Genomic DNA, 57,084 nt, shown 5'->3' with positions numbered 1-57,084 from the left:
GGGCTGACGCCTCAAAAATCAATTTCTCCGACTTCGTCAACATCCAGAAAAAATTACAAGCACTCAAAAAATCAGATAATCCTACACTAGCAGCAGCGTTTCATACCAGAAATTAGCCAAACTTGAGCGGCTGGACACTTGTCCAGCCGTTTTTTGAAATTTTATTAGTCTTAATTAATTGGAAATGTACTGCTCTGATCTATTGAATTGCAGGCATTAATTATCTCTCATTTCAGCTTGATAATCCAGTCCATCCAGATTTCTTTTCAGCTTGCCAAAGTGCTTTTTCAGATTACCTGACTCCCCGGTCTTTTTCAACTTTTCTTCCAAGATTTTGGTGATCTCTTTGGTACCGTTTTTTCCAACTGTGATGGTCATAGCAAATTGGTTAAGTAGGAGATAGACATTCAAGCGATTGATTTCTTGATTCTTTCGATTTAAATAAAAGCTGTGAATCAAAAAAAGGCCAAGTGAGTTCAAAGCTAATTTTTAGCACTTCCCTTTTCCACTTCAAAAAAGAACACTTCCGAATCCAACTCTCCCAAAATCCCTCTGGATCGCTCGGGGCGAGCATCCGTCAGAAAGATCTGCCCAAAAGTTCCTTTCGACACCAAGTCCATCAGCTTGGCGATCCGGTCATCGTCAAGCTTGTCAAAAATGTCATCCAAGAGAAGTAGTGGCTTTTCTCCTTTGGCTTGCTCAAAGATTTGAAACTGGGCCAGCTTCAAAGCGATGATAAAGGACTTCTGCTGTCCTTGACTTCCGATTTTGCGAAGCGGATGATCTCCAATGCGGAACTCAAAGTCGTCTTTGTGAATGCCGGCATTGCTGTTTTTGGTGGCCAGGTCCTTTTGCCGCAGGCTCAGAAAGTAAGCTTCAAAGTCCTCTCTCAAGGCTTCCGTTTCGTAGATCACTTCTACTTTTTCTCTGCCAAGCGAAATCTCCTCGTAATATTCCTGAAGTACCGGCCCCATTTCCTGCATCAAGTCTGCCCGTCGCTGGGCAAGTAGGATGCTGAGTCGGATGAGTTCCTGATCATAGCTTCCGAGCAGGGTCAGGTCCCGCCTGCCCGTCTCGGCAAACTGCTTGAGTAGGGCATTGCGCTGCTTGAGAAAGTGATGGTAGCGGATCAACTGATCGAGGTAGCTGCGATCGAGTTGGGAGATGAGTCCGTCGAAAAATTTTCGTCGGCCTTCACTGCCTCCTTTGATGAGTTCGGTATCGTCCGGCGCAATCAGGACGAGCGGGATGAGACCGACATGCTCGCTGGTTTTGTCAAGAGCCTTTCCGTTTTGGAAGATCTGCTTCTTTTTCCCTGCCTCAAAAGAGCAGCGAACTTCCAGAGGTTTTCCTTCGATTTGGAGCTTCCCTTTGATGGTGAAAAAATCCATCCCATGGGAAATATTCAGGCTATCACTGCTTTGCACCGCACTTTTGGTGAGGGACAGGTAGTGGATGCCATCCAGGATGTTGGTTTTGCCACTGCCATTCAGTCCCAAAAAGCAATTGATCTGAGGGCTGAAAATCAGGCTGGTTTTGAGGTGGTTTTTAAACTGGATGAGGTCGAGAGACTCCAGAATCATGAAGGCAGGGAATTATTTGGGTGGCATCCTGATTTTTAGGTCGGGATTACTATATTTGGGGCCTAAAATAGCATATTTTGATTAGTACGATATGGCAAAGAAAACTGCAGCGGCTAAGTCCAAAGTGAAATATTCCAAAGAAACCTATGCTTACTGGTATGAAAGCATGCTCTTGATGAGAAGGTTTGAGGAGAAAGCGGGTCAGCTTTATGGCCAGCAAAAAATCAGAGGTTTCTGTCACCTGTACATTGGACAAGAGGCTTGCGCTTCCGGCGCCATCACAGCCTTGACCAAGGATGACAAGTGGATTACCGCTTACCGTTGCCATGCCCAGCCACTGGGATTGGGAACCGATCCGGGAGCAGTAATGGCTGAATTGTACGGCAAGGCTACCGGTACCACCAAAGGTAAGGGAGGCTCCATGCACATTTTCGACAAAGAAAGAAACTTCATGGGTGGTCACGGAATCGTAGGTGCACAGGTACCTATGGGTCTTGGAATCGCCTTTGCTGAAAAATACGCCGGTACCAAGAATGTCTGTATCACCAAAATGGGTGACGGTGCAGTTCGTCAGGGTGCCGTGCACGAAGCATTTAACCTAGCGATGTTGTATAAGTCTCCGGTGATTTTTGTGATCGAAAACAATGGATACGCCATGGGTACTTCTGTAGCCCGTACGTCCAATGTGACGGAGCTATACAAAATTGGTGAAGCGTATGACATGCCTTCCTTCCCTGTGGATGGGATGGATGTGGAAGCAATCCATGAGGCGGTGTACGAAGCTGCAGAAAGAGCGAGAAGAGGTGATGGTCCGACCTTGTTGGAATTCAGAACCTACCGCTACAAAGGGCACTCCATGTCCGATCCTCAAAAGTACCGTACCAAAGAGGAAGTAGAGGAATACAAACAGCGCGACCCGATCGAGCAGGTACTTGGTACGATCCGAGAAAACAACATCATGACCGAAGAGGAAATTGAGGCTGTAGTAAAGAAAGTAAAAAAGCAGGTGGATGATGCGGTGAAATTTGCCGAAGAATCGCCTTGGCCTGATGGAATGGATGCCTTCAAGGACGTGTACGTTCAGGAAGACTATCCATTTGTGATGGAATAATTCCCCTATCTAAGTCACAGAAAGCCATGAAGTCTTTCGCACTTCGTGGCTTTTTTATTGGCACTTGTGAATTTGATAAAAACCGTATATTTGCGACCGAAATTTTGAGTAATATGGCAACCAAGCAATCTAAAAAAGCAGACCAAAACGAACTTCTCGAAAACCCAGAAGTGATCGCAGAGCGAATCGGTAAAGGCGAGGCTTTTTTGAAAGAGAATAGCAAAATATTGGCGGGCGTGATCGCCGCTGCAGTGATTTTGATCGGTGGAATTCTTTTCTTCCAGATCAACACTCAAAACCAAAATGAAAAAGCACAGGCTGAGATGTTTCAGGCGGTGTATTTCTTTGAGCAGGACAGTGTGGATTTTGCTCTTAATGGTGACGGAATCAACAAAGGTCTTATCTCTATTGTAGAGGACTATCCACGTACAGATGCAGCCAATCTTGCCAATTTCTACATTGGATCGATCTACCTTTCTCAAAAGAAATTCCAAGAAGCATTGACGCATTTGGAAGATTTCTCTTCTGATGACTATTTGGTACAGTCAAAAGCATATTCTTTGATCGGTGATGCCAACTTGGAATTGGGCAATATCGATGCCGCCATCTCGCAATACACTAAAGCTGCGCGTACCAATGAGAATAAATTCATGTCTCCAAAGTACTTGGCTAAGCTTGCTGTAGCCCAGGAAGAAGCAGGTAAGATTGAGGACGCGATTAAGACGTACACTGAGATCGAAGAGAAATATTATGAATCATTTGAGTACGCTGCTGCTCGAAAACATAAAGCTCGCTTAGAAGGCCTTGCCGCTAAGTAATGCTTCTTTTGTATGCATACTAGAAGAGTAAGGCCTTAGGGTCTTACTCTTTTTTGTTTTAATCCACTCCAAAATCAACTATTTATGGCCACCTCACTCAAAAGCCTAAGCGAGTACAGTTCAAAAAATATCCTGGACATCAGTGCAAAGAAGTTTGCCATCGTGGTGTCTGAATGGAACGAAGAAGTGACAGAAGCTCTTTACTCCGGGGCCTTTCAGACGCTGCTTCAGCATGGAGCGAAAAAAGAAAATATCATCCGAAAGAATGTTCCCGGCTCTTTTGAGCTTTCCCTTGCGGCACAATGGTGCGCACAGGATGAAGGCATCGATGCGGTGATTTGTTTGGGTTGTGTGATCCAGGGCGAAACCCGTCACTTTGACTTTATATGTGATGCAGTCGCACATGGGATTACCAATGTCAGCTTGAAATACAACAAGCCCGTGATTTTTGGTGTTTTGACCCCAAATACCCAACAGCAGGCTCTTGACCGTGCGGGAGGAAAGCATGGAAATAAAGGGGATGAAGCAGCCATCACGGCAATCAAAATGCTCGGATTTTAATTTCAAACCTATATAGACTCTAGTTATGAAAATCATGAAGTTTGGCGGTACCTCCGTGGGCCGTCCAGAGCGCATGCACCAGGTTAAAGACCTGATTACCCGTGGGGACGAACCTACCATCGTGGTACTTTCCGCACTGTCCGGCACTACCAATGCCTTGGTAGGTATCGGAGAAGCCTTGGCTGCAGGAGATAAATCCCTGGCAAAAGAGCGTATAGATACGCTGCATGCCCATTATTTGGCCTTTTACCCTGCTCTGGTACAGACTGCCGAGGCAAGAGCAAAGGCAGAAGAGATCATTAAGGAGCACTTTGAGTTTTTGAATATTCTGTTGAAAATCTCCTTTAATGAGGCGATCAACCGCGATATCCTAGCTCAGGGGGAATTGCTTTCCACCAAGCTGTTTTTCACGCTTTTGGGAGAGTTACAAATCCCTGCGGTGTTCCTTCCTGCCTTGGATTTCATGAGTATTGATGAGAATTCTGAACCAGAACTTCCAAAGATCTCTGAAAAGCTGAAGGCCATTTTGGCTCAGCATCCTAAGGAGAGACTGTTTATCACCCAAGGATATATCTGCAAAAATCACCGAAATGAAGTCGATAACCTCAAACGTGGAGGAAGTGACTACACAGCATCTTTGGTGGCGGCTGCCATCAATGCTTCGGTGTGCGAAATCTGGACCGACATTGACGGCATGCACAACAATGACCCGAGAGTCGTGGACCGTACCCGTCCGATTGCTGAAATGTCCTTCGACGAGGCAGCCGAGTTGGCCTACTTTGGAGCTAAAATCCTCCATCCCGCTTCCATCTGGCCTGCACAGTTGTATAACGTGCCCGTGAAATTGCTCAACACTATGGAGCCTACCGCTCACGGTACCTTGATCAAAGCTGAAGTAGAGACGACCGGAGTAAAAGCCATTGCGGCCAAGGACGGCATCACCGCCATCAAGATCAAATCAAGCCGTATGCTTTTGGCGTATGGGTTTTTGAGAAGGATTTTTGAAGTGTTTGAAAAATACAAGACACCGATTGATATGATCACCACCTCCGAAGTTGCGGTTTCCGTGACCATTGATGACCTGAGCCATTTAGAGCAGATTCAGGCGGAGTTGGAGAGCTTTGGCACGGTGGAGATCGACCGTAATCAGGCGATCATCTGCGTGGTAGGCAATAAAGTAGCCGAGACCAAAGGAGCGGTACAGTCCGTATTGGATTCATTGATTAATATTCCGGTACGTATGGTGTCTTTTGGAGGAAGTAAGCACAATGTGTCCATCCTCGTAGATGCGCAGTATAAAACTCAAGCATTAAAAAGTTTGAACGAAGGAGTTTTCACTTGGTAAAATATACAATGCCACAGATGCTCAGATTTTATCTGTGTTATCTGTGGCTAACCCTTTATTCCTAATTTCATCTCATGCAAAAAGAAAAGCCTGGATTTCTTCAGCGCCTCCAGACCAAATGGAAATTGGATAGTCTATTTCAGGTCGTGATGGTGTTGGTGGTATTTGCCTGCACTGGCTTTACCATTTTGTTTATCAAAAATCCGATTCTTGACTTTTTTGGGATCGAGCGGGGAGGAGGTCAGGGATTTGTCAATACGGTTTTGTACTTGCTTTTAGTATTGCCGCTCTATCAGATTATCCTACTGATCTATGGATTTATTTTCGGGCAGTTTAACTTCTTTTGGGAAAAGGAAAAGCAAATCTTTAGACGAATCGGAAAGCTTTTTGGTAAGAAAGGAAATTAACTGAATTACAATCTTTTAATTACGATTTCAGAATTACGATTTACGACATTCAAACGTACTTCAGAGATTATACCATGAATCTAATCTTCTGAAAATAGTAATTGGGGTTCTTCAAAATGTCGTAAATCAAAAATCGGAACTCGTAAATCACCCTGTCGTAATTCGGAAATCGTCCCTCAACTGATTCTACTCCAATTCACCGCTGTTTTTTTCTGTTGCTTCACCTGTCTCAAAATTGCTGCATTGTCCGGTTGCGCAAGTTCAGGATCATTGATGACAAGCTGCTGGGCTGCATCTCTTGCCAACGTCAATAAGGGTGCGTCTTTGCTCAAGTCAGCAATCAACAAATCCGTAATTCCGCTTTGCTGAGTCCCCATCAGGTCTCCAGGTCCTCTCAGCCTCAGGTCTACGTCTGCGATTTCAAATCCGTCGTTTGTCCGAACCATTGTTTCAAGTCGGATTCGGGAATCCTTGCTCAATTCATATTTGCTCATCAGCACACAATAGCTCTGCTCAGCGCCCCGCCCTACACGTCCGCGAAGCTGGTGAAGCTGTGAAAGTCCAAACCGCTCGGCATTCTCAATCACCATCACCGAAGCATTGGGTACATTGACTCCCACTTCGATCACGGTGGTGGCCACCATGATGTGGGTTTCACCCTTTACAAAACGCTGCATTTCGAAGTCTTTGTCTTCCGCCTTCATTCCTCCATGGACGATGCTGAGGTGGTATTGGGGAAAAGCACGGGCAATACTTTCATAGCCATCCATCAGATTTTTCAAGTCGAGTTTTTCTGACTCTTCAATCAGCGGATAGACAATGTAGACCTGTCGGCCTTTTTTGATCTCCTCGTTGATAAAGCCAAACACCTTGAGCCGATCTTTGTCATAGCGATGGACGGTTTGGATGGGCTTTCTTCCAGCCGGCATTTCATCTATCACAGACACATCCAAATCGCCATATAAGGTCATCGCCAGAGTCCTAGGAATAGGAGTGGCTGTCATGACGAGGACATGCGGTATAAATTCCTCATTTTTTGCCCACAGCTTAGCCCGCTGTGCCACTCCAAACCGATGCTGCTCATCCACAATTGCCAAGCCTAGGTTTTGAAATTGAACTACATCTTCAAGCAGGGCATGGGTTCCAATCAGAATTTTCAGCTCCCCGTTGAGCAATTCTTCATGGATGATTTTACGGGCAGATTTCTTCACCGAACCAGTCAACAGGGCAATTTTTAGTCCCATCATTTGGGCATAGCCTTTCAGCCCTTCGTAATGTTGATTAGCCAAAATCTCCGTCGGAGCCATCAAGCAAGCCTGTGCCCCCGAACTGATCGCAATGAGCATACTGATAAAGGCCACCATAGTCTTGCCGCTTCCTACATCGCCTTGCACCAGTCGATTCATCTGCCGGCTGGATTTCATATCTCCATAGATCTCCCGGATGACTCGCTTTTGCGCATTGGTAAGATCAAAGGGGATATGGTTTTTGTAGAAATCGGTGAGTAGGTCGGTATTGGAAAGGATTTGACCACGGGATTTTTCCGTGCGGGTCACTTTCATCATCAGCAGGCGGAGCTGCAGGTAGAAAAACTCCTCAAACTTCAACCGCTTTCGTGCCCGATGAAGCAGTTCCGGTGAAGTAGGAAAATGGATTTGCCGAATGGCTTCTTGTTTTCCAATCAATTGGTATTGATGAAGGATTTCGGGCGAAAGCGTTTCGGGAATTTGTGGAAAAACCAGTGGAACCAGAACTTCAAGGATCCTCGAAATGCCTTTGGAATCCAGAAATTTTGCTCGCAGCTTTTCTGTAGTAGAGTATACAGGCTGAAAGGTGTTTCGCTTCTCATTGGCTGCCGTGATCGGTTCCATCTCGGGATGCGCCATCGACCACTTGCGGCCATATTGGGCGGGTTTTCCAAAGAAAATAAATGCAGCGCCCACTGGAAGTTTTTTCACTACCCATTGGATTCCTTTAAACCAGGTCATCTCCATTTCTCCGGTCTCGTCAAAAACTTGGGCTACCAGTCGCTTTTTCCCACCTGTCCCAATCAGCTCCACAGTTTTGATCCGAGCCATGATCTGCACGTTTTCGAGTTCTTCGTTCAGGTCTCGGATTTTGAAAAACTTGGTGCGGTCTTCGTAGCGGAAGGGATAATGCTGAAGAATGTCTCCGTAGGTAAAAATATTCAGCTCCTTATTGAGGAGTTCGGCCTTTTGAGGGCCGACACCTTTGAGGTATTCGATGCGGGTATCAAATATTCCGGACAAGTGAGCTGAGGTTTGAAGAGAAACAAATTAAGCCTTCGCGCTTCCAATTGCCAAGGTTTGGAATGAATAATCCTTAGAGTAAATCCAACTCAGGTAGTTGAGGTGATGTTTGTCCACCTCATTTTTAGAAGTTCCCTTTGGCTTTGCTGGCTTTGGAGGAAAATCATCTGGTTTTTGGCGCGATGAAAATTTTGCTCGGGATAAGTCACCTTGTAATAGATATTTCCCTGAAGGTGGTCGGTGAAAAACCGAAGCCCCATGATCAGGGTCATGATTTCTCCTCCTAAAAGAAGAGATTCCGCTTCTTTTGAATTTGTAATACTTTGGACTCCCTGCCAATATCCTTTTAAAAGTTCTTCGAACAGATTCGCGTGAAGCCTGATATTTTCCCAATTGGTACTGGTTTCGGGCAGACTGCAGGCCACCGTGCGGACAAGATCTCCAAAATCATACATGAGATAGCCTCCCATCAAGGTATCCAGGTCGATAATGGCTTCCACTTTAGTCAAGTCTTCTGAAAAAATCAGGTTATTGATCTTGGTATCGTTGTGTGTCACTCGCAAGGGTAGATCATGAATCTGATCGAGGTACCAGTCTACCAAGGGCTTTTGGTTTAGGTAAAAGTCCAGAATTTCCCGTTCTTCCGATGTCAGCCCAGATTTCGTCTGTGCTACTTGGGCCAATTTTTCAAATCTGAGATCAAGCCGATGAAAGTTGGGGATCGTTTCTTGCATTTGCTTGGCATCTATATCCTTGGCCCAGTTGGCAAATTCACCATAAGCCATAGCAGCAAGATAAGCCTGTCTAGGATTTTCAATTTGCTGCAAGGTTTTTCCCTGTACAAAATCAAATAAACGATAATGGTGTCCATTGATTTCGCTTAGGCCACTACTCCACTTATTTTTAATAGGAAGCGGAAGCTGAAAGGGCAAGGAGTGGTTTTTGGCAAACTGGTACAGCATAGCCAAGTTATGATCTATCCGTTCAGGAAAGTTGAAAACGGATTGATTGAATCCCTGAAGAATCCATTTTTGCTTCCCTTGGGTGATTAAGTAGGTTTGGTGAATCAGACCTTCCCCAAACGGGGCGAATTCCAGAGTGGGATTTTGAGAAAATGGATAAGCATCACAAAGTGCTGATAGGAGGGTAGGGTTCATCTTGCGAAAATAGCCAAGAATTGAAATTTGGCAGAATTGATTTTTTATGCGTCCCGAGCGCTTCAAATTGGACAATTTTTTAGCTGGTTTCAAAAAAAAATTAAAAAAGACATGATTTATTAAAGAAAATATTTCTGTTAATTGGGTGCTAGTTTAATCCAGACCCTATGAATGTAACCGCTTTAGATTGGGGCATTATTGCAGCCTTCTTTATCATTTCCTTATTAATAGGCTTGTTTACCGCTAAGTCAGCTGGTAGCTCTGCCAAAGAGTTTTTCCTGTCCGGTAGAAATATGCCTTGGTGGCTCCTTGGGGTTTCCATGGTGGCAACTACCTTTTCGGCGGATACTCCTAACCTTGTCACTGATATAGTCAGAAAAAACGGTGTAGCAGGCAACTGGGCTTGGTGGGCGTTTTTGCTTACAGGTATGCTGACCGTATTTGTGTATGCCAAGCTGTGGAGAAGATCTGAAGTGACTACCGACCTTGAGTTTTATGAATTGAGGTATTCAGGCAAAGGTGCGGCCTTTTTGAGAGCGTTCCGGGCAATTTATTTGGGAGTCTTTTTCAACGTGGTCATCATGGCTACGGTATCCTTGGCTGCCATCAAAATCGGCGGGGTAATGCTTGGACTTTCTCCTGTCCAGACTCTCCTAATTGCTTCAATCGTGACTGTGGTCTATAGCTCACTGGGAGGTCTAAAAGGAGTCCTGTTGACAGACTTTTTCCAATTTTTCATTGCCATGGCTGGTTCCTTCGGAGCAGCGTATTATGTGCTTGATCTTCCGGAAATTGGCTCATTGAGCAATCTTTTGGCTCATGAAGTGGTCGCTTCCAAGTTGGATTTCATCCCGGATTTTACGGATCCCAATGTCTACATTCCCATTTTCATCCTTCCGATAGCCATCCAATGGTGGGCTACTTGGTATCCGGGAGCTGAGCCTGGTGGAGGTGGATACATCGCTCAGCGAATGCTATCAGCCAAGGATGAAAAAAATGCCATTGGCGCCACCTTGTTTTTCAACATTGCTCATTACGCCTTGAGACCTTGGCCTTGGATCATTGTGGCCTTGTCTTCTCTGGTAATTTTCCCAAATATCTCTGACCTGCAAGCCGCATTTCCAAATATTCCAGTGGATAAGTTGGGCGATGATTTGGCCTATCCTGCAATGCTTTCCTTCCTGCCAACTGGACTGGTAGGGATAGTTTTAGCCTCACTCATAGCCGCGGTGATGTCCACGCTTTCCACACACCTCAATTGGGGATCAAGCTATGTGGTCAATGATTTTTACCTGAGATTTATCAAGCCAGAGGCTTCTGACAAAGAACTGGTAGCTGTCGGTCGGATTTCAACCGTGCTTTTGATGGTACTTTCTGCTTTCTTGGCTTTGGCGATGTCTTCAGCCTTGGATGCCTTTCAGATTCTGCTTCAGATCGGGGCGGGTACAGGTTTGATCTTTATTCTACGCTGGTTTTGGTGGCGAATTAATGCCTATACTGAAATCTCTGCTATGGCGATTTCCTTTGTGGTGGCCATTTTCTTCGAAGTCATCAATCCTAAACTGGGGTTGATTGATATCCCCGTGGAGGAGTCCTATATGAAGTTGATTTATTCTGTGTCGATCACCACCATTGGCTGGCTAATCGTCACGTTTATGACTCAGCCGGAAAAGGACGAGGTATTGCTTTCATTTTATAGAAAGGTGACACCCGCATCTATGGGGTGGAAAAAACTATTGGATCGATATCCGGCCGAAAAAGAAGAAAAAGGTACCCTTGGAAAAGAAATTGGGCTGATGATCACCGGGACTTTTATGGTGTATGCTGCCTTATTTTCGACTGGATTCTTTATTTATGGAAAAACAATGGAAGGTCTAATCGCAGCTGTAATTGCGGTGTTAGGAGGATTAATAATTATCAAATCCTGGAAAAAGCTCCATTGATTTAGTTTGCACAAAGCTAAAAAGCCTGCTTGACGTGAATTCAAGCAGGCTTTTTTATGTGTTTTGGCTTCGGATCAATTCACAAATTTCAGCGTATTCATCAAGTGGGTCATGTCGATTTTCAAGTATTCAATGACAGGTGCCAACGAGTCATTTTTCATGGCAGTATTGAAATACACTGCACCTCTTAAAAAGTGAGTGGTCGAATCAGTGACGAAAAACTGAAACTGGGTTGGAACCTCTCCGCTCAATTCTGCCACCACCGCAGAGTATCCATTTGGCGTGACCAAAACTGCCTCCTCAATGCCGTAAGCCTTGATTTGGTGCTTGGCTGTAAGCTTGAATGCATCGCTGGAGAGTTTTTTGAAACTCGTCTTATCGTCAATCTTTTTATAGGTCAGGTGGACTTTGGCACCGAAATCCCGGTAATTCAGGTTGATCCAAGCTTCTTCTTGAAGATTGAATGAGTCTGCTTCTACTTTGCTATACTTGGAGAAATCCAGCTGATAAGGGTAGCCCGATTCCAATTTCTGATAGTCATGCTTGGGTAGGTCTATGCGGTTGTAGCCCGGAGGTTTGGGCAACCAAGTTTTATCACAGGAAAACAAACCAAGAGATAGCACTCCAAGTAATGCGAGTTTCTTCATGGTTTAAAATTAGGTGTTCTCTGTGGATTGATTTTAGAATGAAGAAACTTTAACCAAATCAATTGTATCGCCCTACTTCAAATCCCTTCATTTCCAAGGAAGTTTCCTTTTGCTGATGCAACTCGGTAAGAAGTCTGCCAGTAGCAGGCGCCATGGTCAGTCCAAGCATGGCATGACCTGCTCCTACCAGCACATTTTCATAGCCCGGAGCCATCCCAATGTAGGGCAAGCCGTCCGGGGAACAAGGCCTCAGCCCTTTCCAAATCTGCTCTTCTTCAGGGAATTTGGCTTGGAATGTTGGGTAATACTGATTAATGGATTCAAAAATTCCTTTTACTCGATTGATGTTCACCTTTTGATTGGTGCCTGCGATTTCCAATGTCCCCCCGAAACGGACAAAGTCTCCATAGGGGCTTACTGCTACTTTTCGCTCGGTCAGGATCGTAGGAATCTGTATCGATGGGGTATTGTTTTGGATGAAGGTGTAGCCTTTTCCTCCCATTAATGGAAGGGAGAAATTGAGCTTTTTCGCCAGTTCGGCTGTCCAAGCACCGCCACAAAGGACGATTTTACCCGCTTCGATTTTTCCTTTATCAGTCAAAACAGCTTGTACTTTATGCCCAGTATTCTCAAATCCCAGAACCTGAGTATTGGGATGAAATTTTACGCCTTTTGCAACCAAATATTTTTTCACATAGCTGTAAAGCACTCCCGGATCGAGGTGGGCATCACCAGGGAAATACACGGCCCCTCGTGCTTTCACTTCCAGATTGGGTTCGAGCTTTTGTACATCAGCAGCGTTGAGCACTTCAGCTTCCAACTTGTATTTTTTGGCCAAGTGGGCTAGTTCGATTTCTTCTTTTTCAACTGCTTCGGTTTGATAGACCATCATCAATCCCTTCTCGGAAAGGTGAACAGTCGACTCGGGGTGCTCCGCCTGAAACTCCTGGTACAAGGCCTTGCTAAACAGGGTCAGGTGATTGAGGTAGGGAATGCTTCGGTTTACTTGAGATTCTGATGTTGCTTTGAAGAAAAGCAAGCACCACTTCGCCAGCTTGTAATCCAAGCGAGGATGAATATAAAACGGGCTTTTAGAAGAAAACATCCAAGCAATGCCCTTGCTGATCATTCCCGGTGCGGCCAAGGGAATGATGTGGCTTGGTGTAATCATACCTGCGTTGCCGGTGGAGCAGTTGTCCTGCATGTCGGTCTGATCGATGACCTCGACTGCTATGCCTTCTTTAGTGAGAAAATAGGCGGTAAACAAACCGACGATTCCGCCGCCGATGATAAGGGTTGGTTTCATATTGTAAATCTCAAGGTCAATCAGGGATTGCTACGTATTCGTCTTGAATTTAGGAAAGAAAGCTGTTTTCGACGCGTCTGCTACAAGTCAATCTAAGACGAAGGTATAAGGGAAATCTCGCATTGTGTTGGCCTGAATTGACAAGAAATGATGTTGGATTGACTGAATTTTTTGATTTTATCATTCAAAGCGTCAATTTTCTATTAGCCCGTACTTTTGACAGGCGTTTGCAATCTGGGCTTGGAAGGAAGTTTCACTTTTGAGGATGGAGAAAAAATCCATCAGGTAGTTTCGTGACGATTCAAATTCGGCGCTTGGGAGCAAGGATATGTATTTTTCCAGTGTGGCTAGAATCTGTGACTCCCTTTGCAAAAAGTCAGATTTGACCAGTTGGGTAAGCGTTTCATTTCTGCAAATGCCTCGGTAAAAGCGTTCGGTTACTTTTTTGATAGGCAAATAGTCATATGGAATTGCGTAGGGTGCATTGACAAAGCCAGAATAGTCAAAATCGTACGCCACAGGGATATATTTCTCATCCTCTTTGATCAGCATTTTCACATTGTGCTGTGTCGTATTGGACCAGTCGGTATTTCCGATCATGAAGGCAAAAAAGTCCTGCTTCAGAGCCAGCGTGTCGTTGATAAGTTGGGGCAAAATCAAACCCGAATCTTTGGTTTTTGCTTCATGGTATCCAGCTACATTATCCACATCCTCCAGGACAAAGGCTGTTAAGGCATAGGTTTTTCCTTTTTTGTTTTGCCTGTCCGTCAGGGTCAAATTGATCAATCTGGTTTGAAAAAAGTAAGGACTTACCTGTTCATAGAGTTTGTAAGCCATGTACTCTTTGACAATAAGATGATTGAAGGATTCACCTTCCTGACAGGGGAGTACCAGTTTCAGACTTCTGTTTCCTTCGAAAGGAGTGTTTTTGGAGGCTCCTTTGGGAATTTTTAGCCAAAGTGGGGTGAAAAAGCATTGTGCTCTTCTGGAGTTTCCTCTTCCACGGAGATTGACAGGGACAGAGTCTTGCTTTCCTTCTTCGTTTTTGAATTTGATAAAGGTTGGAAAAAAGACCGTATCCGATTTTGATCCTTTGATCAGTTTGAAATTGGTCACAATCTCCAGATCTAAAGGTATCTCTGATGAAAAAAGGATGTCCTTCTGATAGGCGGATGTTCGGAAGGATAAACCAATTAGCAATGCAAAAGTCAGGGCTTTTGCGATAAAAGAGATTCGCAGCATAAAAGTCAGGGATAAGTACACCATTAAGTTAGGAATAATTCAACCTTCCCAACCAAAATTTTATCGAAGCCCTTGTAAACAAAAATGACTTCCTTTTTTGGGAAGTCATTTTCTATGTTCGTTTGGAATCACAGGGTTAAATCACCTGGAATCCATGGACATAAGGATCATCATCATCCAAAATAATGGTATTGTAGCCATAGACTTTGGCCCAGCCTTCGATGCTGGGTACAATCGCCGGCTGACCAGCAATCTCAGTGACTTCCTCGATTCGTCCTATGAATTTGGAACCAATGAAGCTTTCGTGTACAAATTCATCTCCAGGCTTTAACCAACCCTTGGCAAACCACTGTGCCATGCGGGCAGAGGTGCCTGTGCCGCAAGGTGAACGGTCGATGGCTTTGTCTCCGTAGAATACCGCATTGCGTGCGGTACTGCTTTCATCCAGAGTTTTACCCGTCCACATCACGTGAGAAAGTCCGCGGATTCTGTCGTGTTCCGGATGGACGAAGTCGTAGCGCTCGTTCATCTTTGAGCGGAGATTTCGTGCCATAGAGATCAATTGCTCCGCTTTGAAATCCTCCAAACCTGGGAAATTTTCTTGTGGATCTACGATGCAGTAGAAATTGCCACCATAGGCCACATCCACGGTCAGTTTGCCAAGTTCATCAATTTCGATTTCCAGGTTTTCTGCTGCCAGGTAGCTCTTGACATTAGTCAGCTTCACAGATTTCACCTTTTTTCCTTCTTGCTTGTATTCAACCAAAACCAATCCTGCAGGTGCTTCCATTCTCAGAAAACCCGGAGTCTTTGGATGAATCAATCCTTCCTCAATGGCAATGGTGATCGTCCCGATGGTGCCATGACCGCACATGGGCAGGCAGCCGGAAGTCTCAATGAAAAGGATGGAAAAGTCATTTTCCGGATCGTGCGGAGGAAACAGCATGGAGCCCGACATCATGTCGTGTCCTCGCGGCTCAAACATGAGCCCTGTACGGATCCAGTCAAGGTTTTCCATAAAGTATTGGCGCTTTTCCAGCATGGTATTTCCTTTCAGAAATGGGACACCACCTGAAACTACCCGAACGGGATTGCCACACGTGTGGGCATCAATACAGGAGAAAGTATGGCGAGAAGGCATTGAGATTTAAAATTCGAAGTTTGAAACTATAGTGAGAAATACTGTTGAAATACACCAGAAATAAGTCCCGCAAGCGGGACAAAATACTTTAGAAATACCAATCTGTGCAGAGAATATTTCACTGAGCGAAGCGAAGTGTATTTCTACAGTATTTCCATTTTATTTTGTGTAATCACCATTCACCAATCTCCAGATCCCGAGCAGATTGTCATCTCGCAAGGCATCAGGGAGCAGGTCTTGGGGCATGTCCTGGAAGGCAATCGGACGGGCAAAGCGCTTGATGGCATGAGCACCGACCGAAGTACTGTTGGGTGCGGTGGTCGAAGGGAATGGTCCGCCGTGCTGCATGGCATAGCCGACTTCTACTCCGGTAGGCACGCCTTTGAAGAGCAAGCGGCCACACTTTTCTTCCAGGAGATTGATGAGGAACAGCTGGTTTTGGAGTTCTTCGGCATCTGCCCACACGGTGATGGTCAACTGTCCGTGGAGGTGCTTGGCTATTTCAAGGAGTTCGTCTTCGTTTTGGTACACCACCATCATGGCAAAGGCACCAAAGACTTCTTTTTGGAATAGGGAGTCCTTTAGCCAGTCGGCTGCTTTGATTTCGGCCAAAGCGGTACTTCCGTTAATGAGATGCTTTGGATCTGCCACTTTTACCCAGCGGAGTTCTTCACGTGACTCCAAAAACTGAATGGAATCGTAATACGCTTGCGCAATACCCGGATGGAGCATCGGGGCGGCCGCAATATCTTTCAGTTCGGCAGCAATGGCGCTTTCAAAGGCTTTTGCCTGCTTTTCCGGCACAAAGATCAACCCAGGATTGGTGCAAAACTGACCTACTCCCAACGTAAGAGAAGCTACAAATGCTTTTGCCAAAGCCTCATTTTCCTTTTCCAGCTTATGTGGAAAGCAGAAAATCGGATTGACGGAGCCCATTTCGGCATACACCGGAATAGGTTCTTCCCGTTGATTGGCGAGTTGGAAAAGTGCCATGCCACCTACATGCGAACCTGTGAAAGCGACAGCTTTTGCCATCGGATGCTTGACCAAGGCTTGTCCCTCAGCAATTCCTCCTTCCACATGAGTGAAAAGGGCGGAAGGAAGTCCGCATTTCAAAATGGCCTGATGAATGCAATCGGCGACTTTTCTGGAAGTCTCCTGATGTGCAGGGTGCGCTTTGTAAATCACCGGACAGCCTGCTGCCAAAGCTGAAATCGTATCTCCTCCGGCAGTCGAAAAGGCCAATGGAAAATTACTAGCCCCAAAGACTACGACCGGTCCAAGTGGTGTCAGGAATCTGCGGATATCTGCTCTCGGTAGCGGTGTGCGGTCGGGCATGGCCGGATCGATGGTCGCTTCTACCCAAGAACCTTCTTTTACCAGATTGGAGAAAAGCCGGATTTGACCCGTGGTTCTACCCAATTCCCCGTTGATTCGGCCTTCAGGAAGGTTGGATTCCTTGACCGCCAAAGGGACGATTTCAGCGCGATGGGCTTCTAAAGTATCAGCTAGTGTGTCCAAAAAAGCTCCCTTTTCCTTTCCGGGAAGGTTTTTGTAGAAAAGAAAGGCCTCTTGGGCAGCACTGAAAAGGTTGTCGAGGTTCATGATTTTTAATTTTTGGTAATTGAGGATATACCGTGGAAATACAATTGAAATATACCTCGCTTCGCTCGGTGAAATAAATTTCTGGAAGTATTTCACCCCGCTTGCGGGGTCTATTTCAAGGTGTTTCTACTGTATTTCAAAATCACGATAATAACGGACGTCTTTTTAACCCATCCAAAATAATCTTCTCAATTCTTTCTCTTTCTTCCCCGATCAAAGTCAGTCTAGGAGCGCGGACATGCTCAGAACCAATGCCGCAGTGCTGCTCAGCAAGCTTGATGTATTGCACGAGTTTTGGGTGAATGTCGAGCTCCAGAAGAGGTAAGAACCAGCGGTAGATTTCACGTGCTTCTTCGATTTTACCTTCCTGCACCAAGTTGTAAATGACCACAGTCTCTTTTGGGAAAGCACACACCAAACCGGCCACCCAGCCTACTGCGCCCATCAGTAGCTCTTCTAGCGCAAGCGTATCCACTCCGCAAAGCAGTTGGAAACGGTCTCCAAATCGGTTGATCATGCGGGTCACATTGGAGATATCGCGGGTAGATTCCTTGATCGCCTGAATGTTTTCACACTCAGCCAACTCGGCAAACATGTCGATGGTCACCAGGGTCTTGTAGTCCACCGGATTGTTGTAGATCATCATCGGCAGCTTGGTGGAGTTGGCGACGGTTTTGAAGTAGGTCACTACCTCGCGAGCATCTGCTGCATAGCGCATCGGAGGCAAAATCATCAGACCGGAAGCGCCTAGCTCTTCCGCTTTTTTCGCCCAAAATAAGGCGTCTTTTGTAGCGCCTTCAGCAATGTTGAGGATTACCGGAACTCGTCCGTTGATGTATTTTACTGTTTCACCTGTGAGTGTGATTTTTTCCTCTTGGGAAAGCACAGAGCTTTCGCCCAAGGTGCCGCCGAGGATGATTCCATGAACTCCGCATTCGAGCTGGAAGTCCAGGTTTTTGAAAAATAGGTCCATATCCAGACTTCCGTCTGCGTGAAATTTGGTCGTGACCGCGGGGAATACGCCTTTCCAGTTCATAGTATGTTGATTTTTTACCACGGAGGGTACAGAGATTTTTATTCAAAAGTAATTCAAGCCCTTAGGAAATTCTTTCACAGGATTAGTTCATATTGATACGTTATTGATCAGTTTGTTAAAAATTGAATCTATTTTTACTCAATTTGATATTATTTGAGCCATGGCAAAAATCATTTCCTTTCAGGTTCCCAAGTCCCAACGCGAGTTTGTCCGATATCAGGAGGATCGCGGTCCGCACTTTTACGATAAGCTTCACCAGCATCCGCAACTGCAGCTGACCGTGATTTTGGAAGGGAAAGGTCAACTGTTGAGTGGGGATTATGTCGGGAGATTTCAGCCGGGGGATGTCTACTTTTTGGGAGAAAATGCCCCTCATGTTTTTCGAAGTGATCCCGAATTTTTTGAAAAAGATACCCCCCTCAAATCTGCCGGAAATACCATTTTCTTCGATTTTCAGTCACTTGAAAAAGCTCTTGGGGAATTGGACGAACTTCAGCCGTTGAGGAAATTCGGAGGATTTCAGGGGCTCTGCTTTCAAATTCAGGGAAACACGGCTAGCCAAATCAAGGAGCTTTTTGAAGCTTTTGGTTCAAGTGAAGGGCTTCAGCGGTTTCAGTTGGCTTTTCAGCTCTTGGCTTTGGTGGATCAGGCAGGTCCAGACTTGGTTCGACTCAATGAATCGGGACTGATGCGTGGACTGTCGGAAAAGGACGGAAGCCGCATGGATCGGGTGATGCAGTTTTTGCTGAAAAACAGGTTTCAGCGGATCACCTTAGAGGAAACTGCCGAGGTGGCCAATCTCTCCAAGGAAGCCTTTTGTCGGTTTTTTAAATTGCGAACACGCAAGACCTTCACTGCTTACCTCATCCAACTCCGAATCAGCGAGGCACAAAAGCTTTTGCAGGAAAGCGATACGCCAATCTCCGAAATTGCCTTTCGGGTTGGGTTTGAAAACTTGGCCTATTTCAACCGGAGCTTCAAGAAAACATGCGGAGTCACCCCCAAAGCGTGGCGGTCGATCAGTTCTTGAGCGGATTACTTTCCTTTCTTCAGGACGAGCATCTTAGAGTCCATCACATTGCCTAGAAATAGGTATTCTCCAAATGGGATAGCCACGGAGCTGGCAGACATGGTTTCTCCCTTATCCAACCACACGGAAGTTTGCTTGAGCTGTTGATCGGATAGGTAGATTTTTAAAATCTCCGAGGGGGCAATCGGTTTTTTCCCTGCAGCATAGGCCGAGAAGGTCATCAAATCAGGATGTGCTCCCGACCAGATGGCTCCTTCTTCATCCCGTTCCAAGTTATCCACCCCCGTTGCGGTGGGGATGTCTTCCAGGAATTTCAGACCTCCGTCCGCTTGCATCTCAAAAACCCGGATCAGGAAATCTCTGGAGGAAGCCACGAGAAGATTTTTCCCGGATTGGTCCACGACCAGCCCGTTTGGATAGGACATGTTTTCAGCCACGATGCGGAAAGCTGATCCATCGAAATAGCCGACGTTGGCTTTGGCTACGCCGAGGTAATTTTCCGCAAAAATTCCTGCTGAGGAAGTCGATCCGTGGTCATTGGAATAGTAGAATCGATTGGCGTCTACCCAAACCAGGTCATTGGGGGAAATCAAGTTGGGATCGGTCAGGGTATGGCTAAACTGTACGGTATCCTGATCAATGGTGAAAATTTCCACGGAGTGTTTTCCTTCCACATGGTTGATCACCGCCAGTCGATACTGCTTTGGTCCGGTCTCGATCAAGCTGATACCATGGGGGTAAAGGATGAGGTCCGCTGGTATGGCAATGGGTTTCACTGTAAATGGGGCCTGTTTCAAGTCCATCCAATACAAGCCATGAAGACCCTGTTCGCCTGATCGCCTTTTGGCACGATCATCGACGGAGAGGACCATAAAACTGTCTGATCGGGAAATGGCCATGTCTTCGACGCCGGGCAACTCGATTGTCTGTTCAATTCCTCCAAACTCATGGGAGGTTTCGATTTTGCGAAAGTAGCCTGTGCTCCAAAAGGTGTAAAGGACAAAGAGTCCCAGTGCCAAGAGGGTTAGACCCAGAGAAATGCCGATTTTTTTGATCATGAGCATTCGATTTTATTGGAAGTTTTTGATCAGGTGATAGCTAAACTGGATGATCTCTTTGTAATTCTCCTTGCTGATTTTTTCGTCGATGCCGTGGAAACGCTCCATGGATTCTTTGTCGATCCGAATGGGGTAAAAACGGTAGACTTCATCTGAGATTTCGGTGAAATACCGGGAATCGGTAGCGCCTCCAAGCAGGCCAGGAACTACAAAGGTTTCGGGATGGAGGTTTCGGATGGTTTTTTCCAAAATCCGATAGGGGTCTGAATCTACCCTCGAGACTGCGGGAGGGTTAGTCAGAAATCCTACCGTCTCAACAGTTACTTTGTCCGAGACGATACTTTCGATATGAGCCTTTACCGACTCGATGGTTTCACCCGGGAGAATTCTGAAATTGATGGTAGCCTCGGCTACGGTTGGAATGACGTTGTTTTTTACCCCGCCATCGATGATCGTTGGCGCCGTGGTGGTATGAGCGTTGAGCCCCTCCAGCAATTGACTTTTGAAAAGCCACGGATTGGCAAAGGCGATGCGGGGCAGGAAAGGTAATTCTGGTCCCAAATACTCCAATTGAGCATCTATCGGAGGGACCAGTTTGTAGGGAAGCTGATTGTTTTCCAGATCCACGATGGCTTTTGCCAAGATGCCAATGGTGTTTTCTTTGGGTGGTGCAGAGCTATGACCTCCGTTGGTTCGGACAATCAATCTAAAGGAAGCAAAGCCCTTTTCCCCCAAATTGATCATCGCCACCGGACCTGATAGTCCAGGCACCAATCCTTCTGCAAAATATCCTCCTTCGTCCAGCGTCATGGCAGCTTGGACTCCTTGTTTTTTAAGGTGCTCTGCTATCATTCCTGCACCATTTGGGCCGCCAACTTCCTCGTCATGACCTGAGGCGATGTAGATGGTACGGGCAGGTACGTAGTTTTCTGAAAGCAATTTTTCTACCGCTTCCAACACGCCCATCAGGGTCCCCTTATCGTCCAAGGTTCCACGGCCGATGATGTGGGTGTCCGTGATTTTTCCTTCAAAAGGCCCTGCTTCCCATTGCTGAAGGGTGGGTTCGTCCACAGGTACCACGTCCTGATGTGACATGAGGATGACCGGCTTCAGCGAGGGATCGGTTCCCTGCCATTTGTAAAGCAGGCTGTAGGTGTTGATTTTTTCCAAAGTCAATTGGCTATGAACCAACGGAAAAGTGGCTTCCAAAAATCGATGAAATCCCAGAAACTCCGCAGAATCAGGAACAGCTTCCTCATTAAAAGAAATGGTCTTAAACTGAATGGCTTTGGATAAATTCAAAAAGACCTGATCCGAAACTGCCACTTTTTCGACGGGTTCAGCGGGCACTTGTTTGGAAGTCAGTCGAAGCGTGTTGATCAGGAGGATAGCGATCAAAGCCAGCAAAAGAAAGCCAAGTGAAAGCAAGAGTTTTTTCATCTGTAAGGTGGATGGGGTGGGTGGTTCAAATTACAATTTCTTCTTTCCAAATGGAAACAAGCCTTATTCTTTAAATAAAAAGCCCAAGTATAAGGTACCTGGGCTTTTGAACGCGATATATAATTTTTAGAGCTTTTCCACCGAAACTGTATTGTCGTCAGGTAGTCGGTCGATCAGCTTGTTGTAGGGGTCAATTCCTGCTTTCACAGGCTCACCTTTTACTTTGACAGTCAAGGTAGTCTGTCCGGGTTTGATCTTGTGTTTCTGGATGTAAAGTGGATTGACACGAGTCCGGCCGTTTTCGTCTTTGTCTTCTGCTGCAAAAACGCCCACGTCGATGTAATCGGCAGTGTATTCAGCATTGGATTCTTTTCCTGTTTCGTCTGCGTAGAGCTTCTGGGATTTGAGATTCAATGTGACTTCATACTCACCTTCTCCGGTCTTTTTGGCTGTTACTTTTTCAGCTTTGTTGTCGTAGAGCGTGATTTTGTTCCAGGTGTCGTCCAGGTAGTATTTGATGCTATCCGGAGTCACAGCTTCCAGATGACGGTACAAGTCATAGCTTCCGGGGAATGGCGGTGTTTGCTTCATTCCAAACTCCCGATTGAAGTTCCGAAGCGCAGAATCCATCGCCTCATGTCCGATCAAGTCCTGGAGTCCATAGAGGATCAAACTTCCCTTGTAGTACCATTGGTAAGGTCGGTTACAATTGATGAACGTGTTTTCTTTTTTTCCTTCATTGGATCTGCCGGATAGGTAATTGTCTAGTTCCTCCTTTAGGAAGCGCTTCATATTGTCTTTTCCATACCTTCTTTCGGTGAGAATCAAGGCGGAAAATTCTGCCAAGGCTTCCGAAATCAGATTTGATCCGCGGGTATAGTTGGGAGTGATCTGATGTCCCCACCACTGATGCGCCAGTTCGTGAGCAGTCACGTAGTAGACAAAATCAAAATCGTCCGGATCCTTGAAATCCGCCACCCAACCAAAGCTCTCCGCAAACGGGACCGTATTGGGGAAAGACTGGGCAAAAGTAGCATACCGAGGAAACTCCAAGAGGCGCATTTGTCTAAACTGGAAGTTGCCATAGGTCTGTGAGAAATAGGTCAACCCGTCTTTGTAGGCTGCCAAGAAACGGTCCAGGTTGTAAGTATGTGTGGGATGATGAAAGATCTCTATGTTGACTTCCTGCCCATCCGGAAGGATAGCCTTGTCTTTGAGTACTTCGTACTCAGCCGACACGAAGGTGAAGAATGACTGAATCGGCGTATCCTGAATGTAGTGGAAGTAACGTCTTCCATTTTCCTCCCATTCCCGCTGCAAATAGCCAGGTGCCACCGCAATCTGACTTGGGATGGTGCTTACTACGGCTTCAAAAGAGATCAGATCGGCATCACTGGCAAATAGCAAGGTGGATTCTCCATACGGATCTCGGTGCTCAGGCAAATCTTCCGGTTTAGGAGGAAGTCCGTATTTCTTCCGATCCTCGTCGCTGTTCATTTCATTGTTTGGATCATAGCCCATGTTGGGGATACCGCCGGAAAAGAAGGTGCCGTTGTAGACAATATCCCTGCCATAGCCCGAATTGGGAATGCCTGAAAATTTCTTGTTGCTTACGATCAGCAAATTCAGCGTGTCTCCTGGCTGCATGGGTTGAGGCAAAGCGGTGATCTGGTACCAGTGTTTTTCGGGCTTTTTACCCAAAATCTGGAATTTGGCAGGCTCATAATTTAAAGGGAAGCGATAGGGTAAGGTGTCGCCTTGGTAAATCACTTTAAAATCACTCAAGTCAACCGAGTTGAAGTGGATGGAATCAATCGCTGAGCTTGTCTTATTCACCAATTGAACTTCCGCCTCAAAGTAGGCTTCACGCTCCATCGGGAACAGGTCAGCTTTGATCTTGATTTTGGTGACTTTGGGTTGAGGAATCCGCTCGTATTTTTTGAGCTGCTGTTCATAGGCCACTTGGCGTAGTTTTCCCTCTTCCACAGTTCGATAGCCATTTTCATAGACTACGGATTGGAAAATGTATGCACCTGTGACCAGAGCTAAAGCTAGGAATGCAAATCCCAATCGGGTAGAAGGCAGGGAGAGTCTCCGTTTGGCAGTAGCAAGGCGGCTTTTCCAAGAATCTTCGGTCCCTCTGCTGAAGAAAATGCTGAAAACCAGAACCAGAAATACCCCAAATGAGGTCCAATAAATATTGAACCATACGAGGGAGTCTCCAAAGTGCCCCAGTCCATTCATGTCGCTCCAAGTGTACCCTGGCTTGTAGCTGTAGAAAAACAGGTTGAAATCGTAATCTGCAAAGCTTCGCAACACAATCATCACCACCCAAAGGCCAATGGCGGCGGCATGCCCGGCAAACTTGTTGTTGACCAGCAAGTGGACAGCAAATACCAGCATGACCATTTGCAGGTAATCCGGGAAGGTGATCAGGTAACTATCGATCAGGTAGACATCCAGATCAAATAGAAAATACCCTTTCAGAACCTGAACGATCAGACCCACCACGATCGGCAAGGAGGTCAGTACCAGGCAGACAAATGCCATCCCGAAAAACTTGGACGCAATCACCACTCCATCCTTGACAGGGAAGGTGTCATTGATGATCGAGTACCCGGTAGATCGGTCCCGATGCAGGGCCTCTCCGGTGAAAAATACGATGATAATGAAGACAAAGAGGTTGTAATCGTACCCTTTGTACTCCATCAAAAAGGTGGTAGAAGGCAAAATCGGAACACTGTAAGTCGTATTTCCAATCCAGAAATCGAGCACCAAAAAGATCATTCCACCCAGCAAAATGGACCGGAAATAAATGTCTTTCAGGACATTTTGAACTTCGATTTTGGTAAGGGTTTGGAAGGATCTCCATTGGTAGGAAGAAGAAAAGTCAGGCAATACCTTTCGGAACGCACCCGTGATGAAACTTTCTTCTTTGGCGGATTCAGTCTTTTTACTTTTTCTGGAAGCCTGGAAAAAATAGGAAAAGCTAAACCTATAGTATGAGGCAAGGAAAAAGACCAAACCGACGACTGTCCAAAGTATCCGATTGAGCAGAAGGTTGCCGGTCACGGAGAGCAAAAAGGTGTTTTGCTCGTAGGGGGTCAGGTAGCGCGTCTGTAGGTCAAATGAATTCAAGCCAAATGGGTCGATCAGCTGCACCAAGTCCTTGTTTTCGATATCCTGAGAAAGAAAATTGGCCAGTAGATACCCGATGAAAATCACGATTCCTCCCGAGTAGATGGAACGGATATTACGGGTGAAAATAATCAGGGCAAAAAACAGGGCACCTGCTAACCAAAGATTAGGCAATACCAAAGTCAACCAAGGATGGAGGTAATTTATCAGCTCGTTTGGACCGTAGCGATCTGCATCGGTGCCAAACAGCGGGCCCAATACGCTCCCCAAATAAATCCCAAGCAGGGCGCCTAAACTGATGAATAGTAAAATGACAAAGGAACCCCAAAATCTTCCCATAAAATACCCAAACTTGCTGATCGGGTAGCTGAAGAGAAAGGTGCCTGTCTTATGCTCCAAATCCCGATAGATCGGCACCCCCATGATGGCAGAGGCAATCAGAATCCCAAAGAGTGAAACCAACACCAGCAGGTTGGCGATGACGATGGGCGAGTTATGATAGACTTTTTCCGAAGCCGGAGTATTGCCAAAGCCAATCAACAATAGGGGCACAATCAGAAGCAAGGCAAAATAAATCCAGGTCGCTGGGCGGCTAAAGCGGTACTTTAGCTCGAAAAGAAAGATGTCCTTAAACATACGATTCCGATTAAATGGTGATAGGATCCACTTTTTTAGAAATCACACTGAAATACACATCTTCCAGATCTCCTGCCACCGGTTCGAAGCCATTTTCCGGGGTTTCTTCGCTTTCGATGCGAAGGCTCAGCTTGCCTCCGATCAGCTTGGTGGAGATCACGTGGTAGTCTTTTCGATAGTGATCCAATTCACTTTTTTCAATCGCTTTTTGATAAATTTTTCCCTGTACCATGGCGAGTCCGTCTTTTGGCTTGCCTTGCATGAGCACCTCTCCCGAACAGATGATCGCCATGTTGGAGCAAAGCGTATTCACGTCCTCGACGATGTGTGTGGAGAGGATGACTATGGTATTTTCTCCGATTTCGGAGAGGAGGTTATAAAAACGGTTACGTTCGGAAGGGTCGAGACCTGCGGTAGGTTCGTCCACAATGATCAGGGAAGGGTTTCCTACCAAGGCCTGCGCAATTCCAAAACGCTGACGCATCCCACCGGAAAAAGTACCGAGTCCCTTTTTTCGGTCTTTGAAGAGATTTACTTTTTGTAAAAGAGAGGCAACGAGTTCTTTTCGGTCGCTTTTGCTGCCGATGCCTTTCATCTGTGCGATGTGGTCGAGCATGGTCTCGGCATTGATGCGAGGATAGAGGCCAAAATCCTGAGGAAGGTAGCCCAGTCGCTCACGAACAGATTGTTTGTCTTTCAGCACATCGATACCGTCCAGTTGAATACTGCCAGCGTCTGCATCCTGAAGGGTGGCGATGGTTCGCATTAGGGTTGATTTTCCTGCACCATTTGGGCCCAAAAGTCCAAACATGCCCTGTGGAATGGTCAGGGAAATGTCGTTGAGTGCTTTCACTCCGTTGGAGTAAGTTTTTGAGAGATTTTTGATAAGTAATTCCATGTAGAAAGTTTGGTGTTAAGTAAGAATGGGACTCGAGAATTTATTTTCTAATTGGTAAAAAACGGTACTCAAAAATTTGCGAATGATAAGATAATCAAATGATTCTAAAGGTGATTTTTTAGAATACATAAATGCATCTTCCTATGGTCAGATGCAGATTTTTCAAGATTGGTTGTCGGGAAAAGAGATTTTTTTTCCTAATTCAAACCTTGTCTCAACCTTGGGCTTTTATACAGATGATAAAAAGACAATTCCTTACGCCACTACTCCTACTTCTTCTCTTTTTTCTGTATTCCTGCGAGCAAAGGAGCTTCGACAAGGAATCGGGGCAAATCGAATCCTTTGCCGAAATGGTCAAATCTGGGGTCAAACTCCTGGCTTTGGGCCCGCCGATGACTTCGGCCGAGTTGGATCTTTTTATGCCGGAAGTGGAGCGAATCAGTCAGAAATACGGGGTGAGTTTCTTTCGGGAAGCGGCCTTAGTGCAGACCGATTTGTTTCCTGCCTCAAGTGTGGAGGGGAAAGAAGTCGTGTTGATCTATAAAGGAAATGCGCTCAAAGCCTATGAAGATCTCAAGCAGGACTTGGCCAAAGACAATCTCACCGCTGAGAGAAAAAGGGAATTGAGCCGGAGATTTGGCAGGTTATTAGGCTATCCAACCGAGCGGATCAATAACTTGCTTGCCGAAAATTCTGCCTTTCGTGATTTGGAAGATTTTGGCATTCAAGGACTGGAGGTAAAGTGGTTTTACAAGGATTTAGCTAAAGCAAAGGCCTTTTACCAAACTACGCTCGGTCTGGAACTAGTGCAGGAAAATGACAGCTTGGCCAAATTTCAGATTGCAGGGGATTCTTTTTTGACGCTTCATTTCATTGCCAATTCAGGCTATACCGGCGCCGAACCCAAATCGGTCGCTTTGGATTTTCTTACTGATCAGTTGGAGGCGTGGTATGCCCACCTGCAAGAGCAAAAAGTGACCATCAAGTATCCGCTCAAGCAAAATCCTGGAGGTCCGCATGACGGCTTTGTGGCGGTGGATCCGGAAGGGTATCTCTTGGAGTTTGAGACCTTTTTTCAGCATCCGGAAAATGAAGTCCTGATGCCCGAATTGGCCGAGTTGCAGCCTAAATCCACGAGCTATGGTGAAAAATTACAGTTTAAAGGCTCGGTAGTTTGGTTGTATTACAAGGACATGTTGCCTGCCGAACTCTTTGTGGAGGAAAGCCTGGGACTTACCAAAAGCGCCGATCAAGGTTGGGCTAAAGTGTACCGATTTTCCCAAAATGGCTACCTCGGCTTGGTCGATGGACTGAGAGGTATGAATACCTTTTCCCCTGAAAAACTGGTAGAAATCAGCGTCGATCTGGAAAACCCCAGCCCTTGGGAAAACTACCTAAAAGCAAATGCTCCCGACTCTACCCGAAAAGCCAATTCCTTCCAAGATCCCGGTGGGTATGTGTTTAAGTTTTGACTTTTAACCAACAATTGGAATTATCAAAAGGATGTGTCAAATGGCATTGAATTGTAAGCACTTGCTTCATGTAATCTGCGTACGCAAAAATTGAATGACAATTTTATTTGTCCACTCAATGTGCTCTAAAACCACAAGACTTGCCTTTGATAGGCGCGGGGGCTGACGCAGCAGCGGGCCAGCGCCCGGCCCTGTGCGGTTGGAGCATTGCTGCGTCTTGACTTTTTGGTTCTTTTGGGTCAAGCCAAAAGAACAAATTTAAAGTCTATAAGCTATTTAGACCTTCCTTTAAAGGTTTAGAGAAAATCTAAAACCATATAGTTTATTTCTATTTGACGGATAGTATCCAATGTCTTTGGATTATATCTGATGGTTTATGCGCTGGTTTATCCTTTTGTAAATAAATACGTAGCCTTTTTGCCACTGAGAATATTGTGGTTTTTTCAAAAGCCAGAATATTCTATGTTTAGGATTGCTAGATTCCCATCCAAGAAAATCCCTCTTATGAAATCGAGCATGTAACCAAGCTATGTACAATAGAATGGTTTTTTGTAATGCGAAGATTCCATATGGCCACTGAAAAAAAATTAAAAATCATATGAAAAAAATAGCGCTTTTCGTATTTCTCGTTTTTGGCTCCTTGTGGGCTGAAGCTACCGAGTTGGTCAATCTGATCACTACCTATCAGGCCGATCGGGGGGCGCTTTCGCGTCTCTACACCAACCGGCTATCGGCAGAATACTTCGCCCGTATGGAGTCCTTCAATCAGGATTACCTCAAGACCCTCCGAGCCCAAAACTATGACGCGCTCTCCGAAGACGGGAAAATCGACTATGTCCTCTTTCGCAATTTTCTCGAAAAGCAACTCGCCGAGCTTGACCTCGAAAAGCGGGATTTTATGGCGATTCAGTCGGTAGTTGCTTTTGGTAAGCCATTGGAAGACTTTGTGGTAGCCCGTCGCAGAGCCAAGCAACCCGACTCCAAAGCCTTGGCAGCCAGCTGGGATGCCGTGGCTAAAGCCGTGGCCGCCCAACACAAAGCCCTAGCCTCATCCGCTAAATATACCTCTTGGCAGCAGGCCGACTTGGCCGCTCAAGCCGTCGAAAGCCTCAACCGGGTGGTTAAAGAAGCCTATGATTTCTACTACGACTACGATCCAGCCTTCACTTGGTGGATGCCTGAACCTTGGAAAAAACTCGATGCAAGTATGAAAGCCTATGCCAAAGCCCTTCGCGAGCACTACACCAACACAGTGAAAGACGACGGCTCTGGAATCATTGGGAAGCCCATTGGAAGGGAAGCTTTAGAAAAGCAACTTTCTTTTGAGATGATCGCCTACTCTCCGGAGGAACTGATCGCTGAAGCAGAGAAGCAGTTTGCCTGGTGCGAAAAGGAAATGCTGAAAGCCTCCAATGAACTCGGCTTTGGCAATAATTGGAAAGCAGCCTTGGAAATGGTGAAGGAAACCTACTTGCCTGCAGGGGCATGGCCTGAAGAAGTGGCTAGACTCGGAGAAGAGGCCATTGACATTATGGTCAAAAATGACTGGTTGACCGTGCCTCCTTTGGCGATTGAAACCTGGAGAACGATCATGATTTCTCCAGAAAGGCAGCGGGTAAGCCCGTTCTTTTTGGGGGGAGAGGTGATTCAGATCGCTTATCCAACCTCCGAAATGAGCCATGAGGACAAGATGATGTCCATGCGGGGAAATAATCCTCACTTTTCTAGAGCTACAGTACAGCACGAACTCATCCCGGGTCATCACCTGCAGCAGTTTATGAATCAGCGCTACATGACGCATCGAAGACCTTTCGGCACGCCATTCTGGACCGAGGGCTGGGCTTTGTATTGGGAGTTTGTGCTTTGGGATCGCAATTTCCCTCGGGACGCCAAAGACAAAGTCGGCATGCTCTTTTGGAGAATGCACCGCTGCGCACGGATTATTTTCTCCCTCAATTATCACTTGGGAAAAATGACACCTCAGCAATGCATTGACCTGCTTGTGGACAAAGTCGGTCACGAGCGAGCCAATGCCGAGGCAGAGGTGAGACGCTCCTTTGAGGGAAGTTACGGTCCGCTCTATCAAATCGCCTATATGATCGGAGCCCTGGAAATCTACTCCCTTAGAAAAGAAATGGTGGATTCCGGCAAAATGCCTGAGAAGCAATTCCATGATTTGATCATGACCCAAAACGCCATGCCGATCGAGATCCTGAGAGCAAAAGTGACCGGAAAACCATTGGATAAAAATCATAAGGCGAGCTGGAGGTTTTTGGATTGATTTATTTCCCGCAGATTTTCGCAGAAAAAGACACAGACCTGCCTACGGTAGGTAGGTTTCCGCGGATAATCAAAAAAGGAAGGTCACTTGGCCTTCCTTTTTTGATTGCTTTGTTTCCATATTTTTTCCTGTAAAAAAGGTAACTTCGGACTGATCAAGAAAAAGGTACCATGACTATAGAAAAAAGGAAGCTGAATATGATCCAGCGTCTGATGAAAATTGAAAAGTCCTCAAGTCTTGAAAAGATTGAGGAATCAATTATTCAAGCTGAAATGGATGCTCGGACTGAGGAATCCTTGGAGGCGATCAAACGAGGAGAGGTGATGACACTTGATGAATTCAGAAAGTCAAATCAGGAATGGCTAGCCAAGTTGTCTACGAAATAATCATCACTAAGCCTGCGAGAGATCGATTCCAATTTGAGATTTTAAGCTATATCGAACGGAATTTCAGTTTGATTAGAGCTATTGAAATCGAAAATCAACTTTCAGAACTTTTACTTTCACTCCAGATTAATCCTCAAAGAGGAAGTGTAGAAAAGTCCATAAAGGGGAAACAAAGCATTTTTAGATTTATTCTCCTTCAAGAGACAAAATATCTTGAGATAAAGATTGTTTACGTCATTGATGAGTCCAAAAATCTAGTCCAGGTCACAGATTTCTTTTTGACCAAAATGAACCCCGCCAAGATGCGATTCAGCTAAAAAAAGGAAGGTCACTCGGCCTTCCTTTTTGAGTTAAAAATTAACCAATTGAGTACTTAATTTTCCAGGGGTTGTTCATCTTTCTTTTCATCCTTAAGTTTAATCACGACCACCCCATTGATTCCTTTGGTTCCATACTTCTCCACAGCCTGTTCCCCTTTAAGCACCGTGACGCTTTCGACACCTTTCGGGTCGATGTGTTCAAAAGATTGCACTTGAGTTCTTCCGGATCTCGATTCGATGAAATACAAAGGCTGTTCCTTGCTGCCATTGACGGTTACTGCGACTTTTGGAGAAGTAGCAAGTCCGGTTCCATTCAGAATGATATTTGATGAATTTCCGCCCAGGCTTTGTAATTTTTCTCCGGAAATGGAATTCCCGTTTTGGATAAAATACTTTTTGGGAGCCTCTAATTTTTCGATCTGCTCAGGAGTCAGTTCATTTTTAATGGCTACCATCATAGTCATCTGAATCCGTTTCATCTGATTTTCCAATTTCAGGATTTCATCTAGCTGTCGGGTAACGTCCGCAGAGTTAATTCTAGGCTGGTCGAGTAGCTTTTTCATTTTGGAGGTGGCATCATCCAAGTCCCATTTAAGTGTGGAAAATTGAACCGAATTATCTGCATGGAGTTTTTTGATTTTAGCTACTTGAGATTCGGTAAGTCCGATCTCCTCACGTACCTCCATTAGATTAGTGGTGGAGTAAAGTTTACTTTTGAAAATGTCCTGTGAAGGGGGAGAAGCAGGTGATTGGACGTATGTGTAGCTCTTTTGGGCTTGAACCAAGGCTATGGGAAGCGCAATAAAAAGGATCAGAATTAGCTTTTTCATGTTTATGTAAGTTTTGACCTAGTTGGTTTAGTTAAAATTCTGTAAGTAGTGATGCCGTCGGAGATTCCCAGATATCCATTTCTGTGGTTTCTTGAATATGGAATTGAAGTTCTTGATTTGGTCCTTCCTCCAACGTGATGATGAGAACTTCAGGTCCAGTTAGATTGGGCTCTTTTTCTCTCAGTATATATGCCCCCAATAACAGTGTAGCAGCTATTCCCACGGGAATCCACCAATTGCGTAAGTCTTTCTTCTCCTTTTCAGGAAAAGGAGGAACCACCAGGTGTTCATCTTTTTCCTTTAGTGATTGGAAAAAGGCGTGTAGTTTGGGGTCTTTATCGATGTTCATTTTTTCTCTTTTGTTTCCCGCAGATTTTCACAGAAAAATCCACAGATGTGCACAGATTCTTTTCGGTTTGGGAGGATTTAGACTTTCTATCCCATTTTTCTGATTTCAAATTTTAAACCTTCGAGGTTCTTCAAACCTCAAAGGTTTTTCGGAGTTCAATCCATTCTCTTGCCCGAGACAGTGTCCTCACTGCCGCATTTACGATTTCTATCCATAATCCATTCTTTCAGTTTTTTCTTTCCTCGATCGTAATGTGTTCTTACCGTACCAATGTGCAGTTGAAGGACTTTGGCGGCTTCTTCCAGTGTCATGTCGTGGTAAAAAACCATCAGCAAGACTTCCTGCTGCATCTTGGGTAGGCGTCGAATCAGGTCCTCGTGGCTTTCGGTTTCTGTAGGTTCTGACTCCCAAGCCATGTCTTCCTCGATTTCGACAGTCAGCCACTTTCCTTTGGTACGGAGTTCATCCATCGCCGTGAATCGAATCACCGAAAACAACCAAGTCTTCGGATGGTCTTCCGCTTTTAGTTTGGCTTTTCCTTCGAGCACCTTCAAGTACACCTGCTGGATCACATCCTTGGCCAGTTCCCCGTCAAATCCGCAGCACTGTCTGGCCCAAAGAAAGGCCTCGCGGTGGTACTGACGGAGAAAGGTTTCGAGCTGTGATCGGTTCATGTACACTACTTAATCAGAAATCGTCGGGATTTATATGACATACTTTGAAAAAAGTTGGAAAGTTGGAAGGTAAAAAGGTTGTAAAGTTAGAAGGTGGTAAGGTTGTAAGGTTGAATCAACTTTGCAACTTTGCAACTTTAGCACTTTCCAACTTATGTGGAGTCAACTCATTCGCCAATTTCGTCATTACCTCAAGCTGGAGCGCTCGCTGAGTGAAAATTCCATCGAAGCCTACACGCTTGATGTGCAGAAGTTGGCGGATTTTTCAGAAAGGGAGTTTCCTCAGAAAAGCCCGCTCGACCTCGAACTCGAGCACCTTCGCCGTTTTGTGAATACCTTGGCGGCTTTGGAGATTTCCGCCTACACCCAGGCCCGTATCATCTCTGGGGTCAAAGCCTTTTACCGCTTTCTGATGTATGAAGACCGGATCAAGGAAGATCCCGCCCAACTCCTCGAAGCACCCAAGCTTGGGCGCAAACTCCCCGATACCCTGAGCTATCCCGAGATTGAGCAGTTGCTGGAGGCCATTCCGCTCGGTGAACCCGAGGGGCACCGCAACCGGGCCATGCTCGAAATGCTGTACAGTTCTGGCTTACGTGTCAGCGAGCTCGTCGAACTCAAAAAAAGCCAGGTCTTTGCCGATATCGGATTTCTGAGAGTGGTGGGAAAAGGCAACAAGGAACGATTGGTACCAATCGGCAAGGATGCCTTGCGCTACTTGAAAATCTACCAAGAGCAGATTCGAGTGCATCAGACTCCGGCCAAAGGCAACGAGGAATTTGTATTTCTCAACCGGCGTGGTCAGAAACTCACCCGAGTGATGATTTTTCTAATCATCAAAAAGACCGCTGAGCAGGCGGGGATCAAAAAGAATATCAGTCCGCATACCTTCCGCCACTCCTTCGCCACCCACCTGATCGAAGGCGGAGCGGACCTGCGTGCCGTGCAGGAAATGCTGGGTCATGAAAGCATTACGACTACCGAGATTTATACCCATTTGGATCGAGATTACCTCAGGCAGGTGCTGACGGAGTTTCATCCGAGGAAGTGATTTTTTTAGATGGAGTTTAGGATTTTACAACCCAGAATCAAATTCATATTTAGGCAATTCTCCCGGTAAAACTCCAAATCCTTTTTCGCATCCTACAGTGGGATTATAGACCCATTTTTTTTCAAATCCAGTCGCACGGGAAAGCTAGGTTCTAATCATCATCTGGCTTTTCTCAACGTTCGCAAAATGCTTCGAGGGCAATTCTGTAGGCTTGGATATACTTTTTGGCAGGTTCAGTTTTCTTTTTTTTCATCCCAGTGATCCTCATTTCAATTTGGTGACATCATTTAGCTCTCATACAGATGTCTACCCAATACTTACATCGCTTTCTTTTCGCATTGTTGGTGCTCTACCTGAGTGGCCTGCCTGTCCATGCGCAAAATCAGGTCCTTACTAGCCTGGAGGAAGTTTTGCGCTTTGCTCAAGTGCATTCGCCCCAGCCTAAAATCAGGCAGATGCAATCCGTTCAGCAGGATCATGCGACCAAAATCAGCCGTGCCGAGCTGTTTCCTTCTTTGCGGGCATATGGCACCTGGGACAATTACCTCCAGCTTCCAGTCCAGCTTTTGCCTTCGGAAGCGGTAGGAGGAGAACCCGGCACGTTTACTGAAATCCGTTTTGGCACTAAGTACCAGCTCAGCTTGGGATTGGAAGCATCATTGCCTCTATTTGATTTCGAGCTCTGGAATAAAGTCAAAGCCGATCGCCTTCGGTCTCAGGCCACCCTTCAGGACCTGGCTGCTCAGCAGCAAGCTTGGTCTGAAGAAATCGCCAGAGCTTATTTCCAGCTATTACTTCATCGGGAAAGTTTGCTGCTGGCAGAAGAGCGGTTTCACCTTTCGGATTCGATTTTCCGGCTGGCTTCACTTACCTATCAAGCAGGTGAAATGGAACCCCTTCCCTACCAACGAATCAAAGCCACGGCCCAAGCCGCTCAGAATGCACACATCAAGCAAAAAAAGCAAGAGGAACTCGCTCATGCTACGCTCCTGAGACTCATCGGCAGTACAGCAGGCGAAGTGGAATTTACCGAACGCTTCAAGTGGTCTCCCTCCGTGAATCAGGAAGTGGACTATGTGCTTTCGGCTCTTCCCGAATGGAAAAAAGCGGACCTTGAAGTGGCTGGCAGCGAGCAAGCTTGGAAGCAATCCCGTGCAAGTCACCTACCCAAACTCACCGCTACGGGGAGATTTTACCAGCAGACCCTAGCTAATAATTTCAACCTCTCAGGAGCCAGTTCCTTTGAGGTCGGAGTGGTGGGACTAAGCCTTAACTGGAATCTATTCCAGGGAAATCTGAAGCGACTAAAAACCAAAACGGCCTACCTCGATTGGCAAATAGCCAAAGAACAGCAGCGCCATATTCAACAAGTCCTGAGTGAAGAGCAGTCCAGGCTCCAATCCGAATGGATCAACAATCACCGGGTGGTTCAGGGCTTTGATCCTCTCCTCAAGCTCTATGCAGACAATTTTCGACTTGCGGGGCTTCAATGGGCTGCCGGAATTATTCCTGCCGATGAGCTCCTTCAAGTAGAAAAAGAATGGCTGGAGCAGCAGCAAGAATACCTGGTCGCTCTTGCTGACCTCTTTACATCCCAAGCATTGCTAGTCATCCGTAACCAAACCTACTCCGAAAATCCATGAATAAGTTTCATCTAAAATTCAGCAACCTGTTCTTTTTTATTCTCTCTTCAGCAGCACTGACGGCCTGTTCGGAAGTGCCGACTCAGACTCCACAGGTCAAATCGGTGACTGAGGCCGTCTATGCCTCCGGCTATCTCGAGGCAATCGATCAAGCAGAGATCCGGGCACAAGTGGAAGGAGTCCTGCTGGAGACCTTTGTCAAGGAAGGAGAGCCCGTCCGCAAAGGGCAGCTTTTGTTTACCCTGTCGGGGATAGCCCTCGACAGTCGACTCCAATCCGCAAAGACCGCCTATGAGGTGGCCTTACGGAATGCTTCCGACCTGGGGCCGGCCATTCAGGAAGCCGTCAAAGGGGTAGCCATCGCAAAGGAACAATTTGTCAACGACTCGCTCATGTGGGTCAGACAATCCAGCCTCTATTCGCAAAAGGCAATATCACAGTCGAGCTATGAAAATGCCCGAAAAACCTATGAATCCTCCCGGCAGAATCTGGCGCGTAGTCAGAGTCAGCTGAAAGGAAAGCAAGACCAGGTCATTCGGGAGCTGGAAGCCAGCCGCAAAGAGTGGAGGACAGTCCAAGACGAGCTGGATTTCTACCAAGTGAAAAGCGACCGGGATGGAATCTTTTATGAGTCGCCTTTTTCTCCCGGAGAGCTGGTGAAAAAAGGCGATATCCTGGCCGTCATTGGTTCAGATCAGGGATATATCGGCAGTCTCAAGATCGATGAGAAAGATATCAGTCGGGTCAGTCTGGGCCAACAGGTCCTGTTGGAGATGGATGCGTTTCCGGATCAAACCTTCCAGGCCAAGTTGACCAAAGTCTACTCCAGAATCGATCCCATTGATCAGATGCTGCGTGTGGATGTCGCCTTGACCGACAAGCTACCCACGGCACTGACGGGACTAGCTCTGGAGGCAAACATTGTCATCCGTGAAAAATCCGACGCCCTGGTCATTCCCGGCAACCTCCTGCTTCCAGGTGATAGTGTCCGTGTTCTGAAAGAGGGGAAAGCGCAAAAAGTGAAAGTGATCCCCGGTATCCGGACCTTGTCAGAGGTGGAAATCCTGGAGGGAATTACAGCTGAATCCAATCTGATCAAACCATGAATGTCATTCTGAAAATCGCCAAAACCCACCTCTTGTCCAAGCCCAAACAGACTTTGGTGGCGATGCTGGGTGTGACCTTCGGTATCGGGATGTTTATCATGATGATCAGCTTGATGACAGGTCTGAACAATTTCACGGAAGACCTGACCAAAATCGCCTCGGCAGACATCCGAATCTACAAAGATGTCACTGAACCAAGAGCCACGCTTTTGGACCGAATTCGTCCGGAGGGATTAAACCTGGTTCATCATGTCAAACCCAAAAACGAATCCGACAAAATTCGAAATGCCCGTCAGATTGCCGATCTGCTACGCCAAGACCCCGAAGTGATCGGCGTCGCACCTCGGCTCACCAGTCAGGTCTTTTATAACTTTGGCCCTGTAAAACTCAACGGTTCAGTAGCTGGGGTGGATATTTTGGAAGAGGATAAGCTATTTGACCTCCATTCCAAAATCAAAGCTGGCTCACTGGCAGCACTCAAAACCACCTCCAATGGTTTGATTATCGGTTCTGGTTTGGCTAAAAAGCTGTCTGCTCAAGTCGGTGACCTGCTAATGGTCACTACGCCACAAGGGGTCATCTATACGATGAAGGTGGTCGGAATCTTTCAGTTGGGATTGGGGGAAATAGACAACGTCCGCAGCTATGCCAACCTGGCCACAGTCCAGAAGCTACTGGGCAAAGATGCCAGCTACATCACCGACTTAAATCTCAAAATCACCAATTACCGGGAGGCTAAAGCCAAAGCTCAGACCATACAGGCAGCCTATGGGAATAAGGCAGAAGATTGGGAGACGGCTAACTCTACCCTTTTGGCGGGAGCAATCATCCGCGACATCATGACCTATTCGGTGTCGATCACCTTATTGATCGTTGCTGGTTTTGGGATTTACAATATCCTCAACATGACCATTTACAGCAAGATGAAAGACATTGCCATTCTCAAGGCTACGGGTTTTGCGGCCAAGGATGTGACAGGAATTTTCTTAACCCAGTCTTTGATCATTGGATTGATCGGGAGCCTAATGGGCCTGGTGGTAGGATTTGTTTTTTCGCTGCTGCTGGCACAGGTGCCCTTTGACGGGGGGGAACTCCTCGCCTTGGATTCTCTTCCGATCAACTTTGACACGAAATATTATATCATCGGGATTGTCTTTGGTGTCTTGACTACTGCCGTGGCGGGCTGGATGCCTTCCCGAAAAGCCGGAAAAATTGATCCTATCGAAATCATCAGAGGAATATGAGCACTAGCAACATCCTGCTCAAGACGCAGGGAATCACCAAATATTTCCATGATCCAGAGACTTTTCAGGTCCTGAAAGGCATCGATATAGAAGTCCATAAAGGAGAGTTTCTCAGTCTGATAGGAAAGTCTGGCAGTGGGAAATCCACCCTTCTTTACTTGCTCAGTACCATGGACATGGACTTTGAAGGCACGTTGGAGATTAACATGGAAGAACTGACCGGAAAGTCTCCGGACTACCTGGCGCGATTTCGAAGTGAGCACATCGGCTTTGTCTTTCAGTTTCATTTTCTGTTGCCGGAGTTTACTGCCTTGGAAAATGTCATGATCCCTGCGCTGAAGTTGGGAAAGTATTCAGAGGAAGTGATCCGTCAAAAAGCGATGGAAAAACTCGACCTACTCGGCATTGCGGATCAGGCAAAAAAAGCTTCCTCCCGACTATCCGGAGGACAGCAGCAGCGGGTGGCAATAGCCCGGGCCTTAATCAACGATCCGTTACTGATTATGGGCGATGAGCCTACCGGCAATCTGGATTCTGTCAATTCGAAAATCGTGTTTGATACGTTTCGAAAACTCACCAGAGACTTGGGACAGACCATCATCACGGTGACCCACGACGATGATTTTGCTGCAAAAACAGACCGCATCATTGAGATGAAGGATGGAAAGATCATTTCCTGATCACGGGTTTTGGAGTCAGTTATTGGCCGGATATGGGAAGCCAACTGCTTACCTGCGAGGGTTTGACCGAAGCTTGGAAAATTGGAATTCTTTGTCCCACGAATTGACTCGCCCGAGAAAAACCCGTAATCTACGGTGCAAACAAGCCCTATGAAGATCAAAAAAAGCCTTTGGATGGAGTATGCCATTCTTGTATTGGTCACCTTAGTCAGCGGGGTGACCCGATACTTGCTATGGGATGACTTGGGGCTGAAAGGGGAATTTCCCCCGGAGACGATCGGTTTTTCCTTTGTCTTTTTGGTGCTGAGTTGGGAGTTTTTCAAAGGAATGGAGCGATACATGAATCGCATCCTTCCCTACTCCAAAGGCTTGGCATTGCGGATTTCAGTTCAATTGGTGATTGGCGCCGTGTACATGCTTTTAGTCAATCGGCTGCTGTTTATGGTGGCAGGTAAATACCTCGAAGGTTCGCTTTCGGTCATGTTTAGCATGACGACCTATGCCACCTTTGCTACGCTTTCCTTTTTGATCAACAGCATCTTTTTCGGAAAGTATTTTTTCCAGGAATGGAAAAAAAGCCTCCTGAATGCCGAGCGACTGGAGCGTGAAAAGACACAGGTGCAATTTGACAACCTAAAAAATCAACTCAACCCGCACTTCCTTTTCAATTCTCTGAGTTCACTTCACAGCCTGATCATGGATCGGCCCGCGCTCGCCTCTGAATATGTGACTAACCTGTCCAAGGTCTACCGCTATGTACTCCTTCATGAAAACAAGGTGACGGTTCCCCTTCGCGAGGAATTGGAGTTTATCGGTCACTTTATCTTTTTGTTGGAAACCCGCTTTGGAAAAGGTGTGGACGTTAAAATCGATGTATCGGAGGAGTCCAAAAGTTTGGGCATAGTGCCGGTCACGCTTCAGATTTTGCTCGAAAACTGCATCAAGCACAACGCCATCGATCCCGATGCCCCACTTCAAATCCGGGTAACGGCAGAAGAAAAGTCCCTGCGGGTCAGCAATTCCATTCATCACAAAATCCAGGCGATGGAGTCCAATGGTAAGGGGTTGGAAGATTTGAAGAAGCTATACAGCTTTTTGAGTAAGGAGCCTGTCCAGGTACTTTCTTCGGAAAGTAAATTTTCAGTCATCATCCCATTGATCCCCAACCTATCCTAAGCCATGAATAATTACCTTACCGGTGAGCGTGCACGAATAGTTATCCTCGAGGATGAACCCTTAGTAGCCGATGGATTGTCCAAGCATGTCCTGGATTTGATGCCTGAAGCAGAGGTTTTGGTGATTTTGCCCAGCGTCAAAAAGGCCTTGGACTGGTTTGAAAAAGGGCACGAGGTGGATCTTATTTTTGCTGATATCCAGCTTGCAGACGGCATCAGTTTTGACCTTTTTAAGCGGATGGAGCCCAAGTGTCCGGTAATCTTTACCACGGCCTTTGACCAATACGCCATCAGGGCTTTTGAGGTCAACAGTGTGGATTTTTTGCTCAAACCCATCGAAAAAAAGGAGCTAAAAAATGCCTTAGAAAAACTCAGAAAACGCCGGGAGTCTTACGTTTTGCCGGAGCTAAGGATGGCATTGGATCGGGTTAAATCAGGAAAAACTTACCTGGAAAGAATGTTGGTGACGGTTCAAAATACCCTGATGCCGGTGACGATTGGGGAGGTTTCGGGATTTGTGAAGGAAGAACTCATTTTTCTGGTCAATCGTGAGGGAAAGCGATTGATCACAGACTTTCAGACTTTGGAGGAGTTGGAAGGGAAATTGGACCCGGCCGTTTTCTTTCGAGCCAATCGGCAAACCATTATCCGAATAGATGAAGTCAAGCAGATCAAGACAAATTATAAAGGACTGGAGGTGTACCTCAAAAATCCAATGCTCAATCGGGTAGAGATCAGCAAGGAGCGAAGTCCCCTATTCAAGCATTGGATGTTGGGAAATGAGTGAGGTAGATCTAATTCCTTCAGTCAATTCCAAAATAGAAGTTGAAAATTACCCCATGATATCCGCTAACCCTCGGAATAGATTTAGGGGATATTCCGCCCAGCGATTGCACAGGTAGAGATACCACTCTTTGCCATAGACCACATAGATGCGGCAGGGATATCCAGCCTCTTTGTAGGCTTCGAATTCTTCATTACAAATCCCAAGCAAACGCTCCAAGACGTAATTTTTGGGCTGATGGCGTTCAATTAATCGTAGGGCTTCTTGGTGGATTTTTTCATCGTGTGAGGCTATGGCGCAGGGATGATCTTTTGCAAAAAGCTGCTCGGCATAGTTGAGGTATCGTTCGTCCAATTCTTTTCCCCTTGGAAGTGAATAGCCGCTTGGCGTGTCGTAGGCACCTTTGACCAGACGGATACTCCCGGGTAGTTGGAGGATTTCCGTAAAGTCATCGGGCGTGCGTTGGAGGTATGCCTGAATTGTGATTCCCAGGTTAGAGTGGGTCTTGAGGGTCTCCTTGTAAATGTCCAGTATGGCATCAGTACGGTCGGTCCCTTCCATGCTGATGATCACTTCTTGGTTAGACTTAGCGGCGGCACGGCAGAGGCGGTCCAGATTTTCCATTGCCAACTCTCTGGATACCAGCATGCCGATATGAGAGAGATCCAAGGAAACGGAGGAATCGAGCTGATGGGATTGGATGGCTGACGCAAAGTCGAGGAATTCTGTGGTGGCTTCCTTTGCATCCTTTTCATTCCGAATGCTTTCACCCATAAAGTCCGTGGTCACCCGATATCCGGATCGGTTGAGGCGCAGGATTGTCGGGACGGTTTCTTCAATAGTTTCTCCTCCGATATACCGGTTGGCTGCTTTTTTAAAAAGCTGAAAAAGGGATGGATTACTGAGAATGAAGTCTTTTGCCTCTTCATTGAGGGCGGCTTTTTTAAGGGCTTCAGAACCGAGTTTTAAAAGTTCGTGATCCATTAAGTTTATATAAATGAAGTTGAATGTTTGCTGAGGCTTGGAAATTAGATCTTTAAAATAGTGAAATGCTATTTTTCTTCAGAATTGCTGAAATTATCATTCTGGGAATTTTTTTGAAGAAAATCCGTAAATCGTTCGTCCCCCATATTTCCAAGCGTCTTCATTTTCCTTCTGAATCAAATCCTGGATTCCCGACTTGGGAGTGAAGTCCGACTCTGCCGCTTGGGCGAGTTCACTGAGTTTTTTGATGGCTTGTTGTTGATCGGAAGAAGAGATTTTGGCCTTTTCAACGGCTGTTTTCAGCGTTGCGATGGTTTCGTCATAGACTTTTGTAGGTACTGGAAATGGCTTTCCGCCCTTACTTCCATGAGCAAATGAGAATCTTGCCGGATCGGTAAAGCGGGAAGGTGTGCCGTGAATTACTTCACTGACCAAAGCGAGGGATTGGAGCGTCCTCGGTCCAAGACCTTTGAGTAGGAGCAGCTCCTCAAATGTTTGGGTCTGTGACTCCTGCGCTAGCCAAAGGATGGAACCCAAACGCTTTAAGTCCACGTCCGCATCCTTGACGGCGCAATAATCAGGCAACTTCATATGGGGAATTTCTGCTAGGATTTTGGCAGGATCTTCTTGGGTGATGCTGAGCATGGAGGTTTGGGTTGGTTTGGCATTTCGGTCCACCAAATTCAAAATGTCCCCCTGATGATCTCCACAAATCGCCGTGTGGGGCTCCTCCACAAATGACTTCATTCTGCTGGAATTCCAATGATACCTGCGCGCCCTACCGTCTTCAGGCTTCATGCCTTGCTGGATGACCGACCAATCTGCTTCGTCGCTGACCAAGAAATAGTGCATGTACACCTGAAAGCCGTCTTGAATCGCTGTGCTGTCTACTTTGGCTGAAAGCCTACTTGAGCGTGAAAGCTCCTGCCCATCCAGCCCGGTGAGGTCGCCTACTCGAAGGAGTTCGGTGGGTGTTTGAAGGGAATCTTTTCCTTTTCCCCCACAGACAAAAATCCCCAACTCCTTAGCAAGGGGATTGAGGGATTTTTTCAAGGCACTCATCACCGCAGTGGTGACACCGGATGAATTCCAATCCATCCCAATGACCGCTCCGAAGCTTTGAAACCAGAAAGGGTCTGAGATTCTTTTTAGAAACTCTTTTTTTCCGTATTCCATCAGGATTGTCTCCACGATAGGTAAGCTCAATCGGGTCATCCGATCAAACAACCAAGTGGGAATACTTCCTCCCATGAGTTTCAAGTCAGCTGTTCCGGAGCGTTTCATTTGATTAGGATTTAGCCTTCGAGAGGCTCACTAAGAAATTTCGCAAAAGGGAGAGTAAGTTGGTACAAACCCATGATTTGTTCAACAAAGTCTGGCTTGGTGATTTCGGTAGCCGGAAGTTGTGTCATCGCCAAAAACGAGGTGTGGTATAACAAGGGTTGATGGGCTGCCGCTTCTTTAAACTCTTCCGGAATCCTTTTGATTTTGTCCCCCTGAATTTCTCCAAAGGCCTCCTTGAACTTTGGCTCTTGGATGATTTGTTCCAACTGCTCGGAATTCTGGGCAATATGGTGCCGGACTTCGAGCAGTTCCTCTTTCTCCAGCATTTTCAACCCGGCAGCAACGATCACTTCCTCTGCCCCAATGCTGAGGTAAAGGCCCGGACAAGGATTGCTTTTCTTCCCTTTTTTGGAAATCACCGCAGACATTTCTGTCTTGTAAGGGGATTTGTCCGCACTGAATCGGATGTCCTTGTTGATTCGGAAGATCGCTTCTGAAGGAGAAATGGTGATCTCGGGCGTCAAGGCATTCATCTCAAAAATCAATTTGGAGATAAAGGCTTCGAAAGGCTTTTTGACGTCCTTTTCAAAATCTTTTTTGTGGGCGTTGAACCAATCGGTGTTGTTGTTTTCGCTCAGTTGGCTAAAGAAGGATATGTAATTGTAGGTGAACATGGTCATTATTTTTTAAAGAAAGTTTGGTCTCCTCCCTTTGGGTGTAAGTATCCAGCGAAAGGAGACCCTAGGTGAAACATCAATTTTTCATGCGGTAGCCTTTAGCCAAAAATCGGGAGGATGCCTCATCCCGCTTGTCGTCATATTCGATCCGAAAGCCAGTAACCATGCGGTTGGCAAAGCCAAAGAGCGCACAAACAAAAACCACATCTTCGTAGTGCTTTTCGGTGTAGCCCAAATTCAAAAAGGAAAGGATATCTTCCTCTGTCACTGCGTTTGCGACTACTTTGTCTGCCAAAGCAAAAATCGGTTTCAACTCCTCGGTAGGATGATCCACCAGACTTCTGACTTCTTCACCTCCAATTACAAAAGCAGTTTCCAAATGTCCCAAATGGCAGAATGAACAGCCAAATTGCTTGGAAACATACGCTCCTAAAAGTTCTCGAGTGAGTGGTGTGAAGGCACTCTCAGGATGCATGACCTCATGGGCAAGGTTGAGGAATGCATCAAAGACGGTTGGTTTACGCCTTGCAATGGAGAAGATTCCAAACTTCGCGGCGGTCTCAAATAGGGTAACTTCTTTCAGTTCCATAGATGTTCGATAGTTATTGTTTTGGATTAAATGGGACAGATTAACTGTCTCGATTCAATAACTGAACGTGATTCATTTATGTTTTTGGAGAAGAAAAAAAAATCAATTTATTTTTTCAAGGATCTGATTATCATGTCCATATAAGATAAAAAAAAGGCGTCAGTATTTTTGTTTAGCTGTTGTTGGATGATGCCTGACTTTACATCGATGAGTTGGATGACTCCCACTGCCGAGGCCCAAAGCAGGAATGAAAATTCCGATTCATCAATATCCGGGTGAATGCTTCCTTGAGTTTTTCCCGATTGGATGACCTCAATGACATAATTGGTGATTTTCCGGCTAGCCATCAGGAGTTCCTCTGGTTCTTCTAGCCCGGCATTAGTTTCGTAAAAGGAGACCAACTGATGGTAAAAAGGATGTGCTTTGTAGAAGTTGAGATAAGCCCAAAGCATCATGCGGACTTTTTCCAAAGCGTCTGAAATCGATTCACCACTTTCTATGAATTTTTGCAAAAGGATTTCTCTCGATTTGATCGTGAGATGAGCGATGATGTCTTCTTTTTTTGGAAAATACAGATAAATCGTGCCGACAGCCAAGCCAACCTTTTTAGCTACTTGGGCTATGCTCAGGCTTTCCAATCCGCTTTCTTGAATGAGTTCTTCCGCGCAGTTTAGGATGTCTTGTTTACGGTCACCTTTTGCCTGATCGTTTCTTGCTCTTTTCATGAGTTCTTCGGATAAAATCTCAAAACCAAATTCGGATCCGGGCAATTTTCCTGATAAAACTCCAAATCCTTTTCTGCCGCTACGCCGGGATAATCCCCCCAGTTTTCACCCAAATCCCACATCAGCTGGAAGTGAAGGTGAGGTGGCCAATCTCCGTTTTCGGGAAAAGGCCCCACATGGCAAAGTAACTCGCCTGCCTGAAATTCCTGTCCGACCAGTAGCTTTTCCAAGTCCTTTCGGAAAAGATGCCCATAAAGGGAAAAGAGGGTTTTTCCCTCTAGTTCATGCTCCAAAATGATCGTCGGGCCATAGTTGCCAAAGCCCGTGTTGTCCTGAAAGCTATGAACCTTTCCTGCTAAGGGCGCGAAAACCTGTGCTCCTGCCTCTGTCCAGATGTCGATTCCCAAATGGATATTTCGGAAGTCAGCAGATTCTGTAGCAAAAACTTCACTACGACGGTAAATCGCCCGATTCTCCAGATATCCTCCGATGCCGTACTTTTTTCCCGCGCTTTTCAGCTGAGCGAATACAAATCGGTCAAACTCGGCTGTATCACTAAGATTTACAGCATCCAATGCTTGATTAGCGGCAGTGAAATCAAGTTGAAGCGTATTTTCAGAAGTAAGCATTTCTCCCATGACAGGGAAAAAATCCATATCATTCCAGTTCATTGGGCTAAAATAAGGATTGGATCAAATTAATTTTCCTATTCGGACTATTCACCGATTATTTCATTTTTCTGTGAGCATGAGTGCCTTTTATCCGAAGTTATCCTTCCCCCTTCGGATAATTTTTCTAATTTTGCCCCAATTTGGACTTAAGTGAAATTTTCCTCAACCCTCCTCTCTAATGCCTAAAGACAGTAGCATCAAGCACGTCCTCCTCATCGGTTCAGGTCCCATCGTCATCGGTCAAGCTTGCGAATTTGACTATTCCGGCTCCCAGGCTTCCAGATCGCTCCGTGAAGAAGGGATCAAAGTCACCCTGATCAATTCCAATCCGGCCACGATCATGACCGACCCTGTGACTGCCGATCACGTGTATTTGCTTCCACTGGAAAAGAAATCCATCCGGAAAATCCTGACTGAGCATCCTGACATCGATGCCGTACTTCCTACCATGGGTGGACAGACTGCCCTCAATCTCGCTATCGAATGTGACAAAGCAGGAATTTGGAAAAACTATGGCGTTAAAATGATTGGTGTCGATATTGACGCCATCGATACCGCTGAAAACAGAGAAAAATTCAAAGCGCTCATGGAGCACATTGGAGTAGGCGTCTGCAAAGGGGCGACGGCTACTTCCATGCTACAGGGTAAAGAAATCGCTCAGGAAATAGGATTTCCGTTGATTATCAGGGCATCTTACACCTTGGGTGGTGCAGGTGGAGCTTTTGTGGAAAAGGCAGAGGACTTTGAAAAATACTTGGCAGCAGGTCTTCAGGCTTCGCCTGTTCATGAAGTGCTGATTGAGCAAAGCATCCTCGGTTGGAAAGAATACGAGCTAGAGGTGATGCGCGATAACATCGGCAACATGATCGTGATCTGTTCCATCGAAAATTTTGATCCGATGGGCGTGCATACCGGTGACTCCATTACCGTAGCACCTGCCATGACCCTTCCGGATACGGTATATCAGCGCATGCGTAACTATGCGATCACGATGATGAATAGCATCGGCAATTTTGCCGGAGGCTGTAACGTACAGTTTGCCGTAAGTCCGGATAATGACACGATCATCGGTATCGAGATTAACCCACGCGTTTCCCGATCCTCGGCACTTGCTTCCAAAGCGACCGGCTATCCGATTGCCAAAGTGGCTGCCAAGCTTGCAGTAGGATATAACCTGGACGAATTGTCCAACTCCATTACAGGGACTACTTCGGCATATTTTGAGCCTTCCATCGATTATGTGATCGTAAAAATTCCACGTTGGAACTTTGATAAATTCAAAGGTTCGGATCGTCGATTGGGCCTATCCATGAAAGCGGTAGGGGAAGTGATGGGCATCGGGCGCAACTTTCAAGAAGCGCTTCAAAAAGCCTGTCAGTCTCTTGAAATCAAGAGAAATGGCTTGGGTGCGGATGGCAAAGAGCTGAAAGATCAGGCGCAGATTCTTTACTCCCTGGCCAATCCTAGCTGGAACAGATTGTTCCATGTTTATGATGCTTTTAAACTAGGCATTTCCTTCCGCACAATCCACGATCTGACCAAGATCGATAAGTGGTTCCTCAAGCAAATCGAGGAATTGATTCATTTGGAAGCTGAGATTGAGAAATATAAAATCAACACCATCCCATTCGAACTGATGGATTTGGCGAAGAAAAAAGGCTACGCCGACCGTCAAATTGCGCACTTGCTCGATTGCTTGGAAAGCGATGTGTTTAACAAGCGCTACCATGAAATGGGAATCAAACGTGTCTACAAATTGGTAGATACCTGTGCTGCGGAGTTTGAGGCCCAGACCCCGTATTACTACTCCACTTTTGGAGAGGAAAACGAGTCTATCCGATCAGAGAAAAAGAAAGTGGTGGTATTGGGCTCGGGACCAAACCGTGTGGGGCAAGGAATTGAGTTTGACTACTCCTGTGTTCATGGAGTTTTGGCGGCTAAAGAGTGCGGCTACGAGACTATCATGATCAACTGTAACCCGGAGACGGTTTCTACTGATCCGGATGTAGCGGATAAACTTTACTTTGAGCCGGTTTTCTGGGAGCATATTTACGAGATCATTTTGCAGGAAAATCCTGTTGGAGTGATCGTGCAACTAGGGGGTCAGACTGCTTTGAAATTGGCTGAAAAACTTTCCAAATACGGCATCAAGATCATTGGAACGAGCTTCGAGGCCTTGGATTTGGCCGAAGACAGAGGTTTGTTCTCTACGCTTTTGAAAGAAAACAACGTACCTTATCCTGAATTCGGTACGATTCACAATACGGATGAGGCCCTTGAGCTTTGCAAAACGATCGGATTCCCACTTCTAGTTCGTCCAAGCTATGTATTGGGTGGTCAGGGGATGAAAATCGTGATCAACGAAAAGGAACTTGAAGAGCATGTGGTAAATGTGCTACGTGACATTCCTAATAATGAGATTCTTCTCGATCACTTCTTGGAAGGCGCCATCGAAGCGGAAGCAGATGCGATCTGTGATGGAGAAAATGTCTACATCATTGGTATTATGCAGCACATCGAGCCTGCCGGAATTCACTCCGGAGACTCCTATGCCGTCCTTCCTCCCTACAATTTGGGGGATTTGGTGATCCGTCAGATCGAGACTTACACCGAGAAAATCGCTTTGGCTCTCAAAACTGTCGGTTTGATCAACATCCAGTTTGCAATCAAGAATGACAAGGTGTATGTGATCGAGGCCAATCCTAGAGCTTCCCGTACGGTGCCGTTTATCTGCAAGGCCTATCAGGAACCTTATGTGAATTATGCCGTAAAGGTGATGTTGGGAGAGAAAAAGGTCACCGACTTTGAATTCAAACCGGTGAAGAAGGGTTATGCCATCAAAGAACCGGTATTCTCTTTCCACAAATTCCCGAATGTCAACAAAGAATTGGGACCTGAAATGAAATCCACCGGTGAAGCGATTTACTTTATCGACGATCTGATGGATGACTATTTCCTCAAAATTTACAACGAGCGAAATATCTATCTCAGCAGGTAAGCCGGTTCATAATCCTGAAAAAACTTGGTAAAATTTCTCATCATATTACTGGGAGTTGGCTGGCTGCTAGGCCAACTCCTTCGGTATTTTCTTCGGTCAAAGCTTGCTCAATTTGCGAAGCAAGTAAATGAAGCGGCCATGGAACAGCAGCGTGCTCAACAGCATGCTGCAAGGCCTAAAGATGCTGTAGTGGTAGATTACATTCCCAAGGAAGAATTGGATAAGCGAAAAAAAGATATCCAAGGAGGCGAATACGTCGACTACGAAGAAGTGAAGGAGTAACCGATAAAATCCTTAAGTGTGCAAAGGTCTGTGTCTCACAGACCTTTTTTCTTTTCTATCTTCTTAGATGTTTCTCGGATTGGTTTGAGAATTTTTCCAATGTTCGGAACTTTGGAAAAGTTTCAGGACATGACATCTCAGTCTTATATTTTGATTCTAACTTCTTCCAACTGAGCCTGCCTTTTTTTACTGAATTCGTCTGCACCAAAATACTTTAAACCCGCTTTTTGTTTTCGTTCCGATCAGAAAGTCTTCTCCACCGTCTTTTAGTCCAAGTTTCTTTTTAAGGTCTTCAGCCCCGATGCTATAGTTTCGGCAGATTACGTTGACTTTTCCCGAAGGGAAGAGATTTTTGATTTCCTGCTTTTTGGGAGAAACCTCCTGAATCACTTCAAAGACTCGGCCCGGGATGTCGTCCGGAATCGTATTCCCGGTGTAGAGGTGGCTGTTTTTCTCCAGTTTTTTCAATCCAAATCGCGCGGCGAAAAGATTAAACGCTCCGGCTTTAAGAATTCCGTTCAGCGGTTCGATCAAGTACGTTTCTGCTTCACCGAGGGGTACAATTGCCTTTTCTTCTTCCTTTGGTGCAAAAGAGAATCTTGGATTTTCACTGCCCAAATCAACGACTGAGATCTCTCTGGATTCTTGAGTATTTCCTTTTTCCCATGAAAGGAGGAGTTCCTTTACCTCATTTTTTACGGAAACCACGGTGATTTTCTGTATCTCCGGAAGCTCAGTCCAAGCTTGCGTGATATCCAGCATGGGTGAGGCTTTGATCAGGATGTGATCCGATTTGCTTCGCAAAAGAGACCAAGTACTCACTACATCCGGTTCGCATTCTTCCAGCTTATAAAGCTTCTGATTGCCGCCACCCCTTCTGGCAGGATCCGCATAAATCAGATCAAAGTGGTGGTTAGTTTTTTTCAAAAAATCCAATCCATCGCCTTCAAAAAACTCAAACTTTCTATCTAAACCCTCCATGGGTTCTGAACCCTTGGAGGGCTTCAATAGCTCAAGATTATGCTTCGAAATCTGGAAGAGTTCAGGCTGTCTTTCGCAATAAATTCCTTTTTCAAATCCCTGGCTCAAGTGGAAAAAATCCACTCCATAGCCTCCGGTAAGATCGATCATCAATTTACCATTCAAGCCTTTTGCTTTGAAGTGAGCTGTTTCTTCGGAAGAACTTTGCTCTAAAGAGATACTTGCAGGAAAAAGTAAATCGGGATTAGCAGACCAAGAAGGGAGTTTTTTGGATACTTTTTGTCGGGCAGAAATCTGCTGAACTGCCATTTTTAGATCAAAAGTGACTTTCCCTTGATATTTAAAAAGCAAAAGTGCAGGATCTTCTGAAAGATGATCCTGCACAAATTGTCTGAATTCAGCGCTATTGAGCTCGCTGAGGTTCATCAGACCAGTTTATTTTCCAAAAGGTATTCTGCAATCTGTACGGCATTGGTAGCAGCACCTTTTCTAAGGTTATCTGCCACAATCCACATATTGAGTGTGTTTGGTTGAGATTCATCTCGTCTCAATCGGCCTACGAATACCTCATCCTTTTTATGCGAAGTGATAGGCATTGGATAGACGAAGTTGGTCGGATCGTCCTGTACGATCACTCCAGGAGCATTTTCCAACAGGCTTCTCACTTCCGCCAAATCAAAATCCTGCTTAAACTCGACGTTGACCGCTTCAGAGTGTCCACCCATGGTCGGAATACGAACAGTAGTAGATGTCACTTGGATGGTATTGTCGCTGAAGATTTTTTTGGTCTCGTTGATCATTTTCATCTCTTCCTTGGTGTAGCCGTTGGGCTGGAACACGTCGATGTGAGGAAGAACGTTCATGTCAATCTTATGAGGATAAACCATTGGAGGATTGGCTTCGCCTGATCGCTCAGCCATCATCTGATCTACTGCGGCTTTCCCCGTGCCTGTCACAGATTGATAGGTAGATACAACGATGCGCTTGATGCCATAGCGCTGGCGCAAAGGCTCCAACGCCAACACCATTTGAATAGTGGAGCAGTTGGGGTTGGCGATGATTTTATCGTTAGGAGTAATTTCTTTCGCGTTGATTTCTGGGACAACCAATTTTTTGGAAGGATCCATTCTCCATGCAGAAGAGTTGTCGATCACAAAAGTGCCTACTTCTGCAAATTTGGGAGCCCACTCCAGTGAGGTGCTTCCACCTGCGGAGAAAATGGCGATTTCAGGTTTGGCTGCCACAGCATCGGCCAGGCCGATTACGGTGTGTTTTTTACCCTTATACTCGATCTGTTTACCCACGGATCGCTCAGAAGCAACCAATAGCAGTTCGTCATAAGGGAAGTTGTGCTCGTCGAGCACCTCGAGAATTTCGGAGCCTACCAGACCGGTGGCACCTACTACAGCCAGTTTCATAATATGAATAGGTTTTAATTGGTTTTGGGACTGCAAAAGTAAGGACTAGGAGTTCATTTTCAGGATAATGACTCAAAAAATCATCGAGTTTTTTCTGATTGACACCGAGGTTAAAACTAATTTTTGTATTTTAAGTGCGTTCTTTTTTATCATTTTTATGATGAATCGTACTTTTCTATCCTTTGTTTTTTGGTTTTCCTTTAGCTCTATATCCATCTTTCCTATGAAGGCATTGGGGCAAAAACAGGATTTTGAAAGCCAATTTTCCATCACTTCTTTTCCCGGGGAGTTTCTTCCGGGTTGGTATGGAAATGAGGTTAGAAGCCCTTCCTCGCGGATCTTTCAGACTCTAAACCTTGGTAAGGGGAATTCCAGAGCACTAGCGGTTCAGCCGATCAATACATTCAATGGAGAAATTTGGATTAGGCTGAACCCATCAGAATTAGAAAGACCCCAGGTTTCTTTTTGGGCAAGAAGCCTACAGAATGGGACAGGAAACCGTCCTGCTGTGGTGTATTTTTCGTGGGGAGAACGTTTGAATGGAGGATTTTCAGATAGGGTCTTACTGGGTGGGGAGAATGAATTTGGGAATGAAAATCAGGAGTACCGAAGGTTTGTTCTAGAGGTTCCAATTGAATATGCGGGGCTCAATGAAGTCTTTTTGAAATTGGAGATCCTTTATGGGGCAGGGAGTGGAAGTGCTGCGAGGTGGTTTTTGGATGATTTTGAGATGGGGGATTTTGTTCAGGATGCTACCCCACCAAAAGTAAAAAGTGTAAAGGGGTATTCTTCAAAGGAGATTTTGTTGGGTTTCGATGAGCCAATAGACCCGGTATTCTCGCTCCTTCCGCTTGCTTACAAGTTGGATGGAATAGACCCCGAAATAATCAATTCACTCAATGATTCTACCCGGATTCTTCGTTTTGAGGAAAATTTGGAAGAAGGTAAAAGTTATAGGTTGGATGTCATGCAAATTCCCGATTTGGAAGGCAATTTTTTGAGGGATACCTCGGTCAATTTCAGGTTTACAGATCCGACTTCGTTTGACTACAAATCTTTGGTGATCAATGAACTCATGCCGGCTCCAAGAGCAGATCAAGACCTGCCTAATGTGGAATATGTTGAGTTGTACAATCCCTCTGCTAAAGAGTTTAGGCTTCAAGGATTACTCTTTTCGAATTCCAGAAGTACGGCGTCTCTTCCTGAGTTTTGGATTCAGCCAGGAGCATATGTTTTACTCGCGCCCTTATCACAGTCCAATCAGTTGAAGGAATTTGGAAATGTGATACCGATCAGTTCATGGCCTACCCTGCTAAACTCCGGAGATAGGGTCAGTTTGACTTCATCCCAAGGTGTGCTGATTGACCAGCTGAGTTATGCTACCTTTTCTTGGGGAGGGAGTGAATTTGCTTCAGGAGGCTATAGTCTTGAGGTTGTCCATCCGGAGTTCCTTTGTGATAATTCGGGGTTTCTAAAGTCATCGATGGATCCTGCTCGAGGAACACCAGGGAAAGTGAATTCTGTTTTTTCGCAAGAAATTGATCTCATAGAATTCGAGATTGAATCTGCGTTTTTTGTGAATTCTCGAGAGGTTGAGGTTGTATTCAATCAGCTTTTTTTACCAACTATTTCAACTAATCAAATTACCTTCTCAGATGGACTCAAGGCAGACTCAACATGGATTTCACTTAATGGTAATGCCATAAAGATAAAATTGGATCGAGAAGCTATTCGTGGCAGAAAATATGAAGTTAAAATTACATCACTTGTGAATTGCCGTGGGGTTGTTCAAGAAGACCCTCTATCGGCCAATCTTGTTTTAGCAGAAGCAGCTGGACCTGGAGATTTGATCATCAACGAAGTGTTATTTGATGCACGAGTGGGGGATCCCAAATTTGTAGAGATTCATAACACCACTGATAAATTCCTGTCTCTGGAATCTTGGGCGCTTGGTAATCTGAATAATTCTGGACAAACCAGTCAGGTTCGAATTTTCGGTGGAAGAGGCGATTATTTGGAACCAGGAGGATTTTTGGCAATTACTACGGATACAAATTCGCTGAAACTTGCTTATCCTAAATCTGTAAATGGTCATTTTTTTCAGATTCCAAGTCTACCAAGTTATCCGATTTCCGGAGGCACTGTGGTCTTGATTTCCAATGTAGGGGAAGCGGTCGAAAAATTCACCTATGACCCGAAAATGCATCATCCACTTATCCGGAACACAAAAGGAGTCTCTTTGGAACGGATATCATCGACATCAGCCGCTGCTTTGGATTTTAATTGGCAGTCTGCATCCGGCAATGAAGATTTTGCGACCCCAGGAAAACGAAATTCAACTGTTTTAGGTGAATTTGAATCAAACTTGATTCAAATCGAACCGCAAGTTTTTGATCCAGAGGGGAGTGTTGGTGCCACATTTACTACAATTCGATATGAATTGGATCAACCTGGCTGGGTGGGTAGCTTTTCTGTTTTTTCCGCTTCTGGGTTGGCTGTTCATACTTTGGCTCAAAACCAGCCTTTAGGTACCCAGGGCCTTTTAACTTGGAATGGTACAGATGATTTGGGAGCAAGAGTTAGGCCCGGCTATTATGTACTATTGGTAGAGTTGGTTGATACGAATGGGAAAATTTTGATTTTCAAAAAGACACTTGTTGTGGCTGCAAAGCTCTAGAAGAAGAGTCAATCCATTCATTTAAGGTTTCTTTTGGGATGGATTGAATTAAAAGTATTAAAGTATGGAGATGTGTAATTCTTGCTCTGAAACTTTTAATTTTTGCAAATATCAAAGTCCAATGTATTTTAGGGAACCAATTGTTTAAAAGTCCCAGTAAGATCAATTAAAGCCAGACAGGTATGAGCCAAGAAGAAAAAACAGCCTACTCACAAGAAGAGCTTAGAGAGTTTGAAGAGATAATTCTTCAAAAATTAGCAGTGGCAAAAACAGAGCTTCATTCGCTCAAGGAAACCTTGAGTAAGAAAAATGATAGTGGGACTGATTATACCGCTTCGACCTCCAAACTTTTGGAAGATGGTGCGGATACTCTTGAGCGTGAAAACTTGAGTCAATTGGCTGCTAGACAACAGAAGTTTGTGATCAACTTGGAAAATGCTCTAATACGCATCAAAAATGGCACTTATGGCATTTGCGTGGATACCGGCAAATTGATCGCTAAAGACCGACTTAAAGCTGTACCGCATACCATGCATTCTATCGAGGCGAAACTGGCCAAAAAGTAATCTTGGATTTTCTTCATCGACATATTGAAGCACTCATTTTTTGTGCTCCAGAGCCCTTGACTGTCACTGAGATCGTCAAATGTCTCTCTGAGATGTTTGAGGCTGAAGTGCCCATGGATCATGTTGAGAGTGCCATCTATGAGTTGAGAAAAAAGTACAATCAAGAAGATTTTGCCTTTGCATTGGAGCATTTGGGTGGAGGATACCAGTTTCTTACCAAACCATCCTATCAGACAAGCATCAGTATTCTCCTCAAACAACAGTCTCAAAAAAGACTTTCTTCAGCCCAATTGGAAACCCTTTCAATTATTGCCTACAAGCAACCAATCACCAAAGGAGAAGTAGAGCAGATTCGGGGTGTAAACAGTGATTATTCCGTGCAAAAGCTTTTGGAAAAGGAGTTGATCGAGATCAAAGGAAAGTCGGAGGGAGTAGGTAAGCCTTTGATCTATGGTACATCCGAAAAGTTTATGGAGTACTTTGGGATCAATTCTTTACAAGACCTACCTCAACCCAAGGATTTCTCTCAGCCGGAAAATCAGATAGGTGAGGAGCGAGATTAATCTAAGGGTTTAACTTTGGCCAAAGTTGAGACCAAGAATTTTTTTCCAGTGTCCACCTCTTCACAAAGAATTCTGGTTCGTCTAGTTTCACCCTTTTTGAATTTCCTGCCTGCTAGAAGGAACGTGTTACCTGGCATGACATCAGAAAGAAATACTTCCTGAGCAGTTGATTCCTTTTTGTCGTATTTACTCATCTCCTTCATTAGAAATAAATCTCTTGCCGAACTAGATGAGGGGTTTTTCATGTGGAGTCGAAGCGGAATCAATAAATCATGCGGAAAGACGCTTTCAGAGAGTATTGGGACCATGAGTTGTTGAAACATTGATTTCCAATCTGCCCCATGAGGCACATGATTGGATCCTAAATTTTCAAAAACTCTCAGATGAGCTATTTCATGAATATAGGTGAGTAAAAATTGAAAGGGATTCAGGTCCGAGTTGAGTGTGATAGTTTGCATTTTCCTGTCCTTTCTATACCTAAAATCCCCAAGTTTGCTGTTTCTTGGGTTTTTGATTTGTAGTAAAAAGGGGGTTTCACTCCATAGAGTAATGCAATATTGGATTGAGTTTGAAGGAAGGTGTTTGGTGAAAATTTGTAAAAGTTCAGGCGGGATATTCATAAGGGCTAAAAATAAAAAAAAAGAGCTCCGATTTCGGAACTCTTAATTTTTTCACGCGTGGTGTGTGTTGATTACTGAGCAACAGCAGCAGTAGTGTCAGCAGCAGCAGCAGCAGAATCAGCAGCAGCTTGAGCAGCGGCAGCAGCAGCAGCTTCAACAGCAGCGATAGAATCAGCTTTAGCAGCAGCAGCGATAGAGTCAGCAGCAGCTTGTTCTTCAGTTGACTTTCCACCGCAAGATGCAGTAGCGATCAAACCAGCGATTGCGAAAATTGCAAATACCTTTTTCATTTGTTATGGTTTTCTTAATTACAATACAAAGGTACTAGTAATATTTTCAATTGTGCAAGAGCCGTTCAAATATTTTTTATTTGTTTTTATAAACAATTTTTACAGGAACTCCTTCAAAATCAAAGTTTTCTCTCAGACGGTTTTCCAAGTATCTGGTGTAAGGATCTTTGATGTATTGTGGAAGATTACAGAAAAAGGCAAAAACAGGATTTTTGGTAGGAAGCTGAGTTACGTATTTAATCTTGATGTATTTGCCTTTCCAAGCTGGAGGAGGATATTTTTCAATTTCCTGCAGCATGATATCATTCAATTTTGAGGTAGTGACTCTTCTTGTTTTGTTTTCATAAACTTTAACAGCAAGCTCAATAGCTTGGAAGATTCTTTGCTTTTCTACCACTGAGGTAAAGATGATTGGAATCCACTTATGTTCACCAAGTCGGTCCAGCATTTCATCTTTGATTTTGTTCATGGTTTTGTGATCTTTTTCTATAAGATCCCATTTATTCACCATGATCATTATTCCTTTGTTATTTTTGATTGCCAATCCAATCAGGTTAATGTCCTGAGCTTCCAGCCCTCGAGTGGCATCTACCATCACGATCACGACATCTGATTCTTCCAACGTCCTCAATGAACGCATAACAGAGTAAAACTCGATGTCTTCTTTTACCTTAGCTTTTTTACGGATTCCGGCTGTGTCTGTAATGATAAAGTCTTTGCCAAAAAATTTGTATCGCGTATGGATTGCATCTCTTGTGGTACCTGCTTCATCGGTCACAATAGATCTCTCTTGACCAAGTAGAGCATTAAGAAAAGAAGATTTGCCCACATTAGGCCTTCCCAAAATAGAGATTTTTGGCACACCTGCATCTGGATCTTCTTCTCCTTCATCTTTGAAATGTGTTATTACAGCATCCAAAAGTTCGCCTGTACCACTTCCACTTACAGCTGCAATTGGGAATATTTCAAAAGCACTTAGGCCCATCTGATAAAACTCATTGGCCATAAAAGCTTTTTCTCTGTTATCAGCTTTGTTTGCGACTATATAAAGAGGTTTTTTGGTGCCCCTGAGTTCGTTTGCAAATTCAGAGTCCAAATCTGTTAAGCCATCATTACAGTCCACTACAAAAAGGATTACATCTGCCTCTTCAATGGCCAGCTTCACTTGCTTTCTGATTTCTGCTTCAAAAATATCTTCAGAGCCAGTTACATATCCTCCTGTATCGATCACCGAGAAGAATTTGCCAGACCACTGCGCATGGCCGTAGTGCCGGTCTCGGGTCACTCCACTCAAGTTGTCCTCAATGGCCTTTCGTTCTTCTACCAAGCGGTTAAAAAGAGTAGATTTTCCCACATTGGGTCTGCCTACGATTGCTACTATATTTGCCATAA

General features: G+C 45.4%; 50 protein-coding genes. 22 read left to right on the top strand and 28 right to left on the bottom strand.

The genetic code is table 11. The annotated features are described in order from the left end of the window. Window positions 1–216 precede the first annotated feature (216 nt). Both ACFPIK_RS09215 and recF read right to left on the bottom strand, forming a co-directional pair. Window positions 217–378 carry a hypothetical protein gene (locus tag ACFPIK_RS09215; protein WP_377914468.1) on the bottom strand — a complete coding sequence of 54 codons (162 nt, stop codon included), beginning with the start codon at window positions 376–378 and terminating at the stop codon, window positions 217–219. 104 nt (window positions 379–482) lie between these two features. Then, window positions 483–1,583, bottom strand: a complete 1,101-nt coding sequence (gene recF, locus ACFPIK_RS09210) for a DNA replication/repair protein RecF (RefSeq protein ID WP_377914466.1) — start codon at window positions 1,581–1,583, stop codon at window positions 483–485. Between the two features lie 91 nt (window positions 1,584–1,674). Between recF and pdhA the strand changes: the two genes are divergently transcribed. The 5 genes from pdhA (at window position 1,675) to ACFPIK_RS09185 (ending at window position 5,825) form a co-directional block, all read left to right on the top strand. Continuing rightward, window positions 1,675–2,694: a pyruvate dehydrogenase (acetyl-transferring) E1 component subunit alpha gene (gene pdhA / locus ACFPIK_RS09205; protein WP_377914464.1), complete on the top strand. Its 1,020-nt coding sequence runs from the start codon at window positions 1,675–1,677 to the stop codon at window positions 2,692–2,694. Window positions 2,695–2,807: 113 nt separating this feature from the next. Continuing rightward, window positions 2,808–3,512, top strand: a complete 705-nt coding sequence (locus tag ACFPIK_RS09200) for a tol-pal system YbgF family protein (protein ID WP_377914462.1) — start codon at window positions 2,808–2,810, stop codon at window positions 3,510–3,512. A gap of 84 nt (window positions 3,513–3,596) precedes the next feature. Beyond that, window positions 3,597–4,073: a 6,7-dimethyl-8-ribityllumazine synthase gene (ribH, locus tag ACFPIK_RS09195; RefSeq protein ID WP_377914460.1), complete on the top strand. Its 477-nt coding sequence runs from the start codon at window positions 3,597–3,599 to the stop codon at window positions 4,071–4,073. 25 nt (window positions 4,074–4,098) lie between these two features. Continuing rightward, window positions 4,099–5,418 carry an aspartate kinase gene (locus ACFPIK_RS09190; protein ID WP_377914458.1) on the top strand — a complete coding sequence of 440 codons (1,320 nt, stop codon included), beginning with the start codon at window positions 4,099–4,101 and terminating at the stop codon, window positions 5,416–5,418. A 74-nt stretch (window positions 5,419–5,492) separates the two neighbouring features. Beyond that, complete coding sequence (locus ACFPIK_RS09185; protein WP_377914456.1) at window positions 5,493–5,825, top strand: DUF6787 family protein; 333 nt, start codon at window positions 5,493–5,495, stop codon at window positions 5,823–5,825. 176 nt (window positions 5,826–6,001) lie between these two features. Here ACFPIK_RS09185 and recG read toward each other — a convergent pair whose 3' ends face one another. Both recG and ACFPIK_RS09175 read right to left on the bottom strand, forming a co-directional pair. After that, entirely contained in the window at window positions 6,002–8,095 is a 2,094-nt protein-coding gene (gene recG / locus ACFPIK_RS09180) for an ATP-dependent DNA helicase RecG (protein WP_377914454.1), read from the bottom strand. Between the two features lie 89 nt (window positions 8,096–8,184). After that, window positions 8,185–9,252, bottom strand: coding sequence for a phosphotransferase enzyme family protein (locus ACFPIK_RS09175; RefSeq protein WP_377914452.1), 1,068 nt, complete (start codon window positions 9,250–9,252; stop codon window positions 8,185–8,187). A gap of 167 nt (window positions 9,253–9,419) precedes the next feature. On the opposite strand from ACFPIK_RS09175, the gene ACFPIK_RS09170 reads away from it, so the two are divergent. Beyond that, window positions 9,420–11,195 (top strand): sodium:solute symporter family protein, encoded by a 1,776-nt coding sequence (locus ACFPIK_RS09170; protein ID WP_377914450.1) that lies wholly within the window; start codon window positions 9,420–9,422, stop codon window positions 11,193–11,195. 74 nt (window positions 11,196–11,269) lie between these two features. On the opposite strand, the gene gldD is transcribed toward ACFPIK_RS09170, so the two are convergent. The 6 genes from gldD to ACFPIK_RS09140 all read right to left on the bottom strand — a co-directional run bounded on the left by gldD (window position 11,270) and on the right by ACFPIK_RS09140 (window position 18,172). Next, complete coding sequence (gene gldD, locus ACFPIK_RS09165) at window positions 11,270–11,842, bottom strand: gliding motility lipoprotein GldD (protein ID WP_377914448.1); 573 nt, start codon at window positions 11,840–11,842, stop codon at window positions 11,270–11,272. A gap of 58 nt (window positions 11,843–11,900) precedes the next feature. Then, window positions 11,901–13,148 carry an NAD(P)/FAD-dependent oxidoreductase gene (locus ACFPIK_RS09160; protein ID WP_377914446.1) on the bottom strand — a complete coding sequence of 416 codons (1,248 nt, stop codon included), beginning with the start codon at window positions 13,146–13,148 and terminating at the stop codon, window positions 11,901–11,903. 192 nt (window positions 13,149–13,340) lie between these two features. Continuing rightward, window positions 13,341–14,390, bottom strand: coding sequence for a hypothetical protein (locus tag ACFPIK_RS09155; RefSeq protein ID WP_377914444.1), 1,050 nt, complete (start codon window positions 14,388–14,390; stop codon window positions 13,341–13,343). A gap of 136 nt (window positions 14,391–14,526) precedes the next feature. Then, entirely contained in the window at window positions 14,527–15,531 is a 1,005-nt protein-coding gene (locus tag ACFPIK_RS09150; RefSeq protein WP_377914442.1) for a 4-hydroxyproline epimerase, read from the bottom strand. Window positions 15,532–15,690: 159 nt separating this feature from the next. Next, window positions 15,691–17,163, bottom strand: coding sequence for an aldehyde dehydrogenase (NADP(+)) (locus tag ACFPIK_RS09145; protein ID WP_377914480.1), 1,473 nt, complete (start codon window positions 17,161–17,163; stop codon window positions 15,691–15,693). A 115-nt stretch (window positions 17,164–17,278) separates the two neighbouring features. Beyond that, complete coding sequence (locus ACFPIK_RS09140; protein WP_377914440.1) at window positions 17,279–18,172, bottom strand: dihydrodipicolinate synthase family protein; 894 nt, start codon at window positions 18,170–18,172, stop codon at window positions 17,279–17,281. Window positions 18,173–18,332: 160 nt separating this feature from the next. Here ACFPIK_RS09140 and ACFPIK_RS09135 point away from each other — a divergent pair, with 160 nt between their 5' ends. Next, complete coding sequence (locus ACFPIK_RS09135; protein ID WP_377914438.1) at window positions 18,333–19,202, top strand: AraC family transcriptional regulator; 870 nt, start codon at window positions 18,333–18,335, stop codon at window positions 19,200–19,202. A gap of 5 nt (window positions 19,203–19,207) precedes the next feature. On the opposite strand, the gene ACFPIK_RS09130 is transcribed toward ACFPIK_RS09135, so the two are convergent. From ACFPIK_RS09130 to ACFPIK_RS09115, 4 genes are all read right to left on the bottom strand, one after another. After that, entirely contained in the window at window positions 19,208–20,260 is a 1,053-nt protein-coding gene (locus ACFPIK_RS09130; RefSeq protein ID WP_377914436.1) for an SMP-30/gluconolactonase/LRE family protein, read from the bottom strand. Between the two features lie 12 nt (window positions 20,261–20,272). Then, window positions 20,273–21,700, bottom strand: a complete 1,428-nt coding sequence (locus tag ACFPIK_RS09125; RefSeq protein WP_377914434.1) for a M20 family peptidase — start codon at window positions 21,698–21,700, stop codon at window positions 20,273–20,275. Window positions 21,701–21,826: 126 nt separating this feature from the next. Then, window positions 21,827–25,474, bottom strand: a complete 3,648-nt coding sequence (locus ACFPIK_RS09120; protein WP_377914432.1) for an ABC transporter permease/M1 family aminopeptidase — start codon at window positions 25,472–25,474, stop codon at window positions 21,827–21,829. Window positions 25,475–25,484: 10 nt separating this feature from the next. Next, window positions 25,485–26,372 carry an ABC transporter ATP-binding protein gene (locus ACFPIK_RS09115; protein ID WP_377914431.1) on the bottom strand — a complete coding sequence of 296 codons (888 nt, stop codon included), beginning with the start codon at window positions 26,370–26,372 and terminating at the stop codon, window positions 25,485–25,487. Between the two features lie 236 nt (window positions 26,373–26,608). Between ACFPIK_RS09115 and ACFPIK_RS09110 the strand changes: the two genes are divergently transcribed. The 3 genes from ACFPIK_RS09110 to ACFPIK_RS09100 all read left to right on the top strand — a co-directional run bounded on the left by ACFPIK_RS09110 (window position 26,609) and on the right by ACFPIK_RS09100 (window position 30,511). Then, window positions 26,609–27,844, top strand: coding sequence for a VOC family protein (locus tag ACFPIK_RS09110; protein ID WP_377914429.1), 1,236 nt, complete (start codon window positions 26,609–26,611; stop codon window positions 27,842–27,844). A 598-nt stretch (window positions 27,845–28,442) separates the two neighbouring features. Continuing rightward, window positions 28,443–30,125, top strand: coding sequence for a DUF885 family protein (locus ACFPIK_RS09105; protein WP_377914427.1), 1,683 nt, complete (start codon window positions 28,443–28,445; stop codon window positions 30,123–30,125). A 170-nt stretch (window positions 30,126–30,295) separates the two neighbouring features. After that, a complete protein-coding gene (locus ACFPIK_RS09100) occupies window positions 30,296–30,511 on the top strand; it encodes a hypothetical protein (RefSeq protein WP_377914425.1) in 216 nt (71 codons plus the stop codon). A 373-nt stretch (window positions 30,512–30,884) separates the two neighbouring features. Here the strand turns inward: ACFPIK_RS09100 and ACFPIK_RS09095 are convergent, their stop codons facing one another. The 3 genes from ACFPIK_RS09095 to ACFPIK_RS09085 form a co-directional block, all read right to left on the bottom strand. Further along, on the bottom strand, window positions 30,885–31,661 hold the full coding sequence (locus ACFPIK_RS09095) for a TonB-dependent receptor plug domain-containing protein (protein WP_377914423.1): 777 nt from the start codon (window positions 31,659–31,661) through the stop codon (window positions 30,885–30,887). A gap of 31 nt (window positions 31,662–31,692) precedes the next feature. Beyond that, complete coding sequence (locus tag ACFPIK_RS09090) at window positions 31,693–32,010, bottom strand: hypothetical protein (RefSeq protein WP_377914421.1); 318 nt, start codon at window positions 32,008–32,010, stop codon at window positions 31,693–31,695. A 155-nt stretch (window positions 32,011–32,165) separates the two neighbouring features. Further along, complete coding sequence (locus tag ACFPIK_RS09085; protein ID WP_377914419.1) at window positions 32,166–32,684, bottom strand: RNA polymerase sigma factor; 519 nt, start codon at window positions 32,682–32,684, stop codon at window positions 32,166–32,168. 154 nt (window positions 32,685–32,838) lie between these two features. Here ACFPIK_RS09085 and xerD point away from each other — a divergent pair, with 154 nt between their 5' ends. From xerD to ACFPIK_RS09050, 7 genes are all read left to right on the top strand, one after another. After that, window positions 32,839–33,735 (top strand): site-specific tyrosine recombinase XerD, encoded by an 897-nt coding sequence (gene xerD, locus ACFPIK_RS09080; protein ID WP_377914417.1) that lies wholly within the window; start codon window positions 32,839–32,841, stop codon window positions 33,733–33,735. Between the two features lie 302 nt (window positions 33,736–34,037). Next, window positions 34,038–35,378: a TolC family protein gene (locus tag ACFPIK_RS09075; RefSeq protein ID WP_377914415.1), complete on the top strand. Its 1,341-nt coding sequence runs from the start codon at window positions 34,038–34,040 to the stop codon at window positions 35,376–35,378. Next, window positions 35,375–36,484 carry an efflux RND transporter periplasmic adaptor subunit gene (locus ACFPIK_RS09070; RefSeq protein WP_377914413.1) on the top strand — a complete coding sequence of 370 codons (1,110 nt, stop codon included), beginning with the start codon at window positions 35,375–35,377 and terminating at the stop codon, window positions 36,482–36,484. Before ACFPIK_RS09075 ends, ACFPIK_RS09070 begins: the two co-directional genes overlap by 4 nt. Beyond that, the gene (locus ACFPIK_RS09065) at window positions 36,481–37,728 is read left to right on the top strand and encodes an ABC transporter permease (RefSeq protein WP_377914411.1); all 1,248 of its coding nucleotides are present in this window, start codon (window positions 36,481–36,483) and stop codon (window positions 37,726–37,728) included. The genes ACFPIK_RS09070 and ACFPIK_RS09065 overlap by 4 nt, the downstream gene beginning before the upstream one ends. Continuing rightward, on the top strand, window positions 37,725–38,408 hold the full coding sequence (locus tag ACFPIK_RS09060) for an ABC transporter ATP-binding protein (RefSeq protein WP_377914409.1): 684 nt from the start codon (window positions 37,725–37,727) through the stop codon (window positions 38,406–38,408). The genes ACFPIK_RS09065 and ACFPIK_RS09060 overlap by 4 nt, the downstream gene beginning before the upstream one ends. 150 nt (window positions 38,409–38,558) lie before the next feature. Next, a complete protein-coding gene (locus ACFPIK_RS09055) occupies window positions 38,559–39,584 on the top strand; it encodes a sensor histidine kinase (protein WP_377914407.1) in 1,026 nt (341 codons plus the stop codon). A gap of 3 nt (window positions 39,585–39,587) precedes the next feature. Beyond that, on the top strand, window positions 39,588–40,370 hold the full coding sequence (locus tag ACFPIK_RS09050; RefSeq protein WP_377914405.1) for a LytR/AlgR family response regulator transcription factor: 783 nt from the start codon (window positions 39,588–39,590) through the stop codon (window positions 40,368–40,370). 45 nt (window positions 40,371–40,415) lie between these two features. Here ACFPIK_RS09050 and ACFPIK_RS09045 read toward each other — a convergent pair whose 3' ends face one another. The 6 genes from ACFPIK_RS09045 to ACFPIK_RS09020 all read right to left on the bottom strand — a co-directional run bounded on the left by ACFPIK_RS09045 (window position 40,416) and on the right by ACFPIK_RS09020 (window position 45,297). Next, a complete protein-coding gene (locus tag ACFPIK_RS09045; protein ID WP_377914403.1) occupies window positions 40,416–41,351 on the bottom strand; it encodes a proline dehydrogenase family protein in 936 nt (311 codons plus the stop codon). 96 nt (window positions 41,352–41,447) lie between these two features. Beyond that, on the bottom strand, window positions 41,448–42,635 hold the full coding sequence (locus ACFPIK_RS09040; RefSeq protein ID WP_377914401.1) for a DUF763 domain-containing protein: 1,188 nt from the start codon (window positions 42,633–42,635) through the stop codon (window positions 41,448–41,450). A gap of 11 nt (window positions 42,636–42,646) precedes the next feature. Continuing rightward, window positions 42,647–43,309 (bottom strand): DUF2461 domain-containing protein, encoded by a 663-nt coding sequence (locus tag ACFPIK_RS09035; RefSeq protein WP_377914399.1) that lies wholly within the window; start codon window positions 43,307–43,309, stop codon window positions 42,647–42,649. 79 nt (window positions 43,310–43,388) lie between these two features. Then, window positions 43,389–43,901 (bottom strand): carboxymuconolactone decarboxylase family protein, encoded by a 513-nt coding sequence (locus tag ACFPIK_RS09030; RefSeq protein WP_377914397.1) that lies wholly within the window; start codon window positions 43,899–43,901, stop codon window positions 43,389–43,391. Window positions 43,902–44,008: 107 nt separating this feature from the next. Next, window positions 44,009–44,626 carry a TetR/AcrR family transcriptional regulator gene (locus ACFPIK_RS09025; protein WP_377914395.1) on the bottom strand — a complete coding sequence of 206 codons (618 nt, stop codon included), beginning with the start codon at window positions 44,624–44,626 and terminating at the stop codon, window positions 44,009–44,011. Next, entirely contained in the window at window positions 44,623–45,297 is a 675-nt protein-coding gene (locus ACFPIK_RS09020; RefSeq protein WP_377914393.1) for a peptidoglycan DD-metalloendopeptidase family protein, read from the bottom strand. The genes ACFPIK_RS09025 and ACFPIK_RS09020 overlap by 4 nt, the downstream gene beginning before the upstream one ends. Window positions 45,298–45,475: 178 nt before the next feature. On the opposite strand from ACFPIK_RS09020, the gene carB reads away from it, so the two are divergent. Next, complete coding sequence (carB, locus tag ACFPIK_RS09015; RefSeq protein ID WP_377914391.1) at window positions 45,476–48,295, top strand: carbamoyl-phosphate synthase large subunit; 2,820 nt, start codon at window positions 45,476–45,478, stop codon at window positions 48,293–48,295. A gap of 24 nt (window positions 48,296–48,319) precedes the next feature. Continuing rightward, window positions 48,320–48,577: a DUF4834 family protein gene (locus tag ACFPIK_RS09010; RefSeq protein WP_377914389.1), complete on the top strand. Its 258-nt coding sequence runs from the start codon at window positions 48,320–48,322 to the stop codon at window positions 48,575–48,577. 186 nt (window positions 48,578–48,763) lie between these two features. On the opposite strand, the gene ACFPIK_RS09005 is transcribed toward ACFPIK_RS09010, so the two are convergent. Both ACFPIK_RS09005 and ACFPIK_RS09000 read right to left on the bottom strand, forming a co-directional pair. After that, complete coding sequence (locus tag ACFPIK_RS09005; protein ID WP_377914387.1) at window positions 48,764–49,984, bottom strand: class I SAM-dependent methyltransferase; 1,221 nt, start codon at window positions 49,982–49,984, stop codon at window positions 48,764–48,766. Then, entirely contained in the window at window positions 49,984–50,976 is a 993-nt protein-coding gene (locus tag ACFPIK_RS09000) for an aspartate-semialdehyde dehydrogenase (RefSeq protein ID WP_377914385.1), read from the bottom strand. The genes ACFPIK_RS09005 and ACFPIK_RS09000 overlap by 1 nt, the downstream gene beginning before the upstream one ends. Window positions 50,977–51,199: 223 nt before the next feature. On the opposite strand from ACFPIK_RS09000, the gene ACFPIK_RS08995 reads away from it, so the two are divergent. The 3 genes from ACFPIK_RS08995 (at window position 51,200) to scpB (ending at window position 54,782) form a co-directional block, all read left to right on the top strand. After that, complete coding sequence (locus tag ACFPIK_RS08995) at window positions 51,200–53,653, top strand: lamin tail domain-containing protein (RefSeq protein WP_377914383.1); 2,454 nt, start codon at window positions 51,200–51,202, stop codon at window positions 53,651–53,653. Between the two features lie 182 nt (window positions 53,654–53,835). Next, on the top strand, window positions 53,836–54,219 hold the full coding sequence (locus tag ACFPIK_RS08990) for a TraR/DksA family transcriptional regulator (RefSeq protein ID WP_377914381.1): 384 nt from the start codon (window positions 53,836–53,838) through the stop codon (window positions 54,217–54,219). Window positions 54,220–54,221: 2 nt separating this feature from the next. Further along, window positions 54,222–54,782, top strand: a complete 561-nt coding sequence (gene scpB / locus ACFPIK_RS08985; protein ID WP_377914379.1) for an SMC-Scp complex subunit ScpB — start codon at window positions 54,222–54,224, stop codon at window positions 54,780–54,782. Here the strand turns inward: scpB and ACFPIK_RS08980 are convergent. The 3 genes from ACFPIK_RS08980 to der form a co-directional block, all read right to left on the bottom strand. Further along, window positions 54,779–55,090: a hypothetical protein gene (locus tag ACFPIK_RS08980; RefSeq protein WP_377914377.1), complete on the bottom strand. Its 312-nt coding sequence runs from the start codon at window positions 55,088–55,090 to the stop codon at window positions 54,779–54,781. The genes scpB and ACFPIK_RS08980 overlap by 4 nt on opposite strands. A 383-nt stretch (window positions 55,091–55,473) precedes the next feature. Further along, a complete protein-coding gene (locus ACFPIK_RS08975) occupies window positions 55,474–55,692 on the bottom strand; it encodes a hypothetical protein (protein WP_377914375.1) in 219 nt (72 codons plus the stop codon). A gap of 76 nt (window positions 55,693–55,768) precedes the next feature. Continuing rightward, entirely contained in the window at window positions 55,769–57,082 is a 1,314-nt protein-coding gene (der, locus tag ACFPIK_RS08970) for a ribosome biogenesis GTPase Der (protein ID WP_377914373.1), read from the bottom strand. Between the last annotated feature and the right edge of the window lie 2 nt (window positions 57,083–57,084).

Source organism: Algoriphagus aquatilis, from assembly GCF_042657405.1.
Classification (GTDB): domain Bacteria; phylum Bacteroidota; class Bacteroidia; order Cytophagales; family Cyclobacteriaceae; genus Algoriphagus; species Algoriphagus aquatilis.
Note: the sequence above shows the minus strand (reverse complement) of the source record. Positions and strands in the feature narration are given on the sequence as shown.

Coding starts and splice junctions, on each gene's coding strand:
- ACFPIK_RS09215 (WP_377914468.1), bottom strand. CDS start 378: ATGACCATCACAGTTGGAAAAAACGGTACCAAAGAGATCACCAAAATC.
- recF (WP_377914466.1), bottom strand. CDS start 1,583: ATGATTCTGGAGTCTCTCGACCTCATCCAGTTTAAAAACCACCTCAAA.
- pdhA (WP_377914464.1), top strand. CDS start 1,675: ATGGCAAAGAAAACTGCAGCGGCTAAGTCCAAAGTGAAATATTCCAAA.
- ACFPIK_RS09200 (WP_377914462.1), top strand. CDS start 2,808: ATGGCAACCAAGCAATCTAAAAAAGCAGACCAAAACGAACTTCTCGAA.
- ribH (WP_377914460.1), top strand. CDS start 3,597: ATGGCCACCTCACTCAAAAGCCTAAGCGAGTACAGTTCAAAAAATATC.
- ACFPIK_RS09190 (WP_377914458.1), top strand. CDS start 4,099: ATGAAAATCATGAAGTTTGGCGGTACCTCCGTGGGCCGTCCAGAGCGC.
- ACFPIK_RS09185 (WP_377914456.1), top strand. CDS start 5,493: ATGCAAAAAGAAAAGCCTGGATTTCTTCAGCGCCTCCAGACCAAATGG.
- ACFPIK_RS09175 (WP_377914452.1), bottom strand. CDS start 9,252: ATGAACCCTACCCTCCTATCAGCACTTTGTGATGCTTATCCATTTTCT.
- ACFPIK_RS09170 (WP_377914450.1), top strand. CDS start 9,420: ATGAATGTAACCGCTTTAGATTGGGGCATTATTGCAGCCTTCTTTATC.
- gldD (WP_377914448.1), bottom strand. CDS start 11,842: ATGAAGAAACTCGCATTACTTGGAGTGCTATCTCTTGGTTTGTTTTCC.
- ACFPIK_RS09160 (WP_377914446.1), bottom strand. CDS start 13,148: ATGAAACCAACCCTTATCATCGGCGGCGGAATCGTCGGTTTGTTTACC.
- ACFPIK_RS09155 (WP_377914444.1), bottom strand. CDS start 14,390: ATGCTGCGAATCTCTTTTATCGCAAAAGCCCTGACTTTTGCATTGCTA.
- ACFPIK_RS09150 (WP_377914442.1), bottom strand. CDS start 15,531: ATGCCTTCTCGCCATACTTTCTCCTGTATTGATGCCCACACGTGTGGC.
- ACFPIK_RS09140 (WP_377914440.1), bottom strand. CDS start 18,172: ATGAACTGGAAAGGCGTATTCCCCGCGGTCACGACCAAATTTCACGCA.
- ACFPIK_RS09135 (WP_377914438.1), top strand. CDS start 18,333: ATGGCAAAAATCATTTCCTTTCAGGTTCCCAAGTCCCAACGCGAGTTT.
- ACFPIK_RS09130 (WP_377914436.1), bottom strand. CDS start 20,260: ATGATCAAAAAAATCGGCATTTCTCTGGGTCTAACCCTCTTGGCACTG.
- ACFPIK_RS09125 (WP_377914434.1), bottom strand. CDS start 21,700: ATGAAAAAACTCTTGCTTTCACTTGGCTTTCTTTTGCTGGCTTTGATC.
- ACFPIK_RS09120 (WP_377914432.1), bottom strand. CDS start 25,474: ATGTTTAAGGACATCTTTCTTTTCGAGCTAAAGTACCGCTTTAGCCGC.
- ACFPIK_RS09115 (WP_377914431.1), bottom strand. CDS start 26,372: ATGGAATTACTTATCAAAAATCTCTCAAAAACTTACTCCAACGGAGTG.
- ACFPIK_RS09110 (WP_377914429.1), top strand. CDS start 26,609: ATGATAAAAAGACAATTCCTTACGCCACTACTCCTACTTCTTCTCTTT.
- ACFPIK_RS09105 (WP_377914427.1), top strand. CDS start 28,443: ATGAAAAAAATAGCGCTTTTCGTATTTCTCGTTTTTGGCTCCTTGTGG.
- ACFPIK_RS09100 (WP_377914425.1), top strand. CDS start 30,296: ATGACTATAGAAAAAAGGAAGCTGAATATGATCCAGCGTCTGATGAAA.
- ACFPIK_RS09095 (WP_377914423.1), bottom strand. CDS start 31,661: ATGAAAAAGCTAATTCTGATCCTTTTTATTGCGCTTCCCATAGCCTTG.
- ACFPIK_RS09090 (WP_377914421.1), bottom strand. CDS start 32,010: ATGAACATCGATAAAGACCCCAAACTACACGCCTTTTTCCAATCACTA.
- ACFPIK_RS09085 (WP_377914419.1), bottom strand. CDS start 32,684: ATGAACCGATCACAGCTCGAAACCTTTCTCCGTCAGTACCACCGCGAG.
- xerD (WP_377914417.1), top strand. CDS start 32,839: ATGTGGAGTCAACTCATTCGCCAATTTCGTCATTACCTCAAGCTGGAG.
- ACFPIK_RS09075 (WP_377914415.1), top strand. CDS start 34,038: ATGTCTACCCAATACTTACATCGCTTTCTTTTCGCATTGTTGGTGCTC.
- ACFPIK_RS09070 (WP_377914413.1), top strand. CDS start 35,375: ATGAATAAGTTTCATCTAAAATTCAGCAACCTGTTCTTTTTTATTCTC.
- ACFPIK_RS09065 (WP_377914411.1), top strand. CDS start 36,481: ATGAATGTCATTCTGAAAATCGCCAAAACCCACCTCTTGTCCAAGCCC.
- ACFPIK_RS09060 (WP_377914409.1), top strand. CDS start 37,725: ATGAGCACTAGCAACATCCTGCTCAAGACGCAGGGAATCACCAAATAT.
- ACFPIK_RS09055 (WP_377914407.1), top strand. CDS start 38,559: ATGAAGATCAAAAAAAGCCTTTGGATGGAGTATGCCATTCTTGTATTG.
- ACFPIK_RS09050 (WP_377914405.1), top strand. CDS start 39,588: ATGAATAATTACCTTACCGGTGAGCGTGCACGAATAGTTATCCTCGAG.
- ACFPIK_RS09045 (WP_377914403.1), bottom strand. CDS start 41,351: ATGGATCACGAACTTTTAAAACTCGGTTCTGAAGCCCTTAAAAAAGCC.
- ACFPIK_RS09040 (WP_377914401.1), bottom strand. CDS start 42,635: ATGAAACGCTCCGGAACAGCTGACTTGAAACTCATGGGAGGAAGTATT.
- ACFPIK_RS09035 (WP_377914399.1), bottom strand. CDS start 43,309: ATGTTCACCTACAATTACATATCCTTCTTTAGCCAACTGAGCGAAAAC.
- ACFPIK_RS09030 (WP_377914397.1), bottom strand. CDS start 43,901: ATGGAACTGAAAGAAGTTACCCTATTTGAGACCGCCGCGAAGTTTGGA.
- ACFPIK_RS09025 (WP_377914395.1), bottom strand. CDS start 44,626: ATGAAAAGAGCAAGAAACGATCAGGCAAAAGGTGACCGTAAACAAGAC.
- ACFPIK_RS09020 (WP_377914393.1), bottom strand. CDS start 45,297: ATGAACTGGAATGATATGGATTTTTTCCCTGTCATGGGAGAAATGCTT.
- carB (WP_377914391.1), top strand. CDS start 45,476: ATGCCTAAAGACAGTAGCATCAAGCACGTCCTCCTCATCGGTTCAGGT.
- ACFPIK_RS09005 (WP_377914387.1), bottom strand. CDS start 49,984: ATGAACCTCAGCGAGCTCAATAGCGCTGAATTCAGACAATTTGTGCAG.
- ACFPIK_RS09000 (WP_377914385.1), bottom strand. CDS start 50,976: ATGAAACTGGCTGTAGTAGGTGCCACCGGTCTGGTAGGCTCCGAAATT.
- ACFPIK_RS08995 (WP_377914383.1), top strand. CDS start 51,200: ATGAAGGCATTGGGGCAAAAACAGGATTTTGAAAGCCAATTTTCCATC.
- ACFPIK_RS08990 (WP_377914381.1), top strand. CDS start 53,836: ATGAGCCAAGAAGAAAAAACAGCCTACTCACAAGAAGAGCTTAGAGAG.
- ACFPIK_RS08980 (WP_377914377.1), bottom strand. CDS start 55,090: ATGGTCCCAATACTCTCTGAAAGCGTCTTTCCGCATGATTTATTGATT.
- ACFPIK_RS08975 (WP_377914375.1), bottom strand. CDS start 55,692: ATGAAAAAGGTATTTGCAATTTTCGCAATCGCTGGTTTGATCGCTACT.
- der (WP_377914373.1), bottom strand. CDS start 57,082: ATGGCAAATATAGTAGCAATCGTAGGCAGACCCAATGTGGGAAAATCT.